Raw genomic sequence first — 57,671 nt, forward strand, 5'->3', positions numbered from 1 at the left:
GCCGGCTTGATTTAAAGTAAAGTCGTTGTCATTATCTTCTGCAAAAGTACTATTGAAACTGCTCTCTGTCTGGTTGCCCGTGTATCCTAAAGAAACGCTTGCGTAATGATTAGTAAATATGACAGATCCTGCTGGATTGCTCCCTATAGCTGTAAGGTCTCCTCCTAGAGCGCCAAAGGCTCCGCTCATGCTACGGTATCGAGCAGTTCCATATGAGCCTTGTTGACCATATAATAATCCATCTGCTATAGTTTGTCCATAACTGCTTACTGCGCCTAAAAGGCAAGCGCATAATATTATTGATTTTTTCATAATAAAATAATGAGTTTAAAACTATCCTCTACGGCCGCTAGATCTTGTTCCGCTTGAAGATCTTCCGGAAGAACTGCTAGATGATCGTGTAGAGCTTGAGGAGCTTCTAGAGCTAGAACTAGAACGACCCATTGTAGTTGTTCTAGAAGAACGACTAGAGGAGTTGTTTCTTGCGGTTGTATTTCTTGATCTAGTTGAACTGCGTCTAGAGACACCTGTACTATTTCTACTAGTGCTACGAGAGTTAGTTGCCGTAGTTGATCGTCCTCGACTAACGCCGTTAGTGCCTCTACCTACATTGCGTCTCGTTGTATTTCTATTGTTTACAGAAGTAGTTCCTCTTGAATATCTAGATGAATTTCCAACCGCATTTCTACTGTAGTAATTTCTATTTCCATTTACAAATGCGTAATTGTTTCTATTGTAGTAATTTCCCCAGCGATTTCCCCAAGCGAAACCATTATTGTAACCCCAATAATTCCATCCGAATCCGCCGCCCCATCCAAAGCCTTGATTCCAGCCCCAGTTGTTCCAACCATATCCACCATACCATGGGTTTCCCCATCCAAAGCCTTGATTCCAGCCCCAATTGTTCCAACGGTATCCACCATACCATGGGTTTCCCCATCCGAATCCTCTATTCCAACCCCAATTGTTCAAGCCGTTATCGTAATAATTAATTACGACAGAATTTGGGTTTTCTCCAAAACCACTTTCTCCACCGCCATAATTTGAAGTGTAATCTGGATTAGATTGATTATAACTTTGAGATGAGTAATTGTCAACATCAGTAAATACACTGTCCTGACCAAAATTTCCGCCGTATTGTTGCGCTTTTTCAGCAAATAAATTTTTATAGTAAGAGCCACTATTCTCTTCGTAACTTACTTCCTCAACTAATTCTTCTTCATTACTATCGCCATAAATCCCATCATTATAAGAGACCGCATCAAATGATCCACATGAGGTTAAGGTAATCATCAATGCTAGTAGTGCATATATGCTTGGTGAATTTGGAATTTTTAAAGTAGATGTTCTCATAGCGTAATAATTTATGATGATAGTATAAAAATAAGTAGTTTTGAGGGCTAAATAAACCTTTTAACAAAACTTAATAATATTCATCAAGTTTTGTGCCAAAATAATATACATGGGAAAGAACTTAACCAGTAGAAGTGAAGACTATTCAAAATGGTATAATGAGCTAGTTGTCAAAGCCGATCTAGCGGAAAACAGTGCGGTTAGAGGATGTATGGTTATCAAGCCATATGGTTATGCTATATGGGAGAAGATGCAGGCAGAATTAGATCGAATGTTTAAGGAGACAGGTCATCAAAATGCTTATTTTCCACTTTTCGTTCCTAAAAGTCTTTTTGAGGCTGAAGAGAAAAATGCTGAAGGCTTTGCTAAGGAATGCGCCGTTGTTACTCATTATCGATTACAGAATGATCCAGATAATCCTGGAAAGTTAAGGGTAGATCCTGAAGCTAAACTTGAAGAGGAATTAGTTGTTAGGCCTACTAGTGAGGCAATAATTTGGAATACCTATAAAGGTTGGATTCAGTCCTATAGAGATTTACCATTATTAATTAATCAATGGGCAAATGTCGTTAGATGGGAGATGCGTACTAGATTATTCTTGCGTACAGCTGAGTTTTTATGGCAAGAAGGTCATACAGCTCATTCAACTAAAAAAGAGGCAATAGCTGAGGCAGAACAAATGAATGATATCTATGCCGAATTTGCTCAAAATTTTATGGCTATACCTGTGGTTAAAGGACTAAAGACGGAAAGTGAACGTTTTGCGGGTGCAGATGAAACGTATTGTATTGAAGCTTTAATGCAAGATGGGAAAGCGCTACAAGCAGGGACTTCACATTTCTTAGGACAGAATTTTGCTAAGGCTTTTGATGTGAAATTCACATCAAAAGAAGGAAAACAAGAGTATGTGTGGGCAACGTCATGGGGTGTTTCTACTCGTCTAATGGGTGCTTTAATAATGACTCATAGTGATGATAAAGGTTTAGTACTACCACCAAACCTAGCGCCTAATCAGGTGGTGATTGTGCCTATTTTTAAAACAGAGGATCAATTTGATGAAATTACTAACGTGGTTACTCCATTAATGAAAACTTTACGATCAAAAGGTGTAACTGTTAAATATGACAAAAGAGATACGTTAAGGCCAGGTGCTAAATTTGCTCAACACGAGTTACAAGGTGTGCCATTAAGAATTGCTATAGGAGCTAGGGATCTTGAGAATGGTACAGTTGAATTAGCTAGACGAGATACATTAACTAAAGAGATAGCTACCTTAGAAGGGATAGAAGATAAAGTGGTGGCTTTATTAAAAGAAATACAGTCATCATTATATGATAGAGCATTGGAATATAAAAACACTCATACAACAAAAGTAGACACGTTTGAGGAGTTCAAAAATGTACTTGAAACAAAAGGTGGATTTGTTTCTGCGCATTGGGATGGTACAATTGAGACAGAAGATAAAATAAAAGAGATTACTAAAGCTACAATTAGATGTGTGCCTTTAGATTCTGAAAATGAGGAAGGTAAGTGTGTTTTTACGGGAAATATATCTTTAAAAAGAGTGTTATTTGCTAAGGCTTATTAATTTTTTTAAAAAAAGTTGCCTCTGATGTTTGTGTGATTGAAAAAAGTGTTTATTTTTGCATCCGCTAAACGAGCAAAACATTAATGGCCCGTTCGTCTATCGGCTAGGACGCATGGTTTTCATCCATGTAAGAGGGGTTCGATTCCCCTACGGGCTACAACAAATTAGGTTTTAATAAACCACATTTAAAAGTATATGGCAAATCATAAAAGTGCTTTAAAGAGAATTAGAAGAAACGAAGTGGCTCGACTTAGAAATAAGTATCAGCACAAAACAACTCGTAATGCAATTAAAAAATTACGTGAGACTGAGGATAAGTCTGAAGCTCAAAAACTTTATGTAGAAGTTACTTCTATGGTTGATAAACTTGCAAAGCGCAATATCATTCATGATAATAAGGCTTCTAATATTAAGTCTAAGCTTGCAAAGTTTGTTAATGCTCTATAGTATTTAATTCTTTAAGAAATTTAAAGCCTTTCATTCATGAAAGGCTTTTTTTATGTTTAGTATTTTAAAAGGATAATAGAGTTGTGAATATTTGTCTTTTATAATATGATCTTTGTATTTGAGAGATGAAGAGCATAGTTGGTTTTGAATTTCTATCACCATATAGTTAAAGATCATTACACTGTTTAAATAAAATAAAGGCCTTTCTTGATAGAAAGACCTTTATTATGAAATAGCTAAGTTGATTAGTAATTAATTGTTCCCTGAGTTTTTTTTGCGCTCATCCATTAATTGTCTACTTAATTGTTGCTCTTTTTCTAATGATCTGCGTTTATAACTTTCCAATTCTTCTTCAGCAAGCTTTAAATTCGTCTGAGAGACACTGGTGATTTCATTACTGCTGCGATATTTAAAAATAAAAATTAGCAGCGCTAGTAATAGTATTCCAATTATAGACCATAAAATTAAATTGTAAGTGACTTTGTCTAGCATAATACCGAATAGGGAAATAGAATTCTTTTCTTGATCTATTTCTTTTAAAGCGGTATTTTTCAGAGCAATTTGCTCTTCTAGAGTAACTGTGTTTTTGTCTTTAAGGATAATCTGTTGTTCTAAAATATCTATTGAGTCTTTAAGTCCATCAATACGAGCAACAGTTTCTTTTTTCAATTCTTGAAGCTTGCTTTGCTTTATTACCTTAAAATCTTGATAACGATTTGCTTCATCAATTGTTTGTTCAAATTTGGCTTTGATGGTGCTGTCCTGCACAGGTTGGTTTTCTTGCGAAAAGGCGTTGACACACAGTAGCGAGCTGAGTATAAGTAATTTATGTTTCAAAGTTTGAGTTTTTAGGGTAAAATGCCTTTAAAAATAGTGATAATTTATTTTTAATATCTATTTGTTAACTCAAATTGATGGTGCTTTTTGTGGTCCATTGTAGTAAGAGCAAAAAAAAGAGCTTATAATGAAATAAGCTCTTTTAGAATTAATTAGTTAAATTCTTAACTATTCATCGTTGCAATGAATTCTTCGTTATTACGAGTTTGTTTCATTCTTTGAGATATAAACTCCATAGCCTCTACTGCATTCATATCTGCTAGATACTTTCTCAATATCCACATGTGTTTAATAGCTTGTTCGTCTAATAACAGGTCGTCACGCCTTGTAGATGAAGATGTTAAGTCAATCGCTGGGAAGATACGTCTGTTGGAAATATTACGATCTAACTGTAATTCCATATTACCAGTTCCTTTAAATTCTTCAAAGATTACCTCATCCATTTTAGATCCAGTTTCAGTAAGTGCGGTAGCAATAATGGTTAAGGATCCACCGCCTTCAATATTACGTGCTGCACCAAAGAAACGTTTAGGCTTATGTAACGCATTTGCATCCACACCACCTGATAGTACTTTACCACTAGCTGGTTGTACAGTGTTATAAGCTCTTGCAAGACGGGTAATAGAATCCAGTAAAATAACTACGTCATGTCCACACTCTACCATGCGCTTTGCTTTTTCCAAGACGATATTGGCCACTTTAACATGGTCATGTGCTTCTTTATCAAAAGTCGATGCAATTACTTCACCGTCTACATTACGTTGCATATCGGTTACTTCCTCTGGACGTTCATCAATTAATAAAACAAGTTGATATACTTCTGGGTTATTTGCAGCAATGGCATTAGCGATGTCTTTTAATAACATCGTTTTTCCTGTTTTAGGTTGTGCTACAATCATTCCACGTTGACCTTTACCGATAGGGGCAAAAAGATCCATTATGCGAGTAGAGAGTGAGGATTGACGATCTGCAATATTAAATTTCTCATCTGGAAATAAAGGAGTCAAATGTTCAAAAGAAACTCTATCTCTAACTACACTAGGATCTAGTCCGTTAATCTTGATGATTTTGATAAGAGGAAAATATTTTTCTCCTTCTTTAGGTGGTCGCACCATTCCTAGTACCGTATCACCGGTTTTAAGTCCGAAAAGGCGCACCTGTGACTGCGAGACATAAATATCATCTGGTGATGCTAGGTAATTATAATCGCTGCTGCGCAAGAACCCATACCCATCTGGCATCATGTCTAGACATCCTTCACTTTCAATGATTCCATCAAACTCAAAGTCGGGATCGCGATAGCGATTACGGGTGTCTTTATTCCCTTTAGGTACGTTGTTTTGGTTATTGTTGCGCTGATTTTTATTACGGTTATTGCGATCATTTCTATCGTTACGATCATTATTTTGATCATTACGTTTATCGTTTTTATCGCTTTGTGCGTTTTTAATCTTTTTGTCATTTGAGCGGTCTGATTTCTCGTTACGATTATCATTCTGCTTTGTACGTGGTGTTCTAGGCTCTTTTTTAGGGGCTACCTCTTTTTTCTCTGAATCTTCTTTTTTAGAAGTTGTAGCGGTTTCTTTTACTTCTTCTTTCTTAGCAGCCGCTTTTCTAGGTCTAGGGTTAGGCTTGCGTTGTTGTTTAGGAGCTTCTTTTTTCTCTGATGTAGGTGCTTTGTCTGATGCAGTAGGTGTTGTCACTACATCTAGTTTTTTTACTACATCTGGATTTGCGGCTTGCAGATCTAGAATTTTGTATACTAGGTCTAATTTTCTGAGCTGCTTGTATTTAGGTACGTTAAGTCCTTTAGCTATTTCCTGTAATTCAGGTAGCTTTTTTGATTTTAAATCAGCGATTTGAAACATAAATTATAATGTGTGAGATATATCATTCTATAGATAAACCGAAAGAATAAGAAATTATTTAGGGGTTAGTTAACCTAGTAAGAGATGGTTAACTGTTCGGTATTACAATAATACATATAAATATTAATATGAGCTATGCTTTTTTAAGGATATATATTATTTTTGGCATCAGTTAAGTAAAGTGAATAGCCTACTTTAAATTTATGATTCAACGTATTCAAACTATATATTTATTAATTGCCGCAGCTATTTCTGGTGGTCTTATATTTATAGTAAGTTTATGGATAGATGGAGAAGGTAATGAAGTAGTGGCAATGGATGAGTCCAGTTATTTTGGTGCTTTTGTTGCTAGTGCATTATTATCATTAGTAGCTATTTTTATTTATAATAACAGAAAGTTACAAACGGTAATCAACCGTCTTAATATTTTATTGAACCTTATTTTGCTAGGAGTTTTCGTTTATCGATCGCTAACTATGTCTGGAGAAACGGCGGTTTCTGAGAAAGGCATTGGGATGCTTTTACCTATCATATCTATCGTTTTTTTAGTTCTGGCTAACAGAGCTATTCGTAGGGATGAGCAACTCGTAAAATCTGCAGATCGTTTTCGTTAAACACTGTATCTTAGTTTATTTAGTGAAAAACCTGCGAGGCGCCACCTTGCAGGTTTTTGTTTTTACGCTTTCGCGAAAGCGTTATTGTTAAGTCCATTAAGTCTACTTTCTAGCGATCCTTCTCAATTAATTCTAGATTTGAAATCTTGCCTTCATTGATTTCAAACCTTAACATTGTGCGTTTTTTATGAAAACCGTGCATGCCTATGGCGCCTGGATTCATGTGAAGACAATTGATTTTTTTATCGTTGACTACTTTAAGAATATGTGAGTGACCGCAAATAAAAATATCTGGTGGATTGTTAAATATTTCTGGTTTAACTCGTTGATTGTACCTGCCGGGATAACCGCCTATGTGTGTTATCCATATATCCATCCCTTCACATATAAAACGATTGTTTTCTGGAAATTGCATTCTTGCTTTATCATCGTCAATATTACCCCACACGGCACGTAGTGGCTTGATAGCAGCTATTTGGTCAGTGACCTTTAAATCTCCTATATCGCCAGCATGCCATACTTCATCGGCTTGATGAATATACTTAATGATAAAGTTATCGATATGACTATGTGTGTCTGAAAGTAATAGAATTTTCATAGTTCAAAGATAGTAAGTGATCGTTGATAGATGGTATTTAAAATGGGTGTTAAGTGTTGTTATTGAAGCATTGATTAATTGTTCTCTTGTTAAATCAGGTTTATAATCCCACTATATCCACTTATCTTTGTATTGATGCTAGAGAAGAGACGTTATTTTATAGAGTTGGCCTATGATGGAACAGCTTATCATGGGTGGCAACGACAGCCACAAAGTATATCTGTGCAAGAAGTTCTAGAAGATGGATTGTGTAAAATGCTAAGGGATAAAATTATTATCCAAGGAGCTGGTAGGACTGATGCTGGTGTGCATGCAGCTTTTATGGTAGCTCATTTTGATTATGCAGGAGAAATAGATTTAGAACATTTAGTATATAGATTGAATAGATGGTTGCCCGGCGATATTGCAGTTTATGAGGTAAAGCCCGTGGTAGAAAATGCGCATGCGCGATTCCATGCTTATAAAAGGTCTTATGAATATCATTTTTTACTGAGACCGGATCCATTTCAAGTCATGCAGGCTTATGTTCTCTTTAGAAAACCAGACTTTAAATTAATGCAGGAAGCGGCAGCTATATTACCAGAATACAAAGATTTTGAATGTTTTTCAAGATCTAATACTGATGTGAAAACATATATATGTGACCTATCTGAGGCTTATTTTGAATTTAAGGAGCATAAAGTAATATTTCATATCACTGCTAATCGATTTTTGCGTAATATGGTTAGGGCAGTAGTAGGAACATTACTAGATATAGGTTATGGTAAAAAAACCATAGATGACTTGCGAGATATCATTGCTTCAAAAAAACGTAGCAATGCGGGAGCAAGTGCTCCTGCAGGAGGATTATTTCTTACTAAAATTCATTATCCAGAGGAGTTATTTTTATGAAAAATGAAATTATCTTTCAAGAAAAACAACGATTTAATCAATGGTGGTTGTGGCTTGTGATTACTGGTTTAGTGATTGTGATGATTTCTCAGTTTAATTGGGATCAAGACTTAATAAGTCAATTCACTATTGATAAAGTTATGCCAAGTGTTATCATAGGTCTTATTTTGGTTTTATTTTTAAGCCTTCAAATGATTACCATAATAACTGATGAAATCATATCTATACGATACTTTCCATTTATAAAGAAAGTGTTTAAATGGTCTGAATTATCAAATGCACAAGTGATAGATTATGGTTTTGTAGGTGGATGGGGAATACGGTTATGGACTGTTTATGGTACTGTTTATAACGTTAAAGGTTCAAAAGGTCTACATGTTAAAATAGCTGGTAAGCAGTATGTTATCGGTACGCAAAAAGAAAAAGAATTGCAGTCTAAAATTGCACATTTATTAAAATAATTATGGCATCTACTACAGGTAATGCATTTAACTTCAAATTGTTTAAGAGATTGATCTCTTACACAAAACCCTACAGAGCTACTTATTACTTTGTTGCAATTTCTGCAATATTGCTGTCTGGTCTTGCTATTGCAATGCCGTATTTAATCAAAGTATTAATTGATGACTATATCATCCCTCAAGAATTAAGTGGTATTTACATAGTAATTTGTGTAATGGTCGCTGCATTGTTGTTAGAGGTGCTGTTACAATTCTCTTTCATATTTTATGCAAACTGGCTGGGGCAACAAGTTATTAGAGATTTAAGATTAAAGCTATTCAGTCATATGCTTAGTTTTAAGATGAAGTATTTTGATAAAAGTGCTGTAGGTAAATTAGTAACTAGAGCAGTTAGTGACATAGAGACTATAGCAAGTATTTTTTCACAAGGTTTATTTGTAATCATTTCAGACCTATTAAAAATGCTAGTAGTACTTGGTTTTATGGCTATTTCTAGTTGGCAGTTGACTTTAGTCTCTTTAATAGTAATGCCATTTATTTTATATGCCACTCGTGTTTTTCAAAAAGCTATGAAAAAAGCCTTTGAAGATGTGCGCAACCAAGTAAGTAACTTAAACTCTTTTGTGCAAGAACGGGTGACAGGAATGAAGATTGTTCAAATCTTTAATCGTGAAAAAGTAGAGTATCAACAATTTAAGGAAATCAATAATCGACACCGTAATGCATGGGTAAAGACAGTATGGTATAACTCTATATTTTTTCCGATTGCTGAAATGGCCTCTAGCATTACCATTGCTTTAATAGTTTTTCTAGGTTTTAAGTTAATGGTTTCTAGTGATACATTAGAAGAAGCTAGTTTACAGATAGGTACTATTGTGATGTTTATACAACTCGCTCAAATGCTCTTCAGACCATTGCGTCAGATCGCAGATAAATTTAATACCTTACAAATGGGTATGGTAGCCGCAAATAGAGTATTTGGTATATTAGATACTGATTCTACTATTGAAAATACAGGAAATGTAAAGGCGTCACATCTTAAAGGTGAGATTGTTTTTGATGACGTTAAATTTAGTTATGTTGATGATGAGTTAGTCCTAAAAGGAATCAGCTTTAAGGTTGATCCTGGTAATACGGTAGCTATTGTAGGTGCCACTGGTGCTGGTAAATCAACTATCATTAATCTACTGTCTAGATTTTATGAAATTAATGATGGAGATATTTTAATAGATGGTGTTAATACAAAGGACTATGATTTGTATAGCTTGCGATCAGAAATAGCAGTGGTTCTTCAAGATGTTTTCTTATTTGCAGATACTATACTTAATAATATAACGCTCAACGAAGCTAGTATAACTGAGGATGACGTCATAAATGCAGCCAAGGAAATAGGTGTCCATAAATTTATTTCATCATTGCCAGGTGGTTACCACTACAATGTTAAAGAACGCGGTGTGATGTTGAGTTCTGGTCAACGACAATTAATTGCTTTTTTAAGAGCATATGTTTCTAATCCTAGTATTCTTGTACTTGATGAGGCAACTAGCTCTGTAGATGGTTATAGTGAGCAGTTGATACAAGAAGCTACAGAAAAGATAACAAAAAACCGCACCTCTATCGTGATTGCACACAGACTCGCTACCATTAAAAAAGCTGATAAAATTATTGTAATGGATGCAGGTCAAATTGTTGAAATTGGTTCGCATTTTGAGCTTCTTCAAAAAACAGATGGGTATTATAAGAATCTTTACGAGGTGCAGTTTGCACAAGAAGAGGTCGCATAATTTTAAATAGCTTGTTGTTAGTTCGCTTTCGCGAAAGCGAACTATTAAACAGCTATACCGGATTTATATATTTTTTATAAATAATAACACCTATAATGGTAAAAATCATGCCAGCCATAAAGGTGATTATAGCAAGAACTACTGAAACGATGATTGCGATAAGTGCTTTGAGAATAGCTTCTTGCCAGTTCAAATACATACATTTTTTATAGCAATACGTATTGTAAGCAAATAGCATAGGATAGGCCAGCATAGACCAGATCATCAATATATCAACGTCAATAAAACTTAATAATATAGAGATAGGTGTCGTAAAAATCACAAAATGGCTATAGGTGTACATATGAAAGACCAGATGCTCTGTAAAATTATATTGCCTATTGCGCCAGAAGGTAATGCGACCTATTAAGGCCAGAATAGGTAAAGTCATAAATACGATCAGACCTTGATACTTTGTAATAAAATCAAAGACATGTCCATTTATTTTATTAGTCTCGGCAATTTTTTCTTCTGTATAGCCTAAGGATCTATAGAATTCATCATTGTTAGCTAATCCAGCGGTAATATCTATATCAAATGTTTTAACAACATACATGTAGATACCACTCATAAAAATAGCTATAAATACATAGCGTATTGCATCCACATAATTCATACGAGCGCCTTTTATGTAGCCATTAATAACCTGATGTGGTTTAGTAAAAAGGTCTATAAAATTACGACCAAATTTAGTGTCTATTCCCAGATACATGTCTGCAAAATCTACACCTACATTGCGCATTGTTATACGTTTTTCAATCCATTTTGCACCGCAATCTGCGCAATATGATTTACCAGCATATACAAGACTGCCACAGTTTTTACAGTTGCGTTCCATTTAAGTTGATATTAATTCCTTCTAATAAATCAGGATAAAAAATCACTATTCCTGCGATAACTATTATCCCAATAATTAAGGTGATCACCGATTGTACAATAAAATATAAAAAGGTCATTAAAATAGTTTTCCAAACCGTTTTCCAAAATGATAATTTAAATATCCTTTTATAGTACCATCCTATCAATATAAAAGAGAAAACGGATAGAATTGAAGACATTTGAAAATAATTCATAGATGTCATAATTATAACGGGTGTCAATAAGACCGTTACTAGATTTATTAACCCAAATACATAACCAAATAATACAAGGTGTTCAACAAAATTATAAGATCTTTTATAAAAGGTTACCCAGCCGGTTAGTGCATAAAAAGGTATAAATATAGAGGTTAAGAGTCCCATATAATCATAGAGGTAGGACAGGTATTCTTGTGCATTTTTCTCATTTGAAGATATGTTGTCAAAGCCTAATAATTCTGGGTAGAAATTTTTAAGTACAAATATGTGTATTCCAAATAGTGTTAGACTAATAAAGAAGAAGTTAATCACATTTACGTACTTTTTACGTTGTCCTGTGATATAACCGTTAATAACATCTTCAGGATATTTAAATAGAGTTATGCAGGTTTTAATGAATACATTCTCTGTACCTAAATAACGCTCAGTAAACTCAGTAGTTATTTTACGAGGTGTAAGTCTGTAGTCCAACCATTGCGCACCACAATGTGGACAAAAGTTGAATTTATTTGAGTATCTAGTTGTGCAGTTTTTACATGTTTTCACTCAAGATGCTTTTTAATTCTTACAGATAGGTCTTCTAAATTTTCAAATGTTTCAAATTCTGCATTATTAATTAAAGAAATTTGACCGGTTTCTTCACTTACTGCAATAGCGATAGCGTTACTTCTTTCAGTAACACCTACCGCAGCTCTATGGCGCAAGCCAAAACGTTGCGGAATACTCCTATTATCTGATACTGGTAAGATAACTCGAGTGGCGGTAATGCGATTTCCTTCAATAATCATAGCACCATCGTGCAATGGTGAGTTTTTAAAGAAAATACTTTTAATAATAGATTTATTAACGATTATATCTTGTTCATCACCAGTGTTTTTTACAAAATCTAATGATCCATCTCTTTTAATTACTATTAATGCGCCTGTAAAAGTTTTAGACATTTCGTCACAAGCTTTAACTATTTGATCTACTGCAGTATGGTCTGTGTCTGCGTCATCTTTAAAAAAATGTAGCTGTTTTAAAAAACCCTTACGAGATGTGAAATTTGTTGAGCCCAGCATCAATAAGAATTTTCTAATTTCTTGTTGAAAAACAACAATTAATGCAAAAACGCCAGCGCCAGTAAAAGCTCCTAAAGCACGACTAAGTAACTCCATTTTAAGGGTCTCTGTAATACTATAAATAATGTAGATGATTACAATACCTATAAAAATATTTATCGCAGGTGTACCTTTCACCAGTCTATATAAATAAAAAGTCAGCGCTGCCACTAACAAAATATCTATAACGTCGAGAATTCTTAAATCTGGTAATTCCAATGGGATCGGTTTTTGTAAAAATAGAATTTAATTTGCTTCTATCATATGATAAAGCTTTATCACTTCCATAGCTTCATTTACGTCATGTACCCTTAGAATAGAAGCGCCTTGCTGTAGACATATCATATGTAGGGCACTGGTGCCATTTAATGCTTGTGTTGCCTTAATGTCTAGTGTTTTGTAAATCATCGATTTACGAGAAATTCCTGATAGAATAGGGACATTATGAAGCTTTACTAGACCTTGGTTTTGAAGTAAGTGATAATTTTGATTCACTGTTTTAGCAAATCCATATCCTGGATCAATTATAATATCATCAATTCCAGCTGCTCTTGCTGTAGCAATACGTTCGGAAAAATAAAAATTAATATCTTTTATAAGATTGTTATATTTATTTAATGATCTCATTGTTTGTGGTGTACCACGCATGTGCATCATTATATATGGTACTCGATGTTGAGCTACCGTTTCAATCATCTTTTCATCAATCATTCCAGCACTTATATCATTTACTATATTGACACCATGCTGTATTGCTTGATCTACCACTCGTGAGCGGAAGCTGTCTATACTAAGATTAAGATCTTTAAATTCCTTGATTAATATATCAATCATAGGAATTACGCGATTCAATTCTTCATCAACAGTGATATCCATTCCGTCTGGTCTGGAACTATAACCACCTATATCTATAAATGTAGCACCATCAGCTAACATTTTATTGACCTGTTGTAATAAATCAATATCAGATTTTAATTTTCCGCCATCATAGAAAGAATCAGGTGTGACATTAACTATACCCATCACATGTGGAGTGGATAGGTCTATTAAATGACCGTTACAATTGATGGTATGCATTAAATTATGGTTATTTGAAATTTAAAGCCGAAATTTACACAAAATTTTATCCGTTTATGTCCCAGACCAGCCAGCAATACGATGCCGTAATCACAACTTGCAGAGATCTATTCTCAAAGAAAATGAAAGATTATGGAAGTGCCTGGCGCATTTTAAGGTTACCATCACTAACAGATCAGATATTTATTAAAGCACAACGCATTAGAGGATTACAAACACTTGCAGAGTCTAAGGTAGATGAAGGTCAGGAAAGTGAATTTATAGGTATCATTAATTACTCTATTATGGCGCTAGTTCAACTAGAAAAAGGTGTCGTTGAACAACCGGACTTAACACTAGAGCAATCGCTAGAATTATACGATTATCATGTAGGAATAACTAAGCAGTTGATGATGGATAAAAATCACGATTATGGTGAAGCATGGCGTGATATGAGAGTGAGCTCGCTTACTGATTTAATTCTTCAAAAACTCTTGAGAGTAAAGCAAATTGAGGATAATGAAGGTAAAACTATCGTGTCTGAAGGTCTAGATGCAAATTACCAAGACATGATTAATTATGCCGTATTTGCTATGATTCACTTAGGAGCAAAATAATCTCAAGACTTAATTATAAACCCTTCATCAATAGATAAGTACTAGCGGTAAATTAAAATCTTGCTAGTGTATTTTAAATTATTTCCATTTAATACCGCAGCCCATACTAGGCTTTTGGATCATAGGAACTTTTTTATTGCCCATTATAGCATCCATTGCCTCACGTAAAGAGCGTCCTGTTAAAGGTATACCATTGCCTGGTCTAGAATCGTCTAATTGACCACGGTAGACCAGATAATCTTCACTATCAAATAGGTAAAAATCTGGTGTGCACGCCGCAGCATAAGCTTTGGCAATCTCTTGACTTTCATCAAATAAATATGGAAATGTGTAGTCGTTATCCATGGCTGTCTTATACATTAAGTCAGGTGAGTCTTGTGGATACTTTACAATATCATTGCTAGAAATGGCTACAAAGCCAAATCCCAATATTCTATAGTCATTTGCCATTCTCACAATTTCTTCATTTACATGAATAACAAATGGGCAGTGATTGCATATAAACATTACCACAGTGCCTTTTTTACCTTTCACGTCATTAAATGACAGCGTATCACCACTAATGGTGTCTAATAAGTGAAACTGTGGCGCTTTAGTATTTAAGGGCAGCATTGTAGAAGGTGTGAGTGCCATTTAATTTTTTATAATTAGTAGTAAAAAGTTCAATTTCGTTACGCTTTCGCGGGAGCGATTCTCAACTTCATATGTAAAATTCAATACTTAAAGTTTTTTAAACCTGTAAGGAATGGTCTAATTTTTTTTAAATTTAAAATAAAAAGATGAAAAAAGGATATGACACAGTAACGGAAGCCATTGAAGATTTACAATCTAAGGGATACACCATCGATTTTGATCTAGTAGAGGATGGAGTCCATTCCAAGCATTTGAAGAAAGAATGGAAAGCAGGAGAAATAGAGGTGAAAGAATTCTACAGATTTGAAGGAATGACTAATCCTGGTGATAACATGATCTTATATGCACTTGAGTGTGCAGATGGTGAAAAAGGTATATTGCTAGACGCTTATGGAGCAGATGTAGCTATATCTCGTGAAATGATTGAAAAGCTAAGAATGCATTAATGGAGATCTCTTGGAGTGATTTTGAAAAGATAGATATGCGAGTAGGTACCGTGCTTACCGCCAGTGATTTTCCAGAGGCAAAAAATGCTGCATATCAATTACAGATCGACTTTGGTCCTATGGGAACTAGAAAAACTAGTGCGCAAATAACTAAGCGTTATGATAAAAAAGAATTGATAGGAAAACAGGTTATTGCCATTATCAATTTTCCAAAAAAACAAATAGCAAATTTCATGAGTGAATGCCTTGTGTTAGGAGTAGTAGGAGATAATAAAGACGTGATACTTTTACAGCCTAGTGATACTGCTTGCAATGGTGATAGAGTAGGTTAGCTAGCCCTACCAGATGGAAAGGAATAGTTCAAAATAAAAGCAGCTCTTAATTAAGAGCTGCTTTTTTATTTTAAGAGATTAATTCACCGTATAACGGAAACGTTCAATTTCACCTCTAGAGTTTTTCATTTGTATTAATAAGGTCTCGTTAGGCACTACATCTCGTAAGACAGCTTGTATATCATCGATATCAGCGACATCTGTATCATTTACTTTTGTAACAATATAGTCGCTAAGGTTATAACGAGATAATTTCCCTATTGTTTTTGTGATTTTCACACCTTCTTTAACGTTAAAAACTTTCTTTTCCTCACTTGTAAGATTACGTAATTCCATTTCTATTTGAGGAATCGTGACCGTATTATTTCTTGAAATTGTTATAGGTATATTGATGAGGTTATTTTTTCTAATGACTTCAGCATTCACAATATCGCCTGGGTTTTTAGTTTTGATATACCCAGATAATTCAGAGAATTTACTGATTTTAACTCCATCTAACGATGTTATAACATCACCTTTTCTAAGATCGCTTTTAGCAGCACCACTATCTTCTACGATTTCTGCTACATAGATTCCTTCAGTGGAGTTAAGGCCAAATTCCTTAGAGTTTGTCCCATTTAAATCAGTTCCTCTTATGCCCAACATACCTTTCTGTACAAAACCAAACTCCATAAAATCCTCTATGATTTTACGAGCATTATTAGACGGCACTGCAAATGAGTAACCTATATAAGAACCTGTTTGAGATTTAATTGCTGTGTTGATACCTATTAATTCACCGCGCGTGTTTACTAACGCACCACCAGAATTACCTGGGTTTACAGCAGCATCAGTTTGTATAAAGGATTGAATGTTCTGATCTCTTGATTCGAGATCACGACCTTTAGCACTTATTATCCCAGCAGTTACTGTGCTAGTTAAATTAAATGGGTTACCTACAGCTAGGACCCATTCACCGATTTTTGCATTGTTTGAATCGCCAAAAGGAACAAACGGTAAATCTTCATCTGTTTCAATCTTTATCAATGCAATATCACTTTCTTCATCGGCACCTATAAGCTCAGCTTTATAGGATTGATTATTATTTAAAGTCACCTGTAAGTGATTAGAATTTTTAATCACATGATTATTAGTGATAATATAACCATCTGGTGTAATGATTACACCGCTACCAGTACCTATAGCTTCACGATATGGAGTGCGTCCTGCCCATACATCAGCCATGGACATAGGTGCTCTCGCTACAGTTTTGTTAATAACGTGAACTACTGAATGTACTGTTTTTTCTGCTGCTTCAGTAAAATCTACACCAGCAATAGAAGTGTTGCCAGTATAAGAAACAGGAGTTACTGGTAATGGACTTTCCACCACAGCCGGTTGGGTGATGATATGGTTGCTAGAGTCTTCATTCTGTACCAGCTGGTAACCGCCTAATGCGACTATTCCACCTAGAATAGCCATTCCTAGAGATTTGATAATTGTTTTCATTTGCTTTCTTTTTCTATTATGACTTAATAACTTAAAATTAGTTTAGTGATTGTACAATACATATTAGTTTAACCTTATTTAACAGTTGTGAATAAGCTTTTTAACAAATCGTTTTTTTAAATAAATCATATACTTAGATACCTATATAATTAAGAAATTGCAGTCATAAGAGCTAGAAAAAAGTTTTCGCTTTACCTTTGCAGTTATGAGCCACATACACTTCTATAAATATCAAGGAACCGGTAACGACTTTGTCATGATTGATAATCGTGATCAATTATTTTCCAAAAACGATACCAAACTCATAGAGTTATTATGTGACCGTAAATTTGGCATAGGTGCAGATGGACTAATCTTATTAGAAAATCATCCTACGGCACATTTTAAAATGGTCTATTATAACGCAGATGGGCAAGAAAGTACCATGTGTGGTAATGGAGGAAGATGCCTTGTGCGATTTGCACAATTTCTAGAAATTATCAAAGACACAGCAACCTTTGAAGCAATAGATGGTATGCATCACGCTCGAGTTGTAGATGATATATCTATCAGTTTGCAAATGAGTGATGTCACAGAAATGAGGATAGAAAACACCTATGTGTATACAGATACAGGATCGCCACATCATGTTCAGCTTACTGAAAATTTGACAGAAATAGATGTTTATAAAGAAGGAAAGTACTTGCGAGATAATGTATATGGAAAAGCTGGTGCAAATATTAATTTTGTTCAGCTTCAAGATAGCAACACTTTTAAAGTACGTACTTATGAACGTGGAGTAGAGGATGAAACACTAAGTTGCGGTACTGGCGTCACAGCTGTTGCTATTGCTATGCACAAGACTAACCACACTGCGTCTAATGAGGTGACTTTAGAAACACCTGGTGGTGTTTTAAAAGTATCTTTTGAAGCTTGTGATACTGGATATGAAAATATATGGCTGACAGGTCCTGCACTGCAAGTATTTAAAGGAACCTTTACCGCATGATGTTGCAGTCCCAACATTGCTTCTTGAGAGCTGTAGATCCCGAGGATATGGAATTTATCTATAAATTAGAAAATAATTCTGAGTTATGGGAAGTGGGAAATACATGGACACCATTTTCAAAATATACCATAAGAGAATATCTAGAAAATGCACATCGTGATATCTATGAGGTTAAGCAATTGCGACTTGCCATTTGTAATTTAAAAGAAGAAATAATAGGTGTTGTGGATCTTTACGATTTTGATCCTTATCATAAACGTGCTGGTGTAGGAATCGTGATATCTCAACATGCTGATAGGCAAAAAGGTTATGCCTCTCAAGGATTACAGTTAATGATCGATTATGCTTTTAAACATTTAAGATTACACCAGTTATATGCCGGTGTTACTGAAGATAATGTGGCTAGTAGAAGATTGTTTGAGAAATTACGCTTTCGCGAAAGCGGAATAAAAAAAGACTGGATTGCCACAGAAACATCATATAAAAACGAAATCACCTACCAGCTTATCAATGAATAAATATAAAAACGTAATTGTAGGAGTAGCCCTAGTAGGACTGATAGCAATGTCAGTGTTTGCTTATAAAGTATACAGTACATTTTTTAGTGCAAACACTAATTTTGATACACAAACCTATGAAGTCTTTATTCCTTCTACTGCAGATTATAATGCTGCTTTTATGCTTGTAGCAGACGCTGTTGATGACAGAGACGCATTTCATGAAACAGCTGTCCGTAAAGGTTATAATTCAAACATAAAACCTGGTCGTTACATTCTAAAGAAAGGAATGAGTAATAATGATATTATCAATACGATACGCAGTCAAAACCAACCTGTTAAGGTGCGATTTAATAATCAAGAACGATTAGAAGATCTAGCCGGACGGCTAGCACAGCAGGTGGAACCAGATAGCCTCACTCTATTAAAAGTGATGAAAGATCCAGCATTTTTAAAAGAACATGGGTTTACAGAAGAAACTGCACTGACTATGTATATGCCTAATTCTTATGATTGCTACTGGAATACTAGTGCTGTAAAGCTGAGAGATAAAATGTTAAGTGCTTATGAGAATTTCTGGAACGAAGACAGACTTGCTAAAGCAAAAAAGATCGATCTCACACCTCAAGAAGTATATACACTTGCCAGTATAGTCCAGAAAGAAACAGCTAAAGCAGATGAACGTCCTAGAGTAGCTGGTGTTTACATGAATAGATTAAATAGAGGTATAAAGCTAGATGCAGACCCAACCGTTATTTATGCTAAAAAATTAAAGGAAAAAGACTTCAGTCAGACTATTAAACGTGTGTTATACGTTGATTTAACTATCGATTCTCCTTATAATACTTACAAATATTCTAGTTTACCACCTGGACCTATAGTAACACCAGACCTGAACGCTATCGACGCAGTTCTTAATTATGAGAAACATGGCTATTATTATTTTGTTGCTAATGTTGAAAATTTTGGATATCATAAGTTTGCTAAGACTTTAAGTCAACATAATGTAAATGCAGCTGCTTATCGCAGATGGGTGAGTAGGCAAGGAATAAATAGGTAAGTTGTTTCTTCAAGAAAAGCCATATTATTAACTGGTTTCTATTCAAAATATATAAAATTATCTTTAGTTAAGTTTTTGAAAATCTATGTGAAATACTGTGTATGATTTTGGTTTTCAAATATTTATGAGTCTGTTGGGACTAATTTAACATCTTAAAAATCCACAACCATTAATTAGTCGTAAATTTGCGCCGCGTTAAAGAAAGGGTGACAGTAACTTTCGAAAACAAAATTTATGAAATCACGTCATGTGTATTTGGTTGTTTTACCATTAGTGTTAATCTTCTGGTCTTTTAGTAATAACCACTTGAAATTAGATTCTGGTGTTTTTAAAACCAGTGATAATAATATCAATGAAGAGTTCTATGATGCAGATGCTTTTATAGGCCCTGTGACAAGCTCTAATTTATTTGATGTACGCTATTACTCTTTAGCGATTACACCACCAGATTCATTTTTAACCTTTAGAGAAGCTTTAGCTTTTAAGGAATCCCAAGGGAAATTTTGGAAAGTCAATAGTCTCGGTTATATGGGGAAATATCAATTTGGTATGACCACATTAGAAACTTTAGGCATTAGAGATTCTTTACAATTTTTGAGATCACCTAGACTACAAGAACGTGTTTTTATAAAAAACCTACGTTACAATCACGAGATTCTAGAGCCATATATTGAAAAATATGCCGGTAAAAAAGTAGGAGGAATTTACGTGACTGAAAGTGGTATTCTAGCTGCTGCGCACCTATCTGGTCCCGGTGGTGTAAAACGTTTCTTTAAAACTAAAGGTCGTAAGTCTAATCGTGATGCTTATGGTAGTTCTGTAAAGACGTATATGAAACGTTTTGGAGGTTATGACTTAAGTGAAGTTATCGATTATTAACGTCCATTCCGTTTTTACTAATGCTTTCCAGTTGGATTGATAGTGCTTTAGTAGACAACTGCACCTCTATAAGTGATAGAATAAGTGATATCATTAAAGCCAGTAAACTGATTCCGAAAACTAGATTTGCCCAAAAATCCAATTCTATATAAATTAAGAACATCGTGATTACCGCAAGTAAGAAACTTAAAATAGCAACGGCTTGCATATTTTTAATGATGGTCAGTCGCTTTCTTAATTTTTGAACTTGAATACGTATTTTATCTGATGGATTTTCTTCGTACTTAGCATATAGATTTCTTATTAACGCTGCAATCGCTAGATAACGTGCGTTATAAGCCAGCATGGTTAATGATATGGCTGGGAAGAGTAGGGCTGGTATGCTTAGGGATAATTCCAAAACTTGATTTTTAGTTAACTAATGATTACGTTATCAGACATTGAAAGTTTTATATCTACAGTGAATGAAGTCTTTAAATAAACACTGTGGTTAAGCTCTACTCCCAAAAATCGCACTACCTATCCTCACCATCGTGCTGCCTTCTTCTATCGCGATTTTATAATCGCCTGTCATTCCCATAGAAAGTGTTTTCAAATCGTGTGAATCACTAATCAGGTGATTGTCGTTGATATGATCTAGTAATGTTTTGAGACTTTTAAACTCTTTACGTACTTGTTCTTCATTATCTGTAAAAGTGGCCATGCCCATCAGTCCTGTGATGCGCACGTTTTTATAACCTGCAAAGGCATCACTGCTTAATAACTCGAGCAGTTCATTTTGATCAAAACCAAATTTTGTTTCCTCTTCAGCAATATGAATCTGTAAAAGACAATCGATGACTCTTTCGTTTTTTTCTGCTTGTTTGTTGATTTCCTTGAGTAATCGTGGTGAATCCACACTGTGAATTAAATGAACATAAGGCGCCATATATTTTACCTTATTGCGCTGTGTGTGACCTATCATGTGCCAGTAAATGTCCTTAGGTAGCGTTTCCCATTTTTCGGTCATTTCCTGAATTTTATTCTCGCCAAAGTGTCTTTGTCCAGCATCATAAGCTTCTTGCACATCGCTTATAGGTTTGGTTTTGCTTACGGCAACTAGAGTGGCTTTGGGTTCTATGCTTTCGCGAAAGCGTAATAAATGATCTTTTATGCTCATGATTCAAATTCGTAAATGGTAAGGCCGCTAGGTAACTTAGGTCTGATGTAAGTGCTTTTAGGTGGCATGATTAGAGACTCGTCTGCGATGGATTTCATTTGCTCTACTGTGGCTGGGAATAAACCAAAACCAACGGCAAATTCATTTTTATCTACTCGATCTTTAATGCGCAATAAATCTGTTTGTCCATAGCTATAAGCGATACGAGAATCGTTGCGCAAGTCCTCTATGCCTAATATAGGATTTAAGACCAAATCAAATAACATTTGAGTGTCCAGATCATCGAGTGGTGTTTCAATGTTATAAGTGTCTTTACGTAAATACAAACTGTAAAACTCGCCATCTAGATACATAGAGAAATGGTGTTTTTTTGATGGTTTGTACATCTCCAGACCACGATTCTGTATGCGGAATTTCATATCCAGTTGCATGAGAAAAGCTTCTTTACTCAAACCGTTTAGATCTTTAATGAGTCTATTAAATTCATAGATACGCAACTGACTTTGAGCGATGAGGTAGCTCATAAAGTGATTATAGCTGTCGTGCTTTTCTCCCATCTCACTAGCGAGTAGGGAAGAACTGGCACTACGATGGTGACCATCTGCAATATAGATGTGTGGCATGGCTGCAAATTGCTGTTGCAATAACTCTATATGATGGATGTCTTTTATCACCCATAGTTTATGACAACTGCGATCTGTGGTGACAAAATCATAGACAGGTCTTTGCTTTTTTTCATGGTCAATTACTTCATCAATAACGTGGTCATCTGGATAGGTGAGTAGTACAGGCTCTGCATTAAAGCCTACTGTTTTTAAGTAGTCTTTAAATAACTTTTCTCGTTGTTCTAAAGTGTCTTCATGCTTTTTAATCTTTCCATTATCATAGTCTGATGTAGCAGTTCCGGCTATGATGCCTGTGTATGAGTGTACTGCATCTGACCTTTCATAGATGTAAAATACAGGCGACTTATCTTGAACAAGGTATTGTTCTTCCTTAAATTCTAGATACCGATTGCGCACTAGATTAAATCGCTCTTCTCCTTTAAGGCTATTACTGAATTTATAACCAGGATTGAGAATGTGCAAAAAGCTAAAGGGATTATATTTTAAAATCGCCTCTAGCTCTGTGTCACTATAATCTTGATAGGTGCGCGATATGACGTGTGACGCCATATGCGGTGCTGCTCTTACTCCTTTAAAAGGTTTTATGATGGGCATTTAAAAATCCTATTTAAAACTAGCACTCACTTTCTCTGCTTTTCTGGATTCTGAATAGTCATAAAAACCTTCTCCAGATTTCACACCTTTTTTGCCTGCCATGACCATATTTACTAATAATGGACATGGAGCATATTTAGGGTTTTTGAACCCATCGTGCATTACATTAAGAATAGAAAGACAAACGTCTAGTCCTATAAAATCTGCTAGTTGTAATGGTCCCATAGGATGTGCCATACCTAATTTCATTACCGTGTCGATTTCTTGTACACCTGCAACGCCATTATATAAGGTTTCAATAGCCTCATTAATCATAGGCATTAAAATACGGTTTGCTACAAATCCAGGATAATCATTTACTTCAGTAGGTGTTTTACCTAGTTGTTTTGATAACTCCATGATGGTTGTAGTCACCTCATCACTAGTAGAATAACCTCTTATGATTTCTACCAGTTTCATAATAGGCACTGGATTCATAAAATGCATTCCTATAACTTTCTCTGGACGTTTAGTAACAGACGCTATTTGAGTAATAGAAATAGATGAAGTGTTAGTCGATAGAATACAATCTGCCGGAGCAAATTCATCCATCTGTCCAAATATTTTTAGTTTAAGATCTACATTTTCTGTAGCTGCTTCTACTATTAAGTCTGCTTTTTCAACACCAGATTTTAAATCTGTAAATGTTGAGATATTACTTAAAGTTTCGTTTTTATCAGCTTCTGTAATTTTTTCTTTTGCAATCATACGATCTAGGTTCTTTGAGATGGTACCTAAACCACGATCAATATTTTCTTGAGAAATATCGACTAGCGAAACATTAAATCCAGATTGTGCAAATGTGTGTGCAATACCATTACCCATGGTTCCTGCGCCTATTACGGTTATATTTTTCATTGTTATAGCTGTTTATTTTTTAATAATTTGTTACCATATTCTTTTAAAATGGAAGCGATAGCAATAAAACTATCATAAGCTTCCTGACTATTAAAATCAGTATTTAAAAAGGTGATTTGACCTATATTAGTTTTAGGATTAAAATACATTAAGGTAGAAACACCTGGATCACCACCAGAGTGACCTATGCCATCTCTTTCATAGGTGATAAACATTCCTTTATTAAAACCTTTCTGAAAGGCGGCCATTGATTTTTCTGTTTTAAACATCGATTCATTCAGTTGCTTTTTATAGAACTGTACATAAGTGGACGTTTTTAATAAAGTTCCCTTACCATTATATCCATTAATAAGTTCAGTAAGAATTATTCCTAAATCGTTAGGTGTGGTATATAAACCACCATCTGCAAATGTGATCAATCGATACACAGGATAACGCAGTTCTAGCGTGCTGTATAAAGAGCTACGTTGACGCGAGTCTAGGTCTGCAACATTCCAAGAGGTATTTTTTAAACCTAAAGGGTCAATAATGTGCTTTTTAGAATAGCTCTTGAAATCTTCACCAACTGCTCTTTCAATAATGTAAGCCGTTAATCCTGCCGCTATATTTGAGTAAGAATATGCTGTACCTGGTGCATAATCACTATAGATATATGAAGTAAGTGCCGTATCTGTGGTCGTTAAACCATTTTTTAAAAAGTCTTGTAGAGATAAAGCTTCCTTGTCCGTCTGAAAATATTTTAATTCTTCTTGATCAATTTTAGGATTATCTACAGCGTCATCTTCAAGATTGATATAGCTTAAGTCATAATAATCACCGTCTAAAATACTACTTGTGTGTGAGGTTAGATGTCTTACTAAAATAGGATCATCTGGATATTGAGGATTACGTACATTAAAATCAAGATAATTGTTAATATCATCATCCAGATTGATGTGTCCGTCTTCGACCGCTTTAGCAAGAGTTAATCCCAAGATTACTTTTGAGATTGAAGCGATGTTTTGAATGGTGTTTTCTGTATAATCTGCTCTTATTTTGCGATCTAGATATCCATATCCTTCTTGAAAAACAGGTCCTTTTTCATTAACTATAGAAACACCTATACCATGAAATTGTTTCAGTTGGTGTATGCTATCTAATTTTTTATCCAGTTCTACTTCAACAGCTTTTACAATGATATTTTCATCTGTAGCTGTAGTATCAGCGTTTTTGCAGCTGCTCAAACCACATAAAATCATTAAGCTAACTAGAAGTTTGTAATTCATTACAGTGATTTAAATTCCTTAATGATTTTTAAGGCTACATCTAGTGCCGCTGTTCCATCTTCTAGATTTACCACTGGTCTGGTATCATTTTCTATAGCGTCTGCAAATGTCTCTAGTTCATCGAGTATGGCATTATTATCTGCCACATCAGGATTGTCAAAATAGATTTGTTTTTTCTCGCCTTCGGCATTTTTAAGAATCATATCAAAATCTCCTGGAACTTCAGGAGCATCTTTCATGCGCACCACTTCTACAGCCTTAGTTAAAAAATCAACAGATATGTAAGCATCACGCTGGAAAAAACGTGCCTTACGCATTTTCTTAAGACTGATACGACTAGCCGTTAGATTTGCAACACAACCATTTTCAAATTCTATACGAGCATTGGCAATGTCCGGAGTTTTAGAAATTACAGAAACACCACTTGCGCTTACAGATTTTACAGGGCTTTTTACCACACTTAATATGGCATCAATATCGTGTATCATTAAATCCAGCACCACACTTACATCCGTACCACGTGGATTAAACTCTGCCAGGCGATGAGTTTCTATAAACATAGGATTATCAAATCGATCCACTACTGATCTAAATGCAGGATTGAAACGTTCTACCTGACCTACTTGACCTTTTACATTACGCTTTCGCGAAAGCGCAATTAAATCATTTGCCTCTTCTACAGTAACCGTTATAGGTTTCTCAACAAATAAGTGCTTGCCAGCCTCGAGTACTTTCATTCCACTCTCGTGGTGGTAAGAAGTAGGAGTGACCACATCTATCATATCACAGGCCGCGATAAGTGCGTCGATGTCTGAAAAATATTTGTAACCAAACTCTGCCTCAATGGATGCTGCATACTCGGGATTTGCATCATAAAATCCTATTAATTCATAACGCTCACTTTGTTCTAGAAGTCTTAAGTGAATTTTTCCGAGGTGTCCAGCACCTAGCACGCCAGCTTTAAGCATAGTTTATGTGTTTTCCACAAAAATAAGGATTAGCGAGCAGAAAATTATCTTAAATCTTTTTGATAAAAGTGCTGTACTTTTTAAGCAGTCATTATAAATTAGCGGTATCAAAGACGACTTCATACATAAAGGTAAAAGACGACAGCTCGTTGAGTTGATGCGTGAGAAAGGAATCAAGGACCAGCGTGTGCTGGATGCCATGAATAAAGTGCCACGTCATGTTTTTTTGGACAGTTCTTTTCTAGAGCATGCTTATCAAAATAAAGCTTTTCCTATAGGTGCAGATCAGACCATATCACATCCTTATACAGTGGCTTTTCAAAGTGAACTATTACAAGTAAAACCCAATGATAAGGTATTAGAAATAGGAACAGGTAGTGGTTATCAATGTGCTGTACTTCTAGAAATGGGTGCACAGGTTTATACTATTGAACGACAAAATGAATTGTATAAAAAGACCAATTTGATCTTCAGAAAATTAAATTACAGGCCTAAAAGATATTTCTTTGGCGATGGATACAAAGGCATGCCAGAAGATGCACCTTTTGATTCTATTATCGTTACATGCGGCGCGCCTTATATTCCTCAAACTTTATTAGGTCAACTTAAGATAGGTGGTCGCATGGTCATACCAGTAGGTGATGATCCACAAATCATGACTTTATTAATTAGAGAATCTGCGACACAATTTTCTAAGGAGACTTTTGGTGAGTTCAGGTTTGTTCCATTTTTAGATGGGAAACAATAAAAGTTAATCTCGAGTAGTTTTATAGAAGGAGTTAGCTTTTTCAATAAAACATTTTTCTAATTCCTACAAAAATAAATACCATCATAGTATAACTTAAAAAGAAGGGAAGAATCAAGGCTTTAAATCCTAGGACTAGCATCACTGAGATTATCAATAATTGAAATCCTAACCCAAACGTGGATACACTGGTCATAAACCATTTAGGTAGTGGTTTGCCAAAACCTGCTCTAGGATCCAATGCATATATCATTTTATCAAAGATGCCATAAAGAAATTTATAGAGCTTAAATAAAATATCAACTTGTCGTTGCGATTCACCATGTAATGCGACAGGTGTTTTATTTTCAAATACACGACTAGTCCTATCTCCATTAAACTTATTGCGCAGGATGACATAATAATAATTGTACAAGGTGCCTTGTAATTGCAGACCTATAAAGGCTAAAATACAAACCCATAAACTTGTGTTTGTAACGTACCATAAGGATAGAAAGATGATAGCGTTTAATAAGATATCTGCCACAGAATCTAGATAGCGACCAGTATATGATGGTTTTTGTTTTACACGTGCAAGTTCGCCATCTGCGGCATCTAGTATAGATTTAAAAATTAGAAAAAAGCCTGCAAACCAATAGTAATCGGTTAAAATGCAATAAACACCTATCAGGCCAGATATGATAAAACCTATCGTTACATGGACTGGTGTAGCTGCGGTATGTTTTAAAGAATGAGCTATGATTTTTGCAATCGGTCGTCCATAATCAGACAAGTCGATAAATTTATGCTCTTGAGGAAGTTTGGACATGTAATGTCATAGAAAACAGTAATGTGGAATATACCAATTGTAATGAGCGCGAATATACGACCTAAACAGCGTTGTCTATCACTACTACTATAGCTTTGAGGTTTATAGTCTTTATGAAGTATCATAGTAACCTACCCAATGTAATAGAAAGCAATTTATCACTATCTAAATATCCTTACTTTTATACATTCCATTCTTAAGATATGAGGCATCTATTTTTCTTTGTACTAAGTTTACTTTTTCTTAGTTCTTGTAAAAGCTTACAGTATCGATTACCTGATGATGCTATATATTCCGCTTTCGCGAAAGCGGACTTACCGACCACCATATCGTATGTTAAGATAGATAGTATGGATTTAAAAGTACGTGTGCAAAGTGTCACGCAAACAAAAACCATTTATAATATAGTTTTCTTACATGGATCGCCTAGTTCCTTAACGGCATGGCAAGCTTATCTTAAAGACAGCTTACTGCATGGTACAGTCAACCTACATGCCGTAGATCGACCAGGATATGGTTATTCAGATTTTGGGAAAGAAATGACCTCTATTGATACACAAACTAAGGTTATAAGTGAGGTTATTGATCAATTAAATTTAGAAAATGTTATTGCGGTAGGTACTTCTTATGGCGGTCCTGTAGCTGCTAGATTACCTAAAGAAAATGATCAAATTAAAGCTGTTGTTATGGTATCGCCAGCCATAGATCCAGATCATGAAAAACGAGTATGGCAATCTGACTTTACACAATGGTGGTTAACACGCTGGCTGGTACCTACTGGTTATCGAGTTGCCGGTGATGAGAAAACGGTACATGCGCAAGAGCTAGCCGCTATAGAAAAAGATTGGTCACAAATTAATGTTCCTGTATTACACATTCATGGAGATAGTGATGAGCTCGTTCCTTATATCAATGTGGATTATAGTAAGACTGTTTTTTCAAATGTTGAGGTGATTACTATTCCAAATCTAGGTCACGAGATCGCCTGGAAAAGACCAGATCTAGTTATACCTTATTTACTAGAAATGGTTGAGCGCTTAAAAAAGCAGAGTAGATGATGGTATCATTGGTTTAAAATAATAGACTTATTTAAGGTTGTTTTTTTAGGCTAGACTATATTTCCATTGAATACCGCTCAAACGGTCGTGGTATTCAATGGCTTCATTGGTGCGTACCTGACCAATTTCTTTTACTAGATGACAACTAGAAGATCGTTGAGATTTCACTTCATATTCGTTCAGCCAGTTGGTTAGTTCTTGTTGCTGTAAGGCTGTCCTATTTGGAAAAATGACTTTAATCTTTTTTAAATTGATGCGATGTGGTTTAGGCGTTAATCTTGCGCGATAACAGTTTTGTTTTCTACACAACCAACGGTATAAATGATCCGCATTAAAATCTCTCATCATGCGCTTTGATTCATAACTTCTAGGATCAAAATCTTTATTAGTGACTAATACACGATAACCTTTTGCGGTCTCATATATCCTGAATCCTAGTTGATGATATTCCTTTTTTTGTGCTGTTTTCTCAATCTTGCGCAGCATTAATTCTTTTTGAGAATAAGATTTCCTAAAGATAAGATCGCTTATAGATGATGAATATTGATCAATATCTATGAACATTAATTTTTTAGAATTTAATACCAGTGCACCATATCTATTTCTTGTAATAATATTGTCTTTGTTGATGATGTCAATAATTTCTTCTATGATGTCTGCTTCATAATCTCTATTTGTTACTAGCTCGCCGTTAATTCTTTTTTGGGCGTTGTTAAGTTTGAGAATGGCATCTTTAATGGCTTCATCCTTAGAAATATTAGAGCCTCCATAGGTAGTAGAGATTTGTTTAAATCCATTTATAGAGAGTTCTTTGGAATATGCAATCCAATATTTGAAAATTCTCATAACTAAAAATTCAAGTCACCTAGTACATAGGCGAGTAAAATGGATAATCCTATAATGATAACTAGTCCTATGACCACAGAAGCCCATGATGTGCCACCTTTCTTTATGATAAGTTCTTTTAATGCAGTAGGGTCTTGAAATTGCTCATTCAATTTCTGAATTTCTCTTTCGGCATGTTTGAGATAAAAGTAGTTTGACGTAAAACCTATGGCTAGGGAATAGAAAATTCTAATCGCTATATCCACCGCGCCATTATCGCCTACCAGATTAAAAGTAACCTCTGACTCAATAAGGATGATGGCAAATAAAATACCTGCTTCACGATACATTTTTCTATAAAGTAGCCAAGTGATACCAAATAAAAATGCGTAGAAATTAAAAGATAAAACACTACCGTTTTTTAAGCTTTCCCATTTCTCTAAATAATAAGCTCGATTCTCACCTACAAAGGCGGCTAATTCCCAGTTGGTTTCTGTGTCTGTATTTAAAGAGTCGTTCATAATTTAAATCTATTAATTTTTTGAATCGCGGTATGATTTCGTTTCTATAATACTACCATTCTGGTCATATGTTTTCCAAACGCCTGTTTTTTCAAAGTTTGTTTTAGTACCTTCTTTGTATAGGCTACCGTTTTCATAATACTGTTTGTATACGCCTTCTTCAATACCTATTTTAAATTCTTTCTCGCATTGTAGTACGCCAGTATCATAGTAATAATTCCATATACCATGGTTTTTACCATTAATCAGTTTTCCAGTACTACTTATTTGACCATTTTTAAAATATTCTGTTTTATTACCATTAGCCTGATTGTTGACATAATTTTCAATTAAAGATAATTCGCCGCTGTCGTAATAACTTTCCCATTTACCAGTACTGTTACCATTATTATCGAAATGTTTGAGATATTTAAGTTGATGGTTGTCTTTAAAATAGCTTTTCCAAGTACCAATTTTTACACCTTGCTTAAAATCGCCTTCCATGTAAAGTTCTTGCGAGTACAGTGTTTTTTGAAAACCATCTAAAACATCATCTTTAAAATTTTGAATTGATTTTTCGTCTCCATTTTCAAGATAAGAAATCCATGTACCCATTTTTTTATCGTGCAGTAATTGCCCTTTTGTTTTAAGGTTTCCTGAAGGATAATAATCTGTAAAGGGTATAGGAGTAATAGTCTCTACTGTTTTTAATTCTTGAGATTCTTTTAATGCTGTACTAGAATCTTTGCACTGTATAAGTATAACACATATTAAAACACCTTTTAATATTGATACAAGTCTATTAATAAAGCGCATAGAAGAGTGATTGTAGTATTGATTTAATGAATAAATGTAAAATTAATTTCTTGCTAATATACTGTCACAGTTAATATTAATATTCTTCTTTTAGAGTAAGGTCTACAAATAATTCAAGATTCAACAATTAGGAAAATTATCTTGCATCTAGTTTTAATAGGTATTCTGTCAATTTAATTTTAGCATCTGTTTTTGCTTTAAAATCACCATCATTAGTTCCTCCATAATTGTAAGTATATGTTTTACCGTTAATATTTAATGTTCCTAATCTGTTTTCTGATTTCTGTTCTGGAATATTAGATATTAGATGTCCAGCATTTTTATATTTTACATTTTGCAATTTAAAGTTAAAATGGTGTTTTTTTAATCGCTCCTCAATTCTATGAGCCATTTTAGCAGATGGCCATACCTGATCGTCTAAGCCAGAAAATAGAAGTACGTGTCCATTAATTTGCTCTACTTTAATGGCGGCATTATCTGCTATATCTGATTTTAGTAATCCTTCTTCCCAATAGTTTAAAAATGTAATTTGATTAGTGTTATTTCCTTTGATCTTTTTCATAGGAATATAAGGAACTTCAATTCCTTGATAGGTCCAACTAGGTTTAATAGTATCAGAATTATAAGGTAAAACAGTATTAGACCATGATACAGAACTAGGAGCATAAGCAATTACACCGCTAATAATTTCTGGATATGTAGAGGCAATTAATAAAGCTAATTCTGCATTTCTAGAAGTGCCCATGACCACAATCTTTTCTGGATTCACAGATTTTTGTTGTGCTAGCCATAGGATTGCATTTTCAAAATACTCTAATTTAATTTCTTCAGGTAATTGAGGTAAATTCTCTTTACCTGAATATGGTAATGATAGCCCTACTAGATCTTTTTGAGCAAATTCTTGAGCCCAATAATCGCCCCAATCACCACCACCAATGAGGATTACAGCCGTTTTGTTCTCTATATTTTCTTTAGTAAAGTAATTGCCTTGAAAACCATTTTCATTTATATATTTTGATTTGATACCATTGAAAAGCGAATAATCAACTATAAGGTAACCCAGTATTAGTGTGATTAAGATTCCAATTAATATAATAAGCTTTTTCTTCAAAGTGGTTGTATTGCAGATTTATAGATTCATACCGTGTTAAGTCGATAGTGAATCTTTCTCTATTAAAATTTAGGTGAAGTTATCATAAAATAATTTGTAAAAAAAAAGCTCTAAACTTCTATCACTGGAAGATTAGAGCCGCAAAATCTTATGGTCTAAAAATGAGTTTTATCTTATTTGAACCCGATTTTTTTAAATGAACTATATAGAACTAACTAATAGCTGTTGACGGTAATTTTCTATTCTACTATGAGCAGTACCATCAATTAATAAAATAACTATTAACATAGCAATTGTAGTAATACTAATTGCCCGCCAAGTCGCTGAATTAATAAAAATGATAATTAAAGCGGCAGCTATAATTATAATGGGAATAGCTTTAAACACTATAGTATTATATTCCTTTAAAGTCTTATCAATTCTTTCTAATTCTGATTTTTTAAATACAATAGCATTTTCATAATAGGCTTTTTTAAATTCAACTATTCTTGATTTATTGGTGTAAAAGAGGCCTAGTCCTATAATGCTTAACATTATACCTGCTACCAGAGTTGGTAAGATATACGATTTTGCTAAATCCGTTTTTCCCAACTGCCAAAATCCAATACTTGCACTAATGAATAGTAGTCCGAATATTATAAAGAAACGCGTAGAGAAGACTTCAGATTTAGCCCATTCAGTGGCTAGTTTAAGTATGTCCATAATTAATTCATTTTATATTTTTCAATGTATTGTGAAGGACTAATTCCTTCTTTCTTTTTAAAGAGTCTGGAGAAGTAGTGCGGATATTCAAACCCTAGCTCATAAGCGACTTCAGCAATGGTCTTATGTGGTTGAAGTAATATGTCCTTAGCCTTGTCTATTAAGTTCAATTGTAAATGTTCTGTCGTGGTTTTACCAGTTTCTTTTTTTAAAGTATCACTTAGATAACGTTGAGAGACGTTCAATTTATTTGCAATTTGCTCTATTGTGGGAATACCATTCTCTGATAGTTTTCCTGATTCAAAATACATAGCCAATTGAAAATTAAATTTCTCTAGTAAATCATTAGACAGTTCTTTTCTGTTTAAAAATTGTCTTTCATAAAAACGGTTAGCATATTTAAGTAAAGTGCTTAATTGAGAAATAATGATTTCCTTGCTGAATTCGTCTTGATTATTTTGATACTCGATTTTGATATTATGAACGATTGACTCAATCTGTTTCTCTTCTTTGGGAGATAGGTGTAGCGATTCATTAACTGAGTAGGAGAAGAAGTTATATTTTTTTATTTGGGTAGCTAATTCTGTACCTTTTAAAAAATCTTCATGAAAATTGATAGAAAATCCTTTCTGTTCAAAAATGACACTACTATCCCATTGTAACACTTGTCTAGGAGCTATAAAAATTAATGCACCATTTGTAAAATCATAGGAGGTTCTTCCATAATTTAAATCACCCTTAACAATTTTCTTTAAGCTAATGGAGTAACAATCATTTGTTATAGGCGGCGAGCTTTCTCTAGGACATGGAAGAAAGGATTCTTCTTGAGCTACGTATATACTAAACATAGGATGCTCTGGAAGTGGTAGTTCCATATATTGTAGAAATGACGAGAGTGTTTTAAAATGTTTCATAATACTAAGTTATAGATTCCATTGAAAATCTGTTGCTTTCTCAGAAATGATCCAAAGTTTTTGCATCACGGCTTTATCTTTTGCATGTGATTCTAAGTCACACTCACCTACAGGTCCGGTCCAGTAGTTGCGACCAGTAGGGCCATAAAAACCGTTTTGATCTAAATTAGGCTCTGTAGCACACATTAGTTCTGGATAAGAACCTTTTTCTGCAGATTGTACAAATGGAGATAATTTCATCATTTGCCAAATGAATCGGGTCATTAAACTTCCGCTGGTTTTAATTAATGAAGTTCTCGACGCACCTGGATGACATGCATAAACCTTAACATTTGATTTTCCGGCATTCTTAAGTCGATCTTGCAACTCATAAACAGACATAATCTGTGCTAGTTTACTTTGACTATAAACAGTATTGGGTTCATAGTTATCGTCCCAATTCATGTCATCAAACTTTATGGTTTTTATTCCCATTTTATATCCTTCACTACCTACAGTCACGATACGTCCGTTAGATTTATCGATTAAAGGAAAAAGCAATCCTTGTAATAAAAAGTTTCCGTAATGATTAACACCTAACTGACTTTCAAAACCGTCAACAGTAAGTACTTGTTTTGGGACTTGTGCAATAGCAGCATTACAAATCAATGCATCAATATGAGAAATTGTGGAGAGTACCTGTTCAGCAGTTTTTCTTACTGATGCTAATTGTGCTAAATCCATTTGAATATTAGATACTTCAATATGATTACCCAACTCATTTTTGAACTTAGCAATCGTGTCTTGAGCTTTAGTATTGTTACGATTTAGCATTACGACTTTAGCGTCTTTAGCAAGTAAAATCTTTGCGGCTTCAAAACCGGTACCGCTTGTAGTTCCTGTAATGATATATGTTTTACCTTTAAGGGAACCTATAATGTCTGGTGTCCAACCATTTTTACCAAATTGATTCTTGCTCATAATAATTTGTTATTATTCAATAAAATTTACAGTGCAAAATTAGCTTGACAATCATCTTTGTGACTTACACACATTTTCGAAATTGATATACTTTTTGGAGCATGATGAGATTGCAATAGGTGACACAGGTCATGTAAAAACATTTGCATTTGTTGATTAAAGCCTATAAAAAAGCTCTAAAATCCTGTGATAGAATTTTAGAGCTTTTTATGCTAAACGAAGTGTAAATAATTAATGATGATTAATCATAAATTCTGATAATTTCTCCATTACCTTTTCCATTAACACTTCTCACGTAACCATTAATTACCTTAGTCATAGGGATCGGATTGTGGCCTGGGAAATAGTCTTTATATTTATCATAAGCATCTTCCACCACTCCAGAGGAAACCACATTTACTCTGATTCCATTTTCTATTTCTAGAGCTACTGCTTTTACGAAGCTATGTATACCGCCATTTACCATCGCTGCACTGGTCGTTTTCACTACAGGATCATCTGCTAGAATTCCTGTAGATAAAGTGATAGAGCCATTGCTATTTAAGTAATCTTGACCTATACGGACCAGATTAACCTGCCCCATGAGTTTGCTTTTAAGACCTATGTAATAATCATCTTCTGTTAGGTCGTTGAATGGCGCCCATTTTGCTTCTCCTGCAATACAAATGATGGCATCTAATTTACCCAACTGATGAAACATGGTTTTAATTGATTTTGCATCAGCAATATCGACTGTTATATCACCATTAGAACGACCAGCGATAATGATTTCATTTTCATTTTGAAAGTGTGAAACTACTTTTTTTCCTATGGTACCATGACCACCTATAATCAATATTTTCATTTTCATTTTTTTAAGTGAGACAATTATTTTTATTGCATTTCTTTTTATTCTTCTTTTTTCTATTACCGGACCTATATATAGTTACTGTAGCATGATACTCCATATTAAATTAGTGGTAAATGGTGGTATTGCACTATAGTAATAGCAATTAGTTGCTATAAAAAGTCCACCTACTAAATTTAAATATTTTCCATAATCTAAAAACTTCTTATCCTCAATTAAAGTAAGGGCATAGGCTAGGATAATCAATCCAGATCCTGACCAGCCGATGATGTCAATTAAAATTTCCATGATTCGTTATATCTATATATGTCGATATGTCTTGTTAATTTTTTTATTTCAGAAATTTGATAAATTGTCCGATGGTGTTTTCATTTCGTTTGAGATACGACCACTTGCCGTGTCTTGTCGATATAAGTAATCCGCATTTTTCCATATTAGTTAAATACGTAGAAATGGTGGATTGCGATAGTCCTGCTTTTTCTTGAATATACGTAACGCAAACACCATCATTAAAATGTTTGAGTGTCTCATGTGGTGGAAAATTCTTTTCTGGTTCTTTCAACCATTCCATGATCTGAAATCGAGTCTCATTTGATAAACATTTTCCTATTTCAGTAGCTGTCTTAATATTCATGATGCAAACATATCTATAAATAGCGATATGTGAAAATGTTTTATACTTTATATAACATTTAATGGCTTTAAGTTTTGATCTTTATTCCTAGTTTTTCAATTCCAGATTTAGATTTTTTTGAAAAGAATATTTCTGTAGAATCATGATGTTGACCTGTACTTTTTGCTTTGATATTGATATGATGAGTTTTTAAAAACCTGTTCTAAACTGTCCGGATTATTGGTGAGTATTGAAAAGTCTCTTGTAGCATGAAATTCTACAACTCCTGTGCCTTGATAATATTCAAATTCATTTCTGAAATTTTCTAATAATGCTTTGTCACTTTCTGTCAGCCATGAAAAAGAGAGTGTATTATTTAATCTTTCGACTCCTTTTTCCTTCTTGCCGGCTAAAGTTTCTAACATTGCATAATTGATCAATAAATTCAAATCCTGCTGATTAACAACTACTGGAATTTGGGTCAGGTTCAAGGCTTTTTGATAACTTTCTATTGCTTTTTGACTTTGACCATTGTAGTCATAAAGTCCACCTTCTATATGATAGTAATCTGTTGATTCTCGTTCTTCTTCTGGGATTTGTTTTAAAACTTGAAAAGCTAGGTCTAAAGTATCTTTCTCAATATAAACACCTATTAATACATATCGTATAGCAGTATTGTTTTATCAATTTCTAACGCCTTTAGGTAGTTAACTTGTGTTTGATTTAAATGACCATTCATTCTATGGACTTGTGCTTTACGGATCAATTCAGAAACTTGTTTTTCTGCTGTGTCAGATAAGTTTCTCTTACAGCCAATAACTATTATAAATAAGAGTAATAGGTAAGTAATGTTTTTCATTTCTATAGAAGATCAATGTTTCTGTTAATTCAATTAAATATTGCTTTATATACTTAGTAATCAGATATTTTAATCTGACTTAGTGTTTTTCAATTCTAGTTGTTTGGATATCATTTGTGAGATAAAGATCCCTAATATTACAAATCCAGTAAAAAAGAAAAAGCCACTTTGAATATCAGAATCGTTAGTTGTTAGTATGCTCACTTTGGTTGATATCTTTTCTAGTTGGGATAATTGACTAGATATTATTCCTGTAAAACCTATATATGACATGAAAATAGCTACAACCATCACATCAGCCATAGACCATTTTCCGCTTTTAAAAACTAAGAAATTAATGATTAAGTTGTTTTTAAGTTTTTTGTAAAATAATACGAGTATAGTAGAAATGATTTTACATAAAGGAAATAAAACACTAAAGCTTAATACTAATAAACCGACAAAAAATATTTTCAAGTCACTATGAAATAACATCAAATTTGCCATTTCTAGAATGCTTTTACTTTTAAAGTATAAGACTTGATTTTTAAAAGATAAACTTTCACCTAATAAATCAAATTCCATTAATTCAATTCTCGCATCTATATCAATCATAGGTAGGGTAATACCTAGTGATAATAGAACTATAGCAATTGTAGAATAAGATATAATTTCAAATTTAGATGTATTCTTAAATTTTATAATCATAACTAATAAAATAACAAATAGAAATAAAATTAAATAATTGTTATGGTCTATTCGAGCTTCCATAGCTTCTCTCTTGCTATTAATAATAATAATGCAATCAGAAATATTCTTAGCATTATATTTAATATGAATACTATCATAAACGGAATAGTCCACTTTTTGAAAAGTTTTATCTGTATATTCATCTAGTTTTGAGATGATATATGCCTTTATCTTATCCTTATTTTCTTTCTCTTCTAAAAAATTTAAGACTTTGTCTGCGATACTTGGAATTTCTTCGTTGAGACGGGAGAAAACTGAAAATGTATCAGCACCAATGTTTTTATAAGAAATGCCAAATAAAGATTCTTTTCTGTTTTTCTCTTTAAAATTCTGTTCAAAATCTTTTATAACTATCTCTAAAAATTTAATAATTTTTTGCTTATTCTTTTCTCGATTTTTATCTGTTATTTCAAGTTCATCTATTTTTTTAGTAATTATGGTGGCGATTTTTTCCTTCCACACATCTACATTAAAAAGGCCATATTTTATATCTGATAACTCTGTAAGGTCAGCTTTTAAAATACGATTAGATTTTTCTAATTGATATATATTTAGGGAGGTTAAACTGATAACAATAAAAAGAATTATTACTGATATAGTTCTAAAGTAAGTTTTCATTTTATATGTTATTTGTGGATAGAGGTTTTAGAAGAATAAGCCTGAACTTTTACAAGTAATGTCTATTTAATCAATTTCAATTATTGATAAGTAAAATTACAGAAAATTCCTCTATTGATTAAAACAAAGCTCTTTACCACAGATGAAAAAAAAGACCCATACACAGGTATGAGTCCTTTACATAGAAGTTAATTATTACCACAAGGTGTTAGCGTCTAACTTTTCGCGCAAGCGGTATGTGTATTTTTGTATTATAGGCCAAAGTTAATACCTACCACAAAGGCCCCATAACTGCGACCGCTGGTGATGCTGTGTACATAGTCCACACGGAAAGGTCTGAACTTACCAAATCCTATATTATCGATTCCGGCACTGGCCTCAAAATAGGGTTTGCGGTCTGTAAACAGCGCTTTACCACTTAAGATGAGGTCATAGTTAAGCTTATTTAATCCTGGGATTTTACCTAGTATAAAGCCTTTAAAATCGTGTTGTAAGTGTACCTGTGCATAATCGCTGTTTGTACTGTAGTCATAGTAGTTCAATAGACCAAAACCATAAGGATTTAAGGCTTGTAACTTATAACGCAACCTGTTCCCATTAAAGTGCTGGTAGTCTATAAATGAGATACCATCACCATTAATAAAAGTACCACCGTTTACCCAGTAACTACTGCGTCCTACATTACCCATGTCAAAGGATTGATAAAGGCTTGCTCTAAACTGGTGATAGTCATAGTTGCTGTTGTCTGACGCGAGTGCACCTTCATAGTTAAGAGTAATGGTTGGGTATTTTTCGTTATTGATGTTATACTTCTGATCTGGATAGCTCTGGAATTTCTGTCCTGGACGTATGGTCAGTCCTAGACCTACTTTTACCATCTCGTGCTCATCTATTAAGGCGAGTCTACTGTTGTCCAGCTGTAATGGATTATTGCGTGTATAGTCTACGTCTGACTGTGAGAAGAAAACCTGGTCTGTTGTGTTGGTTAACGGCTGGCGTCTTTCATAACCTACATAAGCGTTTGCAAATAGTCCATTGATGAGTTCTTCACTATAGCTAGCTCGGGCATAATCGACTTCATAGAATTTGGCAAAATTGCGTTCAAACAGTAAGCTGGACAACGTGTTTTCCATCGTCGATATAGGATTGCTGTTATTGATTTGCTGTACAGCGGTACCACCAGAAAGTCGCAGGCTACGCCTGTTTGTTCTATTAAATCGATAATAGATGGATGCGTTGTAACGCACGCGATCATCAGAGAATCCGTAGTCTGCATCTACACTGGCATATAGGTATTTGTTATAATCCTCATCATATCCTTTTGAATAAAATAGTCCGGTACCTAGTACATAACCTTGTACCGTATTAAAACCTTTAAAGTCTGTGACACCTTTATAACCTATCGAACTGCGGTTATTTGAATTGCGATAAGTGTAACCGGTCAGTATATCTAGCAGGTCTAGTTTATTATTTACGGCATCAACACTATCTTTATATTTTGGGTCGTTGCGCACGGCAGATATGCTATCTTTCTTAACGTATTCATCAGTTTCGGCAACGGTAAGTGGTGTAGGACGTTTTGCATTCCAGTAGGTACTGTCCTTTTTGTTGGCACCATCTGCAAAGCTCAACACTTCTGGGCCAAAATATTTTTTATCAAATTGAGGCTTAAAGTCATAGTTAGTATAATTAGCTATAAAGCGACCATAACCTTTAAAGCCTAAAAAGGCAAATTGAAAATCGATAGACTGCGATCTTTTAATCCAGTCACCACTTGCTTCTTCATAGGTAAATGATTGATTAAAGACCAATTCTTCAATGATAGGCACATTGATATTCTCGCCACGAGTGGTTAGCTCTACACCGTAAATGGTCCAATCATCTTCTACAATATAAATCGTACCGTTAAAGGTATTGTCCTTAGGTCTGCGAGAGCTCACCTGTATTTTATTGATTAAAAAATTATTATCGTCATAAAAGGTACCTAGCAATTTATACTCATAGTATCCTAGTGCATAGTCTGCGATAGGCGATACGATACGATTATTTAAATCTATATTATTGTTATAGAAGTCAAAGTTGGCACTCTCGGCACTGTTAACAGAAAAACCATTATCATCGCCACTGACTTTACTGGCCACGATGCGTTCTTTAAAATTGTCTGGTGCGTCATAAGCTATTTCGCTCACGGTTTCAGATAGGTAAACGATACCGCTACGCGTTAAAGAATCTAGCGATCCATCTAGATCACCTATCTCCTCACCTAGGAATTTCTCTGGCACGTCATCCATGTACCAGAAACCACGCGAGTAAAAATCTGCCGTATAGCTCGAGAATTTTTTACGGTTAGCCTCTCTATTTTTGATCGCCTCTCGTATGATGCGGTAAGCAGGATCCTCGCCATTTGTGATTACCACAGCATCTAGCGTGGTGAGCTCTTCGGTAAGCGTTACATCTTTGGTAACAGCAGTACCATTAAAGACTATCTCAACTATTTGGGTTTTATAACCCAGCGACTTAAAAACCACGTTATAGGTTCCGTTTTCTGGAAACATAAGCGTGTATTGCCCACTATTGTTTGTCGTTGTACCTATGTAAGTGCCCTCAACATAAATAGAGGCAAAGGCGATAGGTTCTTTTTGATTATCATATAAAGTACCTGATAATTGCGCTTGCGCGAAAGCGAAACATAATAGCATTATCGCAAACAGAATATTTTTCATAGAAGAGTTATTTGGTGGTTGACCTACAAACGAATTTACAGCTCGTTTTGTATATAGACGAGACTTTTTTAAAATGGTTGTCTGAGATTTTATAAAAAAGAATGTTCATCTAAGCCTTTCATGGATAGTTTGAATCAGCATTACTTTAAAAAAGGCTTTAAACTTTTATGGCACTCTTATCTTGAGTGCCATAATATATGTATAGGTATTTTTTTAAATATAATTTTAATTCCCTTACATCTCCTCAGCAAAAAAAATAGCATTCATCAATAGCTTATTTGTTCCATACCAAAATGCTCTAAACTGTGTGTTGTCAGTAAAGCCTATGACATCACCACGCCCATAATTATTATGCTGAAAAGGAACCGTGTTTTTTAACGCTTCTAAATTCAGATCTGAGATATAACCACTCATTAAAGGGTTATCTGTATAACGAATCGGGTTTCTAAAAGAGTCTGAATGAGGTTCAATAAATAGTCGTGTGTTTCTAAACATAGGTAATTGATCATCTTTAAATCCAAATGCGATAGGATGTGAACGATCTAGTTGAGTTTCAAATATGGCGCCACCTATATTTTGTGCTCCATAAAAATCAGAACGTTGTTCAAAGGTGATGTCGTTTGCTGGATTATCGATACTTTTAAAAGTAAGCGGTAACAATTTAGAACTGCTCATCCATCTTAACGCACTGCGATAACCTATTAAAGTTCCACCAGCACGCGTCCATTCTTTAAGTTGATCCACGACTTCATTTTCTGGGCTACCATAGGTTGCCGAGACGATAATGGTGTTGTAACGCGATAAATCTTTACGATTAATGTCGTTGATGTCAATTTTAGTCACCATCATATTATAACGCTGGTCTAGTAAATGCCAGATCTCACCAGCATCATAAGGATTGATTCCGTCACCTATAAGTAAAGCAATTTTAGGGTGCGTTAAAGCTCTAAATTGACGTGATCCTAAATCGATACCTGTGGTGAGTCCAGATTGAACTCCATGAAATTCAACTCCATGATGTAAATATATATCGCCTAAATAGTCTGCAAATTCCCCAGAATCCCATTTTTGATTCTGAACTGGGATAAGAATAGTACCATAATCATAATCTTTGCCTTCAATAGAGAAATTTTCCATTGCGACTTTGGCTCTGATACCTTCTTCTAAAAGAATGTTTAAAATCATGGGTGTTTTATACTCGTTCCATGGCATTAAATACGCATAGTCAGAAACCGTGATCTTGCCAATTCCAGTTCTGACAGAAATTTTATCAGTGGCATCAGCCAAACTTGCATTTTCATCATAATCCATGTCAAAAGCTAGTGGGAAAGTCCAGGCACTTATATCATAAAACAAACTGTCTTGAAATGTGGTGCGCTTTTCAAACATAGCGTTGATTAATCGCGAGTTCTTTTGATTTTTAGGAACGATGTAGGCATAGTCCTTTTTGTAGGTTTTGCCATTTTTAGTGACATCGTTTTTCAGGGAACGCACTTCTATTTTATGCCTTAAGAGAATATCAGCTAGTGCATCTGTTCTACCAGCATCTGTATGATCACCGAAGATTATAGCGCCACTTGCAGCTTCCTTTTTTGAGTCTTTGTAAAACTGTCTTTGGTAATCAAGGATCTTTTGACGCATTCCTGCGGCTGCTTTGAGCGTGCTAATTCCTGCGGTAAATTGATTGCGTATGGTAAATGGAAAAGTCAAAACACCATTTTCTGAATTTTGTGCATGACCACGAGAGCTGGCTTGTTCAAATAGGATTCCTATAGAACCGTTGATATCTGGAAAAGTAGATCCTTTCCCGTAATAGAAGTCGTCATAGCTTTCTTCAGTATAGTATAGTGATCCTATTTTATCTAATTCGGCTGCATGAAAATCTCCTATTTTACGGGTTAGCTGTTGATTCATTGCAGGTGTTAAAGGATGCGTGCGTGACGGAATTCCTGGCTGGAAAAAGAAAGTCGCATTAGTGCCCATCTCATGATGATCAGTTAAGATATTAGGCATCCAATTATGAAAGGTCTCAATTCTCGCTTGAGATTCTGGTAATTGAACAGGTAGCCAGTCGCGATTCATGTCAAACCAGTAGTGGTTAGTTCTTCCACCAGGCCATGCTTCACTATACTCACGGTCATAAGAATCTGGATTTACATTTATACTTTTATGTTGGTTCACCCAGCCGGCAAATCGCTGCAATCCATCGGGATTAAAACTAGGGTCAAAAAGTATAACGGTATTATCCAGTAATTCATCCATCTCAGCTCCTTGTCCGGCAGCAAGATGATAGGCCAGAAGTAGTGCCGCATTAGAACCACTAGGTTCGTTACCATGTATAGAAAAACCTTGATAAACTACGATAGGCATATTTGCGGTAGAAGCGGTACTGCCTTCAGTTAGCGCAACATGATCTGCTTGAATCTGATCTAGATTCTCATGGTTTTTAGCCGATGTTATGGTAAGCAGAACGATAGGCCTGCCTTCATAAGTAGTCCCTCGATTTTCAATACTTATTCTATCAGATTCTCTCGCCAGCGTGCGCATATATTCGATAAGCTTGTCATGTGTTACATGCCATTCTCCTGGAACGTATCCTAAAACTTCTTCAGGTGTAGAAATCTCAGGATTGTAAGTTGTAAGGTGGTCTGGTAAATAGTAACCTAAAGTAGGTGTTGTGATAGTTTGTGCGGTTACCGCTTTCGCGAAAGCGAGACAAGCCACCATTAGAATTGCTTTATACATAGTAGGTTGTTAAAATCTAAAAATAAAAAAGCCTTTCATTTAGAAAGGCTTTAAGAAATCTTTGTGATGTTACTTATATGTCATCAAAGCTAACGTCTGTGAAGCTTTGTGCTGTCTCAGTAGTTTCTGTTTCTACACTGTCTGTTGTGTGTACAGCAGGATTATAATCTGCTTGATGTCTTTCTGAAATAACAGTGTCACCTTTTTCTTTAATGATGAATTGTGTCATTTCTGCTAGAGTACTTTCAAACTCTGCAAAATCTTCTTTATAAAGATATATTTTATGCTTTTTAAAGTGAAAACTTCCGTCGTCGTTAGTAAACTTTTTACTTTCAGTGATGGTTAGGTAATAATCATCTGCCTTAGTTGACCTCACGTCAAAGAAATAGGTGCGTCGTCCTGCACGTACTACTTTTGAAAAAATATCTTCTTGATCTTTGTAATCTCTATCGCTCATTATGCTATTTCAAGGTTGTCAATAAGCCCAAAAATATAAAAAAATGTTAAATGGAAAAGCTATTATTGAGTTATTGTGCTAAATTGTTGATAGTCTATGACTTAAAATCGATGATAATAGTAGTAGAATTATAAAGATGTGAAATTATTGATTAGCACATTAATAATTTATCTATCGTCTTCCATCATTTGATTCGTATACAATTCTGCATAGTAGCCATTGTTTTTAATTAGAGATTCGTGGTTACCGTTTTCAACCACGCGTCCTTCATCTAATACGATAATTTGATCAGCATTTTTTGCACTACTTACTCGGTGACTAACGATGATGGTAGTTGTGTTTTTAGTCACTTTCTTAAGATTGTTAAGAATCTTCTCTTCAGTTTCAGTATCTACTGCGCTTAAACAGTCGTCAAATAATAAAATTTGAGGTTTTTTGATAATGGCACGAGCGATAGAAACGCGTTGTTTTTGTCCACCACTTAAGGTAATTCCACGTTCTCCTAATACGGTATCATAGTCATTTGTAAAATCAATGATGTTTTTATGTACGACAGCATTTTTTGCGGCTTCAATAATTTCTTCTTCACTAGCATCTTTTTTTCCAAAGGCTATATTATTACCTATTGTATCAGAAAATAAGAAAGCATCTTGTGGTACATAACCTATTGCCTGTCGCAAAATATCTAGATTAAGCTCTTTAATAGGATGATTATCTATAACGATTGTGCCATCCGTTACATCATATAATCTGCCTATTAATTCTAGTATAGTAGATTTACCACTACCGGTTTTACCTAAAATGGCTAGTGTTTTACCAGCCTCAACACTGAAGCTTACATCTTTAAGCGCTTGTATGTTAGTGTCTTCATATACAAAGTTAACGTTATTGAAAGTGATGTTTCCAGTGACAGGTGTATCTGTTTCTACTAAATTTTGTATCGCTGGATTGATATCTAGAAACTCGTTTATACGTTTCTGCGATGCGGCTGCTTGTTGTACCATATTAGTTACCCATCCTACAACGGCTACAGGCCAGGTTAACATATTGACATAAATTAAAAATTCAGGAATGACACCTACTTCTATGATACCTTCTGCAGCTTGTTTTCCTCCTATATATAAAACTAGTATGTTACTGAGTCCTATTAATAAAACCATCAGCGGAAAAAATAAGGCTTGTATACGGGCAAGGTCTATGTTCTTTTCTTTACTATCATTTGCAACGACGGTAAATTGCTCATTCATTTGCTGGGATAAATTGTATGCCTTTATTACAGATATACCGCTAAATGACTCTTGTGCAATCGTATTTAAACTAGAAAGTTGCTCCTGTACTAACTTTGATCTTTTTTGTATCTCGCGGCTTACTAAATATATGGCAACAGATAAAAAGGGAAGTGGTATAATGGTGTAAATCGCTAGGGTAGGAGCAGTATAAATCATGGCAGGTATTACTACCGCAAATAGTGTGATCATATTTACACTATACATTAATGCTGGCCCCATGTACATACGTACTTTAGATACATCTTCACTAATGCGATTCATTAAATCACCTGTACGATTTTGTTTGTAAAAACCTAATGATAATCTTTGATATTGATTATAAATAATGTTTTTAAGATCATATTCAAGATGTCTTGATACCACAATTATTAACTGTCGCATAACAAAAGTAAGTCCAGCAGACAGTAAGGTGGTTCCTAAAATAATACCTATGTAAAGTAATAACTGGTCATTGAGAAATGATTCATCTGTAATCTTACCATTACCCCAATCGTTAAGCAGGTTAATGATCTTACCTATATACTTAGGTAAGAAAATGGAAAGTACTCGTGCAATTATGGTAACCAGAAAACCACCTAGTAATTGCCACTTGTACTTTACAAAGAGTTTATTGAGCTTTTTAAGTTCCTTCATAATAGGTAAAAATCCTTCAAAGAATTTACTTTCTACATTCTAAATGCGAATTTAGGTCAGTGTTATTGTTAAGTTGCTAAAATGAAGTTATTTTTGCACGCTTTTTAAGCGTATATAAAATAGCCATTAAAAAAACACTCATGTCTCAACATACTACATTGGAAAAGATTATTAACCAAGATCCTGTTTTCGGACAGCTGTCTTTTGACGATCACGAACAAGTCGTTTTCTGTAATGACAAAGATACAGGTTTAAAAGCCATCATAGGGATTCATAATACCGTTCTCGGTCCAGCACTAGGTGGTACACGTATGTGGCAATATGATAATGAATGGGCTGCATTAAATGATGCTCTACGTCTTTCTCGTGGAATGACCTTTAAAAGCGCCATTACCGGATTGAACCTAGGTGGAGGAAAAGCTGTGATTATAGGCGATGCCAAGACACAAAAAACTCCAGAAATGATGCGTCGTTTTGGAGAATTTGTTCACTCTTTAAGTGGTAAATATATCACTGCAGAAGATGTAGGAATGACCACAGGTGATATGGATACAGTACGTGAGGTAACACCTTATGTAACTGGTATATCTCAAGAAAAAGGTGGGGCAGGTAACCCATCACCTATAACTGCATATGGTGTGTTTATGGGAATGAAAGCAGCCGCAAAATATAAATACGGAAGCGATGTTCTAGAAGATAAAGTGGTTTATGTAGAAGGAATAGGGAATGTAGGAGAAACACTAGTAGAGTACTTAACACAAGAAGGTGCACAAGTTCATATCGCAGACATTAATCAAGATCGATTAGAAGAAGTAAGTGCAAAATATGGTGCCAAAATCTATACAGGTGCTGATCTACATGCCGAAAAAATGGATATCTATGCGCCATGTGCATTAGGTGCAACAGTGAATGATAATACCATACAAAAACTTCAGGCAGACATTGTTGCTGGAGCAGCAAATAATCAATTAGCTGATGAAGGTAAGCATGGTATGTTACTGCAACAACGCGGCATCGTTTATGCACCAGATTTCTTAATTAACGCAGGTGGGATTATTAATGTTTATGCAGAGTTAGAAGGGTATGACCGTTCTGAAATCATGCGTAAAACAGAAAACATTTACACAACAACCATTGAGATTTTGAACAAAGCGCAAGAAAATGGTGTGACAACTCACACGGCAGCATTGCAAATTGCTCAAGCTCGCATTGATGCACGTCGTCAGGAAAATCGTGGATAAGTTGCACTTAAAGTAGTAACTTTGTCCTTTCATTATATGGTCTTATAGACCTCTATTAATATTTAATAACGCTTTCGCGAAAGCGTATACTTAAAAAACGTTCTTATGCTTACCCGTCGACAACTACGTATCAAAGTGATGCAAGCTATTTTTGCTTTTCAAAAGCAAGAAAATGCCGAGATTAAAGAATTTGAAACATTCTTAAATCAAAGCATGTCAAAAACCTATTCCTTGTTTTTGTACATGACTCAATTACTTGTAGAAATTCACAAACTAGCAGAAGATAAAGTTATAAAAGGGCAGCAACGTCATCTAGCGACAGACTCAGATCTTAATCCTGCACGTAATTTTATAGATAATAAAATACTTATAAAACTGAGAGAAAGTCAGGTGCTTGTTGACGCTCTTAAACAGCGTGATCTTAAACCATGGCATCTCAATGTTAAGTATGTAGAAAATTTATATAACCAGATAACTACTAGTAAAACTTATGTCATCTATATGAGTGAACCAGATCAATCTTTAAAGGCAGATCTTAAGTTTCTTACTCAAATATACACTGATATCATTGCGCCTAATGATGAGATTCTAGATTTTCTAGAAGATGAAAATATCACATGGACAGATGATTATCCTTTAGTCAACTCTGCGATGATTATGTTTTTGCGCAAGATAAAGCCTGGTAAAGAAATTAAATTACCAGAGCTTATTAAAGATGAGGATGACGTAAAGTTCACAATGGATCTTTTTAGAAAGACACTATTTAATAGAGAAGAATTTCTAGAACGTATTGAAGGGAAAACACCTAACTGGGAACAGGATCGTATTGCACAAATAGATCTCGTTTTAATCATGATGGCACAATGTGAATTTCTTAAATTTAATAGTATACCGGTTAAAGTGAGTTTAAATGAGTATCTAGAAATTTCTAAGGATTACTCTACTCCTAAAAGTAGCTTCTTTATCAATGGTATCCTTGATAATTTATCTAAGGAATATGAATCTGAAGGTATCCTTAATAAATCAGGTCGCGGCTTGATGTAAATCGTTCTTTTAGTTACATTTGCAATACTCTAAAAAAAATTTAAAAATTATATTATGAAAAAATTGGTTTTAATGGTAGCTGCTATAGCTACAATGGCAATTACAGGTTGTAATGAGAAAGCTGCTGCAACGATTGATGAAGCAAACTTAACTGCCGCTGCAGAACGTGAGTCAGTTGCTGGTGATTTTCCTGTAATGACTTTTGAGCAGGTAGAATACGATTTTGGTACTGTAGATGAAGGTACTGTTGTAGAGCATGAATATAAATTTAAGAATACAGGTAGTGCACCACTTATCGTTGTTAATGCAAAAGGTAGCTGTGGATGTACAGTTCCTACATGGTCTAAAGAGCCTATCGCGCCAGGTGAAGAAGGATCTATGTTAGTTAAATTTAATACTAACGGAAAGCCTAACAACCAAACTAAAACGGTAACTATTAAGGCAAACACTGAATCTGGTACTGAATCTATTCGTATCAAAGGATTTGTAACACCTAAGGCTAAGGCCGCTGCTCCTAACGCATAATTAATGAATCAAGAATTGATCATGCAATGGGGTCCTATTGTACTTATGATAGGGATATTTTATTTCCTAATATTAAGACCTCAGGCCCGACGTAGAAAAGAAGAAAAAGAGTTTGCAGAAACTTTAAAAATAGGTGATAAGGTAATTATGTCTAGTGGAATCCACGGAAAAATAAGCCAAATCAATGCCGAAAAAGGTACTGTTCAAGTGGAAACTGGGGCAGGGAAAATAACCTTTGAGAAATCAGCGATTTCTACTGAGCTGTCTAAAAAGCTTATTGCACCGCTGAAAGAAAAGTAAGAAGTATAACTTCTAAATTGAAAAGCCCTTGAGTAATCAAGGGCTTTTTTTATACTTGAAACTTTTGGAATAATTATATTAGTGAATCGATGTAAGTAGTTATAGGTGTGACTCCATACCAGGTAACTCTTTCCATTGGCCATTCTCGGCAACTTGTTTAAGTGTTAGGTTGCGTTGCTCTAATAATTTAGTCATGTAGTTTTCTAAGAAAAGCTTATCTGCGATAATGCCTAAAAACCCTAGTGGTGATGTATAAGAAAATAGATCTTTCATAAAGGTGTCGCCATTTTCTAACTTCTCAAAATGATGCTCGTGTCTAAATTCTTTAAAGGCTCCACTTACCATTTCGTCTGCAAAAAAGTGATAAGGTTCTACATCTGTAATCAAGCTAGTAAGTTTTTGAGTTACTCCTAAGTGTTTTGCGCTCCAGGTGACGGTTTCACCTTTTTCTACTAGGCCAGTTAGCCTGCCAGCAACTGCTCGTTCTCGAGTATGTTCTAGAGAAAGGATATGTAAATCAATGCTTCTTGATAGGTCAAAAACTATTTCAAGAGGAGCTTTAATAATGGTTTCTAGATGTAAATCAGGCATGTCATCAATTTACACAAAGATAACTTTCAATTATTTAAAAATGACTTGACCTTAATAGTCTATAAATTTAACTCATAAGTACATGTGTTATATTTGATAAGAGCGAGCAGATTTTTTAAATAGAACTGTAGATAGGTAATTACGCTTTCGCGAAAGCGTACTACCTACAATTATAAATTTGAATACATGAGAATCTTACATATAAGTGCAGAGTGTTATCCAGTCGCTAAAGTAGGCGGACTAGCTGATGTAGTCGGTGCATTACCTAAATATTTAAATAATTCGGGACAACAGTGTAGTGTCATTATGCCATTTTACGATGTACGCTTTACACAAAACCATCAGTTTGAAACCATATATGAAGATACTGTTTTTGTAGCAGCAGATAATTTTCATTTTAAAATCTTGAAGTTAGCTGATCTATCAAAAGATTTTGAGTTGTTTCTGGTTGATATTCCACAATTACTGTATAAAGATTACGTGTATTCTCATGACGATGCTCAACGTTTTACAGCTTTTCAAATTGCAGTATTGCAATGGATACAGACTCATCAACATAAACCAGATGTTATACATTGTCATGATCATCATACTGGTTTAGTGCCTTTTATGATGCAATATTGCTATAGATTTGAAAATTTAAAAAATATACCTAGTGTGTTAACCATTCATAATGCGCAATATCAAGGATGGTTTTCACATGATCGCATAGCGATGATTCCTGATTTTGATAAACAACATGTAGGGTTGTTAGATTGGGATGGTTCAATAAATCCTCTCGCAACAGCTATTAAGTGCGCGTGGAAAGTTAATACAGTATCACCTAGTTATATGGTGGAATTACAGCAAAAAGCTAATGGTCTAGAAGCTTTATTGAGTCACGAGAGTGCAAAATGTTTAGGGATACTTAATGGAATTGATACTACAGTTTGGAACCCTACAACCGATGCTTTTATAAAAAAACAGTACTCTAGTAGCTCACACATTAGTGGTAAAAAAGTAAATAAAAAATGGTTGTGTGATACTTACGGATTAGATTTCAATAAACCATTATTTGTTTTTATCGGTAGACTGGTTTATGAAAAAGGATCTGATTTATTTCCTCAGGTATTTAAAGAGATTCTTCAGGAAAATGATGTGTCTATTTTGTTATTGGGATCTGGAGACTCAGATACTGAAAACAAACTTATTGCACTAAGAGAGAAGTTTAAGGGACATTTCAATGCCTACATAGGTTACGATGAAGAACTGTCACACTTAATATATGCTGGTGCAGATTTTCTTTTAATGCCATCGCGAGTAGAACCTTGTGGTTTAAATCAAATGTATTCCTTAACTTACGGTACTATTCCTATAGTGCGCAGTATAGGTGGTTTAAAGGATACAATCGTTGATGTCGATAATGATGGTTATGGATTTGTACATGAGGATACTAGTGTAGGCCAGATTAAAAATGCGATGCAGCGAGCAGCCGCTTTTTATGACAACACGCTAAAGTTTAAAAAAATAAGAACACGTATTATGAAAATCGATCACTCTTGGGATAACTCGGCACAACAATACATTAGTTTATATAATACTCTTAAAAACTGAAAAGAATGAATGATAAAGTTTTAAGTATAATTCTAGGTGGTGGACAAGGATCTCGATTATATCCATTAACAGAAAGTCGTTCAAAACCTGCGGTACCTATTGCAGGTAAATATCGTCTTGTAGATATTCCTATCTCTAACTGTATTAATTCTGGTTTAAAGAGGATGTTTGTACTGACGCAATTTAATAGTGCATCTCTTAACAGGCATATAAAAAATACGTATCACTTTAGTTTTTTTAGTTCTGCATTTGTTGATGTCCTTGCTGCAGAGCAAACTCCAGATAATAAGGGCTGGTTTCAAGGTACCGCAGACGCAGTAAGACAAAGTATGCATCATGCACTCAGGCATGATTTTGAATATGTTTTAATCCTGTCGGGTGATCAATTGTATCAAATAGATTTTAATGAAATGCTTCAGGCACATATAGATACCAATGCAAAAATCTCCATAGCGACTATACCCGTTACAGAAAAGGACGCAACGTCATTTGGTATTTTAAAGACTGATGATAAAAATATCATTACTTCATTTATAGAAAAACCAGATGCTAGTCTTCTTCCAGATTGGACAAGTCCTGTAAGCGAAGAGATGAAAAACCAAAACAAGAATCATCTAGCCAGTATGGGAATCTATATTTTTAATAGAGACTTATTGGTTGAATTAATGGGAGATGAGAGTACTATAGATTTTGGTAAAGAAATTATACCACAATCTATAGATAAGTATAAAACTTTGAGTTATCAGTTTGAAGGCTATTGGACAGATATAGGTAACATAGACTCCTTCTTTGAGGCTAATTTAGGACTTACAGATGATATACCAGAATTTAATTTATATGATTACAAACAGCGTGTATATACTAACGCACGTCTATTACCTACGTCTAAAATCTCTGGAACGCATTTAGATAAAGCGGTTATTGCAGAAGGTTGTATCATCCATGCTGCAAAAATCCAACGATCAGTAATAGGAATAAGATCAAGAATAGGTAAAGAAACAACAGTTATCAATACTTATATGATGGGTAATGATGACTATGAATCTTTGAATCAGATAGCTAATTCTAAAATAGAAATTCTAGCCGGTATAGGTGATCGTTGTTTTATAAAAAACACCATTTTAGATAAAAATGTACGCATCGGAGATGATGTAAGAATCAATGGTGGACCACATTTAGAAAATCAAGAAACGGATCAATATGTCGTTAAAGATGGTATCGTTGTTATTAAAAAACACGCAGTAATTCCTAAAGGATTCTCACTTTAACTGATGAGTAAGGTTCAGATACATAGCTTATTTACAGATTTTGATATCAACCTTTTTAAGAGTGGAAAGCATTATCGTTTGTATGAAAAAATGGGTTCGCATGTTATAGAGGTAAATGGAGTTCGTGGAACTTATTTTGCTGTATGGGCGCCTAGTGCACAATCTGTTGCGGTGATCGGCGAATTTAATTTCTGGGATGGAGAACAACATCAGCTCAATGTGCGCTGGGATAGCAGCGGTATCTGGGAAGGATTTATTCCTGGCGTTTTACATGGCATGACCTATAAATATAAAATCCATTCCACTAATCGTGGAATAGTCACAGAAAAAGCTGATCCATATGCGAGACGTTGTGAGCATCCACCTAAAACTGCAAGTATTGTTTATGAATACAAGCCTACATGGAACGATAACGACTGGATGCAAAACCGAGAAAAAAATAATGCACTTGATGCTCCATACTCTGTGTATGAAGTTCATTTGGGTAGTTGGAAACGGAAGATAGAAGAAAACCGAAGTTTAAGTTATCACGAACTTTCTTTAGAGTTAGTTGCTTACGCGAAAAAGATGCAATTTACTCACATTGAGTTCATGCCCATTATGGAGTATCCATATGATCCTTCATGGGGTTATCAAATCACAGGTTACTTTGCACCTACATCTAGATTTGGTTATCCAGAAGAATTTCAAGAACTCGTTAATGCTTGTCATAATGCAGGAATTGGAGTCATACTTGATTGGGTACCATCCCATTTTCCTGAAGATGCGCATGGTTTAGGAAATTTTGACGGGACGCATTTATATGAACATCCTGATAGAAAACGTGGTTATCATCCAGACTGGAAATCACTTATTTTCAATTATGGACGTAATGAGGTCAAGAGTTTTTTGATTTCTAATGCGCTGTTTTGGCTCGATCAGTATCATATTGATGGTTTAAGAGTAGATGCGGTAGCGAGTATGTTGTTTTTAGATTACTCTCGTGAAGAAGGCGAGTGGGAACCTAATATAAACGGTGGTAGGGAAAATCTAGAAGCCATAACATTCTTGAAAGAAATGAACGAAGCGGTATATCTCAACTATCCCGATACACAAACTATTGCCGAAGAAAGCACTAGTTTCCCTATGGTGAGTAAGCCAACTTCTATAGGTGGACTAGGATTCGGTATGAAATGGATGATGGGTTGGATGCATGATACATTAGAATACTTTAAAAAAGACCCCATTCACAGACGTCATCATCAAAATGATTTAACTTTTTCCATGACTTATGCTTTTACTGAGAATTTTATGCTACCATTATCGCACGATGAGGTTGTATACGGTAAAAGCTCTATTCTTGGGAGAATGCCTGGAGATCAATGGCAAAAATTTGCTAATTTAAGATTGCTCTATAGTTATATGTTTACACATTCAGGTGGAAAACTATTGATGATGGGATCAGAGTTTGGACAACATGAAGAGTGGAATTTTGAAAGTAGTCTTGATTGGCATCTTACAGAATTCGCTCCTCATCAAGGTATTCAAAACTTAATAAAAGATCTCAATCAAATATATAGATCACAAAAAGCATTACATGAAAAACAATTTGATGATGACGGTTTTGCATGGATCTCTCATGAGGATGCTGAGAATACTGTAATCAGTTATGTTCGTAGTAGCGATAACTCGCAAGTTGTCATAATTTGTAATTTAACACCAGAACCACGAGTAAACTATCTAATAGGTTTACCCACAAAGGGAATTTATAAGTTGCTTTTCAATAGTGATGAAATTGATTATGGTGGCTCTGGCTTTGAAGTGAATGAAAGTTTTAATTCACAAAATAAACAGTGGCAACAGCGATTACAAAGTGCAGCCTTAAATTTGCCACCTTTAGCAGTTGTAATTTATAAAGCCGAGTAAGGTTTATCGACAACGTTCTCGTAACAAATATTGTTTTTAGGTTCCCTTTTCAACCTTTTTTTATACCTTCAACGGTATGGCCTTATAAAAATGGCATAACATTAAAATATTGAATATCATCATTTTATGATTACAAATACTGAGTTACATAGTCAAGGGAATGTCTTTCCTGGTAAATTAAACCAGTTTGACCAAGTAGTCGACACTTTAACCTTTAACACTGATAACGGTGTGATATTGCGCTTGCAAGTTTTTCGCGACAGCGTTATCAGATTCAAATATGGTACTGGAGGAAAACTGGAGGAAGATTTTTCTTATGCAATTGATGAAGATGGAAATCGCGGTTATAATAAATTAGAGGTTATTGAAAAGGAAAACCATTATGAAATAACAACTTCTAAAATTATATGTAAGATATCAAAGGCTGATTTACGATCACGTATTTTTGATTTAGAAGGTAAAATAGTATGTGAAGATGAACTAGGTTTTCATTATGAAGAAAGTTATCAATACGGTGGTGAGATAGTAAAAATGTCTAAAAAAGCGCAACCTGGTGAGAGCTATTATGGGCTAGGTGATAAACCAGCAGATAATAATATGCGTGCTAAACGATTTGAATTATGGGGAACCGATCAGTACGCTTTTGGAAAACAAACAGATCCACTTTATAAGAACGTACCTTTTTACATAGGGCTACAAAATAAAATTTCTTACGGTATTTTCTTTGACAACACCTTTAGGTCATTTTTTGATTTTGCTCAAGAACGCCATCATGTTACAAGTTTCTGGGCCCAAGGTGGAGTGATGGATTATTATTTTATTTATGGACCAGATGTTAATAGTGTGGTAAGTGGTTATACAGAATTAACTGGTAAACCAGAGTTGCCTCCTTTATGGGCTCTAGGTTATCATCAATGTAAATGGAGTTATTATCCAGAGAGCAATGTAAGAGAAGTGGCTGCAAAATTTCGTGAATTACAAATTCCGTGTGACGCGATTTACTTAGATATTGATTATATGGATGGTTTCCGTTGCTTTACATGGGATGAGGAAAAATTCCCTAATCCTACTCAAATGATAAGTGATTTGCGAGAAGATGGCTTTAAAACGATTGCAATTATAGATCCTGGTATTAAAGTAGATCCTGAATATAGTGTGTATCAAGAAGCGATGGAAAAAGATTATTTTTGTAAACGTGCAGATGGTCCATATATGAAGGGAAAAGTATGGCCAGGGCAATGTTATTTTCCAGATTATACTAATCCAAAAGTACGAACTTGGTGGGCAGATTTATTTAAAGGTTTAATTGCAGATAATGGGCTTGCTGGTGTCTGGAATGATATGAATGAACCAGCAGTTATGGAAGTTCCTAATAAGACGTTCCCTGATGATGTGCGACACGATTTTGATGGCCACCCATGTTCTCATAGAAAAGCGCATAATATTTATGGAATGCAAATGGCACGTGCCACTTATGAAGGTGTGAAGAAATTTATTTACCCTAAGAGACCATTTGTAATTACTAGGTCTGCATATTCAGGTACGCAACGTTATACTAGTAGCTGGTTTGGAGATAATGTGGCTACTTGGGAACATCTAAGTATTGCAAATATTCAAGCACAACGTATGTCACTTTCAGGAATGTCATTTGCCGGATCAGATATTGGTGGCTTTGCTGAGCAGCCTACGGGCGAGCTATTTGCCAGATGGATAGCCTTAGGTGTTTTTCATCCTTTTTGTCGAGTGCATTCTAGCGGTGATCATGGTGATCAAGAGCCGTGGACATTTGATGAAAATGTTACAAACATCACACGTAAGTTTGTTGAGTTACGTTATAAGTTATTGCCATATCTATACACTACTTTCTGGCAGTATGTTGAGGAAGGAACACCTATGTTAAAGTCTCTAGTTGTATATGATCAAGAAGACGCGCAAACACATTATCGTAATGATGAGTTTATGTATGGTGATAAATTCTTAGTTTGTCCAGTCCTTGAACCTAATGCTAAAGGTCGTCGAATGTACATTCCACGTGGAGAATGGTATAACTTCTGGACTAGAGAAACGATAATAGGTGGAAAGGAAGCATGGGTAGATGCAGATATTGATGAAATCCCATTGTTTGTTAAAGCTGGTTCGATTATTCCTAGGTATCCAGTGATGCAATATGTAGGTGAAAAAGTAATAGAATTTCTTACACTAGATGTTTATTGTGCGATAGGGAAAGATAAATCTGTTGTTTATGAGGACGCTAGTGATGGTTATGACTATAAAAAAGGACGTTTTAGTCTACGCAACTTATCATTTAATGGTACAGAAAATGAAATAATTATATCTCAATACAAGGATGGTAAATACACTACAGAATATGAGACGTTACGTCTCAACTTTATAGGTCTTCCATTTGAAATTGATTATGTAGAAGTTGATAATTTAAAAATAAGTATGGAAGATCTTAACTACGACCTTAATACACAAACGATGTATGTAAATAAAAACTTTGTTGAATTACATATTGTAGGGAAGTAGGTAGACTACTTGATAAAAAGTGAAAGGTTAAGCATTTATATGCTTAACCTTTTTCATTTTCTATAGTTTCAGAAATATAATTCTCAAGTAATTGTGTGTCAACTGCCTCGTTCTCTTTATAACGTATTTGTCTTAACATTTGCGTTTTGCCAGGTTGTGCATTTATAAGTACGTTTTTATCGTCTTTTAAAAGAGCTCCTTTATGAAACCACACAGCACAATGATTCTTAAAGCCTACCATACCTATTAAGTTTTTGCCTTTTAAGGTATAGCATGGTGCGCCCCATTTTATAGATTCTTCGAGTTCTGTTGTTTGTAGAATTTTGTGAATAGCTTCAAAATGATTTTTCCATTTAGGAAAAAAGGAGATATACTCTTGTGTATTTCCAGCCTTTGGATTTGCCATATAAAATGAAATTATAATGATAATATAAAAAAAAGAGCCGTTAAGCTCCTTTTTTAAATTTAATACTATTCATTTAGAATCTCCATCCAAAATTGACTCCACCACGACCAGTGACAGAAGGTAATTCATAATCTTGTGGATCACTAGCAATGCCTA

The 57,671-nt window shown here is 34.7% G+C and carries 60 protein-coding genes and 1 tRNA gene (2 of these 61 running past the window's edge); 24 read left to right on the plus strand and 37 right to left on the minus strand.

The genetic code is table 11. The features are described from left to right. Both BST92_RS08765 and BST92_RS08770 read right to left on the minus strand, forming a co-directional pair. A protein-coding gene (locus BST92_RS08765) for an OmpP1/FadL family transporter (RefSeq protein WP_105071107.1) crosses the window boundary here: on the minus strand, window positions 1-312 show its start. 1,209 nt of this gene lie to the left of the window's left edge; 312 of the gene's 1,521 nt are visible here — the first part of the coding sequence; its start codon is at window positions 310-312; its stop codon lies off the left edge, out of view. A gap of 21 nt (window positions 313-333) precedes the next feature. Beyond that, the gene (locus tag BST92_RS08770; protein WP_105071108.1) at window positions 334-1,353 is read right to left on the minus strand and encodes a hypothetical protein; all 1,020 of its coding nucleotides are present in this window, start codon (window positions 1,351-1,353) and stop codon (window positions 334-336) included. Window positions 1,354-1,462: 109 nt separating this feature from the next. Here BST92_RS08770 and proS point away from each other — a divergent pair, with 109 nt between their 5' ends. The 3 genes from proS to rpsT all read left to right on the plus strand — a co-directional run bounded on the left by proS (window position 1,463) and on the right by rpsT (window position 3,388). After that, entirely contained in the window at window positions 1,463-2,941 is a 1,479-nt protein-coding gene (proS, locus tag BST92_RS08775; RefSeq protein ID WP_105071109.1) for a proline--tRNA ligase, read from the plus strand. 85 nt (window positions 2,942-3,026) lie between these two features. After that, window positions 3,027-3,098, plus strand: a tRNA-Glu gene (locus BST92_RS08780). A 38-nt stretch (window positions 3,099-3,136) separates the two neighbouring features. After that, window positions 3,137-3,388 carry a 30S ribosomal protein S20 gene (gene rpsT, locus BST92_RS08785; RefSeq protein WP_036581872.1) on the plus strand — a complete coding sequence of 84 codons (252 nt, stop codon included), beginning with the start codon at window positions 3,137-3,139 and terminating at the stop codon, window positions 3,386-3,388. 252 nt (window positions 3,389-3,640) lie between these two features. Here the strand turns inward: rpsT and BST92_RS08790 are convergent, their stop codons facing one another. Further along, window positions 3,641-4,225: a hypothetical protein gene (locus BST92_RS08790; protein ID WP_146105132.1), complete on the minus strand. Its 585-nt coding sequence runs from the start codon at window positions 4,223-4,225 to the stop codon at window positions 3,641-3,643. Window positions 4,226-4,389: 164 nt separating this feature from the next. Then, a complete protein-coding gene (rho, locus tag BST92_RS08795; RefSeq protein WP_105071111.1) occupies window positions 4,390-6,093 on the minus strand; it encodes a transcription termination factor Rho in 1,704 nt (567 codons plus the stop codon). Between the two features lie 203 nt (window positions 6,094-6,296). On the opposite strand from rho, the gene BST92_RS08800 reads away from it, so the two are divergent. Beyond that, window positions 6,297-6,707 carry a DUF4293 domain-containing protein gene (locus BST92_RS08800; RefSeq protein WP_105071112.1) on the plus strand — a complete coding sequence of 137 codons (411 nt, stop codon included), beginning with the start codon at window positions 6,297-6,299 and terminating at the stop codon, window positions 6,705-6,707. Between the two features lie 109 nt (window positions 6,708-6,816). Here the strand turns inward: BST92_RS08800 and BST92_RS08805 are convergent, their stop codons facing one another. Continuing rightward, window positions 6,817-7,305 (minus strand): metallophosphoesterase family protein, encoded by a 489-nt coding sequence (locus tag BST92_RS08805; RefSeq protein ID WP_105071113.1) that lies wholly within the window; start codon window positions 7,303-7,305, stop codon window positions 6,817-6,819. A gap of 135 nt (window positions 7,306-7,440) precedes the next feature. Between BST92_RS08805 and truA the strand changes: the two genes are divergently transcribed. From truA to BST92_RS08820, 3 genes are read left to right on the plus strand one after another with little or no spacing between them, the layout of a single operon-like run. Next, a complete protein-coding gene (truA, locus tag BST92_RS08810; RefSeq protein WP_105071114.1) occupies window positions 7,441-8,196 on the plus strand; it encodes a tRNA pseudouridine(38-40) synthase TruA in 756 nt (251 codons plus the stop codon). Then, window positions 8,193-8,657, plus strand: coding sequence for a hypothetical protein (locus tag BST92_RS08815; protein WP_105071115.1), 465 nt, complete (start codon window positions 8,193-8,195; stop codon window positions 8,655-8,657). The genes truA and BST92_RS08815 overlap by 4 nt, the downstream gene beginning before the upstream one ends. A gap of 2 nt (window positions 8,658-8,659) precedes the next feature. Continuing rightward, window positions 8,660-10,441 carry an ABC transporter ATP-binding protein gene (locus tag BST92_RS08820; protein WP_105071116.1) on the plus strand — a complete coding sequence of 594 codons (1,782 nt, stop codon included), beginning with the start codon at window positions 8,660-8,662 and terminating at the stop codon, window positions 10,439-10,441. A gap of 52 nt (window positions 10,442-10,493) precedes the next feature. On the opposite strand, the gene BST92_RS08825 is transcribed toward BST92_RS08820, so the two are convergent. Genes BST92_RS08825 through folP form a run of 4 tightly spaced genes read right to left on the minus strand, consistent with a single transcriptional unit; the run spans window position 10,494 to window position 13,733 of the window. Beyond that, window positions 10,494-11,318 carry a DUF3667 domain-containing protein gene (locus BST92_RS08825; RefSeq protein WP_105071117.1) on the minus strand — a complete coding sequence of 275 codons (825 nt, stop codon included), beginning with the start codon at window positions 11,316-11,318 and terminating at the stop codon, window positions 10,494-10,496. After that, entirely contained in the window at window positions 11,302-12,102 is an 801-nt protein-coding gene (locus BST92_RS08830) for a DUF3667 domain-containing protein (protein ID WP_105071118.1), read from the minus strand. The genes BST92_RS08825 and BST92_RS08830 overlap by 17 nt, the downstream gene beginning before the upstream one ends. Then, complete coding sequence (cdaA, locus tag BST92_RS08835; protein ID WP_146105133.1) at window positions 12,099-12,875, minus strand: diadenylate cyclase CdaA; 777 nt, start codon at window positions 12,873-12,875, stop codon at window positions 12,099-12,101. Before cdaA ends, BST92_RS08830 begins: the two co-directional genes overlap by 4 nt. Before the next feature lie 27 nt (window positions 12,876-12,902). Then, entirely contained in the window at window positions 12,903-13,733 is an 831-nt protein-coding gene (gene folP, locus BST92_RS08840; protein ID WP_105071119.1) for a dihydropteroate synthase, read from the minus strand. A 56-nt stretch (window positions 13,734-13,789) separates the two neighbouring features. On the opposite strand from folP, the gene BST92_RS08845 reads away from it, so the two are divergent. Further along, the gene (locus BST92_RS08845; protein WP_105071120.1) at window positions 13,790-14,329 is read left to right on the plus strand and encodes a DUF1599 domain-containing protein; all 540 of its coding nucleotides are present in this window, start codon (window positions 13,790-13,792) and stop codon (window positions 14,327-14,329) included. A 78-nt stretch (window positions 14,330-14,407) separates the two neighbouring features. Here the strand turns inward: BST92_RS08845 and BST92_RS08850 are convergent, their stop codons facing one another. Beyond that, the gene (locus tag BST92_RS08850; protein ID WP_105071121.1) at window positions 14,408-14,962 is read right to left on the minus strand and encodes a thioredoxin family protein; all 555 of its coding nucleotides are present in this window, start codon (window positions 14,960-14,962) and stop codon (window positions 14,408-14,410) included. Between the two features lie 146 nt (window positions 14,963-15,108). Between BST92_RS08850 and BST92_RS08855 the strand changes: the two genes are divergently transcribed. Further along, window positions 15,109-15,408: a phosphoribosylpyrophosphate synthetase gene (locus BST92_RS08855; protein ID WP_105071122.1), complete on the plus strand. Its 300-nt coding sequence runs from the start codon at window positions 15,109-15,111 to the stop codon at window positions 15,406-15,408. Then, the gene (locus BST92_RS08860) at window positions 15,408-15,740 is read left to right on the plus strand and encodes a tRNA-binding protein (protein WP_105071123.1); all 333 of its coding nucleotides are present in this window, start codon (window positions 15,408-15,410) and stop codon (window positions 15,738-15,740) included. The genes BST92_RS08855 and BST92_RS08860 overlap by 1 nt, the downstream gene beginning before the upstream one ends. Before the next feature lie 78 nt (window positions 15,741-15,818). On the opposite strand, the gene BST92_RS08865 is transcribed toward BST92_RS08860, so the two are convergent. Then, entirely contained in the window at window positions 15,819-17,228 is a 1,410-nt protein-coding gene (locus BST92_RS08865; protein ID WP_105071124.1) for a trypsin-like peptidase domain-containing protein, read from the minus strand. Window positions 17,229-17,433: 205 nt separating this feature from the next. On the opposite strand from BST92_RS08865, the gene dapF reads away from it, so the two are divergent. The 4 genes from dapF (at window position 17,434) to BST92_RS08885 (ending at window position 20,652) form a co-directional block, all read left to right on the plus strand. Next, window positions 17,434-18,216: a diaminopimelate epimerase gene (gene dapF, locus BST92_RS08870; RefSeq protein WP_105071125.1), complete on the plus strand. Its 783-nt coding sequence runs from the start codon at window positions 17,434-17,436 to the stop codon at window positions 18,214-18,216. Beyond that, a complete protein-coding gene (locus BST92_RS08875) occupies window positions 18,213-18,734 on the plus strand; it encodes a GNAT family N-acetyltransferase (protein ID WP_105071126.1) in 522 nt (173 codons plus the stop codon). Before dapF ends, BST92_RS08875 begins: the two co-directional genes overlap by 4 nt. Further along, complete coding sequence (gene mltG / locus BST92_RS08880) at window positions 18,727-19,773, plus strand: endolytic transglycosylase MltG (protein WP_105071127.1); 1,047 nt, start codon at window positions 18,727-18,729, stop codon at window positions 19,771-19,773. The genes BST92_RS08875 and mltG overlap by 8 nt, the downstream gene beginning before the upstream one ends. A gap of 234 nt (window positions 19,774-20,007) precedes the next feature. After that, window positions 20,008-20,652 (plus strand): peptidoglycan-binding protein LysM, encoded by a 645-nt coding sequence (locus BST92_RS08885; protein ID WP_105071128.1) that lies wholly within the window; start codon window positions 20,008-20,010, stop codon window positions 20,650-20,652. Here the strand turns inward: BST92_RS08885 and BST92_RS08890 are convergent. From BST92_RS08890 to BST92_RS08915, 6 genes are all read right to left on the minus strand, one after another. Further along, window positions 20,639-21,052 (minus strand): DUF2721 domain-containing protein, encoded by a 414-nt coding sequence (locus BST92_RS08890; RefSeq protein WP_105071129.1) that lies wholly within the window; start codon window positions 21,050-21,052, stop codon window positions 20,639-20,641. The genes BST92_RS08885 and BST92_RS08890 overlap by 14 nt on opposite strands. Window positions 21,053-21,142: 90 nt before the next feature. After that, window positions 21,143-21,811: a YggS family pyridoxal phosphate-dependent enzyme gene (locus BST92_RS08895; protein WP_105071130.1), complete on the minus strand. Its 669-nt coding sequence runs from the start codon at window positions 21,809-21,811 to the stop codon at window positions 21,143-21,145. Continuing rightward, window positions 21,808-23,031 carry a DUF1015 domain-containing protein gene (locus tag BST92_RS08900; protein WP_105071131.1) on the minus strand — a complete coding sequence of 408 codons (1,224 nt, stop codon included), beginning with the start codon at window positions 23,029-23,031 and terminating at the stop codon, window positions 21,808-21,810. Before BST92_RS08900 ends, BST92_RS08895 begins: the two co-directional genes overlap by 4 nt. A 9-nt stretch (window positions 23,032-23,040) precedes the next feature. Continuing rightward, window positions 23,041-23,928, minus strand: a complete 888-nt coding sequence (locus BST92_RS08905) for a 3-hydroxybutyryl-CoA dehydrogenase (RefSeq protein ID WP_105071132.1) — start codon at window positions 23,926-23,928, stop codon at window positions 23,041-23,043. A gap of 2 nt (window positions 23,929-23,930) precedes the next feature. Continuing rightward, complete coding sequence (locus tag BST92_RS08910; protein WP_105071133.1) at window positions 23,931-25,193, minus strand: serine hydrolase domain-containing protein; 1,263 nt, start codon at window positions 25,191-25,193, stop codon at window positions 23,931-23,933. Then, window positions 25,193-26,161, minus strand: coding sequence for a Gfo/Idh/MocA family protein (locus tag BST92_RS08915; RefSeq protein ID WP_042248598.1), 969 nt, complete (start codon window positions 26,159-26,161; stop codon window positions 25,193-25,195). Before BST92_RS08915 ends, BST92_RS08910 begins: the two co-directional genes overlap by 1 nt. A gap of 106 nt (window positions 26,162-26,267) precedes the next feature. Between BST92_RS08915 and BST92_RS08920 the strand changes: the two genes are divergently transcribed. Continuing rightward, a complete protein-coding gene (locus BST92_RS08920; protein ID WP_105071134.1) occupies window positions 26,268-26,909 on the plus strand; it encodes a protein-L-isoaspartate(D-aspartate) O-methyltransferase in 642 nt (213 codons plus the stop codon). Window positions 26,910-26,949: 40 nt separating this feature from the next. Here BST92_RS08920 and BST92_RS08925 read toward each other — a convergent pair whose 3' ends face one another. Next, window positions 26,950-27,714, minus strand: a complete 765-nt coding sequence (locus BST92_RS08925; RefSeq protein ID WP_105071135.1) for a CDP-alcohol phosphatidyltransferase family protein — start codon at window positions 27,712-27,714, stop codon at window positions 26,950-26,952. A 203-nt stretch (window positions 27,715-27,917) separates the two neighbouring features. On the opposite strand from BST92_RS08925, the gene BST92_RS08930 reads away from it, so the two are divergent. Next, window positions 27,918-28,772: an alpha/beta fold hydrolase gene (locus tag BST92_RS08930; RefSeq protein ID WP_105071136.1), complete on the plus strand. Its 855-nt coding sequence runs from the start codon at window positions 27,918-27,920 to the stop codon at window positions 28,770-28,772. 45 nt (window positions 28,773-28,817) lie between these two features. On the opposite strand, the gene BST92_RS08935 is transcribed toward BST92_RS08930, so the two are convergent. The 16 genes from BST92_RS08935 to BST92_RS09015 all read right to left on the minus strand — a co-directional run bounded on the left by BST92_RS08935 (window position 28,818) and on the right by BST92_RS09015 (window position 46,113). Beyond that, window positions 28,818-29,618 carry a hypothetical protein gene (locus BST92_RS08935; protein WP_105071137.1) on the minus strand — a complete coding sequence of 267 codons (801 nt, stop codon included), beginning with the start codon at window positions 29,616-29,618 and terminating at the stop codon, window positions 28,818-28,820. Between the two features lie 2 nt (window positions 29,619-29,620). Then, window positions 29,621-30,118, minus strand: coding sequence for a DUF2628 domain-containing protein (locus BST92_RS08940; RefSeq protein ID WP_105071138.1), 498 nt, complete (start codon window positions 30,116-30,118; stop codon window positions 29,621-29,623). A gap of 12 nt (window positions 30,119-30,130) precedes the next feature. Further along, window positions 30,131-30,913 carry a toxin-antitoxin system YwqK family antitoxin gene (locus tag BST92_RS08945; protein ID WP_105071139.1) on the minus strand — a complete coding sequence of 261 codons (783 nt, stop codon included), beginning with the start codon at window positions 30,911-30,913 and terminating at the stop codon, window positions 30,131-30,133. Between the two features lie 136 nt (window positions 30,914-31,049). Further along, window positions 31,050-32,024, minus strand: coding sequence for an acyl-CoA thioester hydrolase/BAAT C-terminal domain-containing protein (locus BST92_RS08950; RefSeq protein ID WP_105071140.1), 975 nt, complete (start codon window positions 32,022-32,024; stop codon window positions 31,050-31,052). A gap of 201 nt (window positions 32,025-32,225) precedes the next feature. Then, complete coding sequence (locus BST92_RS08955) at window positions 32,226-32,726, minus strand: hypothetical protein (RefSeq protein ID WP_105071141.1); 501 nt, start codon at window positions 32,724-32,726, stop codon at window positions 32,226-32,228. A 2-nt stretch (window positions 32,727-32,728) separates the two neighbouring features. Then, window positions 32,729-33,640 carry a helix-turn-helix domain-containing protein gene (locus tag BST92_RS08960; RefSeq protein WP_105071142.1) on the minus strand — a complete coding sequence of 304 codons (912 nt, stop codon included), beginning with the start codon at window positions 33,638-33,640 and terminating at the stop codon, window positions 32,729-32,731. A gap of 9 nt (window positions 33,641-33,649) precedes the next feature. Beyond that, window positions 33,650-34,600 (minus strand): SDR family oxidoreductase, encoded by a 951-nt coding sequence (locus tag BST92_RS08965; protein WP_105071143.1) that lies wholly within the window; start codon window positions 34,598-34,600, stop codon window positions 33,650-33,652. A 241-nt stretch (window positions 34,601-34,841) separates the two neighbouring features. Beyond that, window positions 34,842-35,444: a short chain dehydrogenase gene (locus tag BST92_RS08970; protein WP_105072231.1), complete on the minus strand. Its 603-nt coding sequence runs from the start codon at window positions 35,442-35,444 to the stop codon at window positions 34,842-34,844. Window positions 35,445-35,525: 81 nt separating this feature from the next. Then, window positions 35,526-35,735: a CBU_0592 family membrane protein gene (locus BST92_RS08975; RefSeq protein WP_245910893.1), complete on the minus strand. Its 210-nt coding sequence runs from the start codon at window positions 35,733-35,735 to the stop codon at window positions 35,526-35,528. Between the two features lie 43 nt (window positions 35,736-35,778). Further along, window positions 35,779-36,081, minus strand: coding sequence for an ArsR/SmtB family transcription factor (locus BST92_RS08980; protein ID WP_105071144.1), 303 nt, complete (start codon window positions 36,079-36,081; stop codon window positions 35,779-35,781). 140 nt (window positions 36,082-36,221) lie between these two features. Next, entirely contained in the window at window positions 36,222-36,551 is a 330-nt protein-coding gene (locus BST92_RS08985) for a hypothetical protein (RefSeq protein WP_146105134.1), read from the minus strand. Between the two features lie 437 nt (window positions 36,552-36,988). Then, entirely contained in the window at window positions 36,989-38,266 is a 1,278-nt protein-coding gene (locus BST92_RS08995) for a paraquat-inducible protein A (protein WP_105071147.1), read from the minus strand. 251 nt (window positions 38,267-38,517) lie between these two features. Next, window positions 38,518-40,989 (minus strand): DUF5686 and carboxypeptidase regulatory-like domain-containing protein, encoded by a 2,472-nt coding sequence (locus BST92_RS09000; protein WP_105071148.1) that lies wholly within the window; start codon window positions 40,987-40,989, stop codon window positions 38,518-38,520. A gap of 234 nt (window positions 40,990-41,223) precedes the next feature. Then, on the minus strand, window positions 41,224-43,734 hold the full coding sequence (locus tag BST92_RS09005; RefSeq protein ID WP_105071149.1) for a M14 family metallopeptidase: 2,511 nt from the start codon (window positions 43,732-43,734) through the stop codon (window positions 41,224-41,226). Between the two features lie 73 nt (window positions 43,735-43,807). Beyond that, complete coding sequence (locus tag BST92_RS09010) at window positions 43,808-44,191, minus strand: PUR family DNA/RNA-binding protein (RefSeq protein ID WP_105071150.1); 384 nt, start codon at window positions 44,189-44,191, stop codon at window positions 43,808-43,810. 167 nt (window positions 44,192-44,358) lie between these two features. Then, a complete protein-coding gene (locus BST92_RS09015; protein WP_105071151.1) occupies window positions 44,359-46,113 on the minus strand; it encodes an ABC transporter ATP-binding protein in 1,755 nt (584 codons plus the stop codon). A 140-nt stretch (window positions 46,114-46,253) separates the two neighbouring features. Here BST92_RS09015 and BST92_RS09020 point away from each other — a divergent pair, with 140 nt between their 5' ends. The 4 genes from BST92_RS09020 (at window position 46,254) to yajC (ending at window position 49,223) form a co-directional block, all read left to right on the plus strand. Then, window positions 46,254-47,354: a Glu/Leu/Phe/Val family dehydrogenase gene (locus tag BST92_RS09020; RefSeq protein WP_105071152.1), complete on the plus strand. Its 1,101-nt coding sequence runs from the start codon at window positions 46,254-46,256 to the stop codon at window positions 47,352-47,354. Window positions 47,355-47,459: 105 nt separating this feature from the next. Beyond that, window positions 47,460-48,398, plus strand: coding sequence for a transcription antitermination protein NusB (locus BST92_RS09025; protein ID WP_105071153.1), 939 nt, complete (start codon window positions 47,460-47,462; stop codon window positions 48,396-48,398). A gap of 54 nt (window positions 48,399-48,452) precedes the next feature. Continuing rightward, entirely contained in the window at window positions 48,453-48,923 is a 471-nt protein-coding gene (locus tag BST92_RS09030) for a DUF1573 domain-containing protein (protein WP_040003802.1), read from the plus strand. Window positions 48,924-48,926: 3 nt separating this feature from the next. Next, complete coding sequence (gene yajC, locus BST92_RS09035) at window positions 48,927-49,223, plus strand: preprotein translocase subunit YajC (protein WP_105071154.1); 297 nt, start codon at window positions 48,927-48,929, stop codon at window positions 49,221-49,223. Between the two features lie 99 nt (window positions 49,224-49,322). On the opposite strand, the gene BST92_RS09040 is transcribed toward yajC, so the two are convergent. Then, window positions 49,323-49,814 carry an SRPBCC family protein gene (locus tag BST92_RS09040; protein ID WP_105071155.1) on the minus strand — a complete coding sequence of 164 codons (492 nt, stop codon included), beginning with the start codon at window positions 49,812-49,814 and terminating at the stop codon, window positions 49,323-49,325. Window positions 49,815-50,000: 186 nt separating this feature from the next. Between BST92_RS09040 and BST92_RS09045 the strand changes: the two genes are divergently transcribed. From BST92_RS09045 to BST92_RS09060, 4 genes are all read left to right on the plus strand, one after another. Next, window positions 50,001-51,407, plus strand: a complete 1,407-nt coding sequence (locus tag BST92_RS09045; RefSeq protein ID WP_105071156.1) for a glycogen synthase — start codon at window positions 50,001-50,003, stop codon at window positions 51,405-51,407. A 5-nt stretch (window positions 51,408-51,412) separates the two neighbouring features. Continuing rightward, window positions 51,413-52,675 (plus strand): glucose-1-phosphate adenylyltransferase, encoded by a 1,263-nt coding sequence (locus tag BST92_RS09050; RefSeq protein ID WP_105071157.1) that lies wholly within the window; start codon window positions 51,413-51,415, stop codon window positions 52,673-52,675. Between the two features lie 3 nt (window positions 52,676-52,678). After that, the gene (glgB, locus tag BST92_RS09055; protein WP_105071158.1) at window positions 52,679-54,580 is read left to right on the plus strand and encodes a 1,4-alpha-glucan branching protein GlgB; all 1,902 of its coding nucleotides are present in this window, start codon (window positions 52,679-52,681) and stop codon (window positions 54,578-54,580) included. A gap of 126 nt (window positions 54,581-54,706) precedes the next feature. Continuing rightward, window positions 54,707-57,109: a glycoside hydrolase family 31 protein gene (locus BST92_RS09060; RefSeq protein ID WP_105071159.1), complete on the plus strand. Its 2,403-nt coding sequence runs from the start codon at window positions 54,707-54,709 to the stop codon at window positions 57,107-57,109. 43 nt (window positions 57,110-57,152) lie between these two features. Here BST92_RS09060 and BST92_RS09065 read toward each other — a convergent pair whose 3' ends face one another. Continuing rightward, the gene (locus BST92_RS09065; RefSeq protein WP_105071160.1) at window positions 57,153-57,515 is read right to left on the minus strand and encodes a DUF1801 domain-containing protein; all 363 of its coding nucleotides are present in this window, start codon (window positions 57,513-57,515) and stop codon (window positions 57,153-57,155) included. A gap of 73 nt (window positions 57,516-57,588) precedes the next feature. Continuing rightward, window positions 57,589-57,671, minus strand: the final stretch of a protein-coding gene (locus BST92_RS09070) for a DUF481 domain-containing protein (protein WP_146105135.1). The gene runs 517 nt beyond the window's last position; 83 of the gene's 600 nt are visible here — the last part of the coding sequence; its start codon lies off the right edge, out of view — the gene reads right to left on this strand; the stop codon is at window positions 57,589-57,591.

It is taken from the genome of Nonlabens arenilitoris (assembly GCF_002954765.1).
Taxonomy (GTDB): domain Bacteria; phylum Bacteroidota; class Bacteroidia; order Flavobacteriales; family Flavobacteriaceae; genus Nonlabens; species Nonlabens arenilitoris.

Bases quoted from the DNA above. Each gene is read 5' to 3' on its own strand.
- BST92_RS08805 (WP_105071113.1), bottom strand. From the start codon at position 7,305: ATGAAAATTCTATTACTTTCAGACACACATAGTCATATCGATAACTTT.
- BST92_RS08825 (WP_105071117.1), bottom strand. From the start codon at position 11,318: ATGGAACGCAACTGTAAAAACTGTGGCAGTCTTGTATATGCTGGTAAA.
- BST92_RS08820 (WP_105071116.1), top strand. From the start codon at position 8,660: ATGGCATCTACTACAGGTAATGCATTTAACTTCAAATTGTTTAAGAGA.
- BST92_RS08975 (WP_245910893.1), bottom strand. From the start codon at position 35,735: ATGGAAATTTTAATTGACATCATCGGCTGGTCAGGATCTGGATTGATT.
- BST92_RS08885 (WP_105071128.1), top strand. From the start codon at position 20,008: ATGAAATCACGTCATGTGTATTTGGTTGTTTTACCATTAGTGTTAATC.
- BST92_RS09005 (WP_105071149.1), bottom strand. From the start codon at position 43,734: ATGTATAAAGCAATTCTAATGGTGGCTTGTCTCGCTTTCGCGAAAGCG.
- BST92_RS09040 (WP_105071155.1), bottom strand. From the start codon at position 49,814: ATGCCTGATTTACATCTAGAAACCATTATTAAAGCTCCTCTTGAAATA.
- BST92_RS08910 (WP_105071133.1), bottom strand. From the start codon at position 25,193: ATGAATTACAAACTTCTAGTTAGCTTAATGATTTTATGTGGTTTGAGC.
- BST92_RS09065 (WP_105071160.1), bottom strand. From the start codon at position 57,515: ATGGCAAATCCAAAGGCTGGAAATACACAAGAGTATATCTCCTTTTTT.
- BST92_RS08915 (WP_042248598.1), bottom strand. From the start codon at position 26,161: ATGCTTAAAGCTGGCGTGCTAGGTGCTGGACACCTCGGAAAAATTCAC.
- BST92_RS08865 (WP_105071124.1), bottom strand. From the start codon at position 17,228: ATGAAAACAATTATCAAATCTCTAGGAATGGCTATTCTAGGTGGAATA.
- BST92_RS08945 (WP_105071139.1), bottom strand. From the start codon at position 30,913: ATGCGCTTTATTAATAGACTTGTATCAATATTAAAAGGTGTTTTAATA.
- BST92_RS08930 (WP_105071136.1), top strand. From the start codon at position 27,918: ATGAGGCATCTATTTTTCTTTGTACTAAGTTTACTTTTTCTTAGTTCT.
- BST92_RS08855 (WP_105071122.1), top strand. From the start codon at position 15,109: ATGAAAAAAGGATATGACACAGTAACGGAAGCCATTGAAGATTTACAA.
- BST92_RS08995 (WP_105071147.1), bottom strand. From the start codon at position 38,266: ATGAAAACTTACTTTAGAACTATATCAGTAATAATTCTTTTTATTGTT.
- BST92_RS08955 (WP_105071141.1), bottom strand. From the start codon at position 32,726: ATGGACATACTTAAACTAGCCACTGAATGGGCTAAATCTGAAGTCTTC.
- BST92_RS09050 (WP_105071157.1), top strand. From the start codon at position 51,413: ATGAATGATAAAGTTTTAAGTATAATTCTAGGTGGTGGACAAGGATCT.
- BST92_RS09025 (WP_105071153.1), top strand. From the start codon at position 47,460: ATGCTTACCCGTCGACAACTACGTATCAAAGTGATGCAAGCTATTTTT.
- rpsT (WP_036581872.1), top strand. From the start codon at position 3,137: ATGGCAAATCATAAAAGTGCTTTAAAGAGAATTAGAAGAAACGAAGTG.
- mltG (WP_105071127.1), top strand. From the start codon at position 18,727: ATGAATAAATATAAAAACGTAATTGTAGGAGTAGCCCTAGTAGGACTG.
- BST92_RS08815 (WP_105071115.1), top strand. From the start codon at position 8,193: ATGAAAAATGAAATTATCTTTCAAGAAAAACAACGATTTAATCAATGG.
- BST92_RS08800 (WP_105071112.1), top strand. From the start codon at position 6,297: ATGATTCAACGTATTCAAACTATATATTTATTAATTGCCGCAGCTATT.
- BST92_RS08905 (WP_105071132.1), bottom strand. From the start codon at position 23,928: ATGAAAAATATAACCGTAATAGGCGCAGGAACCATGGGTAATGGTATT.
- BST92_RS08895 (WP_105071130.1), bottom strand. From the start codon at position 21,811: ATGAGCATAAAAGATCATTTATTACGCTTTCGCGAAAGCATAGAACCC.
- BST92_RS08875 (WP_105071126.1), top strand. From the start codon at position 18,213: ATGATGTTGCAGTCCCAACATTGCTTCTTGAGAGCTGTAGATCCCGAG.
- BST92_RS09015 (WP_105071151.1), bottom strand. From the start codon at position 46,113: ATGAAGGAACTTAAAAAGCTCAATAAACTCTTTGTAAAGTACAAGTGG.
- BST92_RS09000 (WP_105071148.1), bottom strand. From the start codon at position 40,989: ATGAAAAATATTCTGTTTGCGATAATGCTATTATGTTTCGCTTTCGCG.
- yajC (WP_105071154.1), top strand. From the start codon at position 48,927: ATGAATCAAGAATTGATCATGCAATGGGGTCCTATTGTACTTATGATA.
- BST92_RS08850 (WP_105071121.1), bottom strand. From the start codon at position 14,962: ATGGCACTCACACCTTCTACAATGCTGCCCTTAAATACTAAAGCGCCA.
- BST92_RS08925 (WP_105071135.1), bottom strand. From the start codon at position 27,714: ATGTCCAAACTTCCTCAAGAGCATAAATTTATCGACTTGTCTGATTAT.
- BST92_RS08845 (WP_105071120.1), top strand. From the start codon at position 13,790: ATGTCCCAGACCAGCCAGCAATACGATGCCGTAATCACAACTTGCAGA.
- BST92_RS08970 (WP_105072231.1), bottom strand. From the start codon at position 35,444: ATGAAAATATTGATTATAGGTGGTCATGGTACCATAGGAAAAAAAGTA.
- BST92_RS09060 (WP_105071159.1), top strand. From the start codon at position 54,707: ATGATTACAAATACTGAGTTACATAGTCAAGGGAATGTCTTTCCTGGT.
- BST92_RS08935 (WP_105071137.1), bottom strand. From the start codon at position 29,618: ATGAGAATTTTCAAATATTGGATTGCATATTCCAAAGAACTCTCTATA.
- BST92_RS09030 (WP_040003802.1), top strand. From the start codon at position 48,453: ATGAAAAAATTGGTTTTAATGGTAGCTGCTATAGCTACAATGGCAATT.
- folP (WP_105071119.1), bottom strand. From the start codon at position 13,733: ATGCATACCATCAATTGTAACGGTCATTTAATAGACCTATCCACTCCA.
- BST92_RS08960 (WP_105071142.1), bottom strand. From the start codon at position 33,640: ATGAAACATTTTAAAACACTCTCGTCATTTCTACAATATATGGAACTA.
- BST92_RS08900 (WP_105071131.1), bottom strand. From the start codon at position 23,031: ATGCCCATCATAAAACCTTTTAAAGGAGTAAGAGCAGCACCGCATATG.
- truA (WP_105071114.1), top strand. From the start codon at position 7,441: ATGCTAGAGAAGAGACGTTATTTTATAGAGTTGGCCTATGATGGAACA.
- BST92_RS08770 (WP_105071108.1), bottom strand. From the start codon at position 1,353: ATGAGAACATCTACTTTAAAAATTCCAAATTCACCAAGCATATATGCA.
- BST92_RS08860 (WP_105071123.1), top strand. From the start codon at position 15,408: ATGGAGATCTCTTGGAGTGATTTTGAAAAGATAGATATGCGAGTAGGT.
- dapF (WP_105071125.1), top strand. From the start codon at position 17,434: ATGAGCCACATACACTTCTATAAATATCAAGGAACCGGTAACGACTTT.
- glgB (WP_105071158.1), top strand. From the start codon at position 52,679: ATGAGTAAGGTTCAGATACATAGCTTATTTACAGATTTTGATATCAAC.
- BST92_RS09020 (WP_105071152.1), top strand. From the start codon at position 46,254: ATGTCTCAACATACTACATTGGAAAAGATTATTAACCAAGATCCTGTT.
- BST92_RS08940 (WP_105071138.1), bottom strand. From the start codon at position 30,118: ATGAACGACTCTTTAAATACAGACACAGAAACCAACTGGGAATTAGCC.
- BST92_RS09045 (WP_105071156.1), top strand. From the start codon at position 50,001: ATGAGAATCTTACATATAAGTGCAGAGTGTTATCCAGTCGCTAAAGTA.
- rho (WP_105071111.1), bottom strand. From the start codon at position 6,093: ATGTTTCAAATCGCTGATTTAAAATCAAAAAAGCTACCTGAATTACAG.
- BST92_RS09010 (WP_105071150.1), bottom strand. From the start codon at position 44,191: ATGAGCGATAGAGATTACAAAGATCAAGAAGATATTTTTTCAAAAGTA.
- proS (WP_105071109.1), top strand. From the start codon at position 1,463: ATGGGAAAGAACTTAACCAGTAGAAGTGAAGACTATTCAAAATGGTAT.
- BST92_RS08980 (WP_105071144.1), bottom strand. From the start codon at position 36,081: ATGAATATTAAGACAGCTACTGAAATAGGAAAATGTTTATCAAATGAG.
- BST92_RS08965 (WP_105071143.1), bottom strand. From the start codon at position 34,600: ATGAGCAAGAATCAATTTGGTAAAAATGGTTGGACACCAGACATTATA.